Genomic DNA, 57671 nt, shown 5'->3' with positions numbered 1-57671 from the left:
TGCTCGTGTTCCTCATCCTGCTCAGCCGTGTGCTGGCGGGCGAGATCATGGCGCTCGACCGCTCGGCCATCGCGCTTATGGTCGGGCATGTTCGCACGGCATGGCTGACCCCCATCATGGAGATGGTCTCGTTTTTGGTCACGCCGGTGCCGCTTTTCGCCTGTATATTCGCCGTGACGCTCGCCGGGCGCTCGCGTGGCCTGAAGGGCCTGGGCTGGTTTTGCACGGTCAACCTTGCGGGATCCACCATTCTCAACCAGCTGCTAAAGTTCGCAATCCAGCGTCCCCGCCCCGATGTCTCCCTGCGTTTGGTCGAGATCGGCGGCTTTAGCTTCCCCTCCGGCCACTCCATGGCGGCCATGGCGTTCTTCGGGCTGTTCATCTGGCTTACCTGGCGCTACGTGCGCGACCGTCGTGCGCGCGCCGGATTGACCGCGTGTCTGTGCGTGATGATTGCCGCCGTCGGCTTCTCCCGTGTGTACCTGGGTGTTCATTACGCCTCGGACGTGCTCGGCGGTTTCTGCGCGTCCCTCATCTGGCTGGCGGTCTACACCAAGGTGGCCGGGCCGATGCTGACCGCGGCGAAACGTGTGGGCTAAAGCCCCGTCTGCCAAGGCCCCGTTTGCTCATCGGCCGTTCAAATGCGACGTTTGTCCGCTGCGCTTCCGTCCGCTGGGGCGGGTACAATAGGCGTCGTGAATGACGAACAGTTCAGGAGGCTCGCATGGACGAGGTCAAGGCCGCTTGCCAGGCAACGAGTGAGATCGCGGTGAGCGACGGGTATCTGCGCATCGCCGCGGCCACGCCCAAGATCCGCGTGGGGGATGTGGCCGGCAACGCCGCCGCCATTCTCGAGTGTGTCGACGCGGCCGTTCGTGCCGGTGCGCGCGTGTTGGCCTTGCCCGAGCTCTGCCTCACGGGTTATACCTGCGGTGACCTGTTCCACGACCGCGCCCTGCTGCGCGCAGCTGAGTCCGCGCTCTCCGGCTTGCTCGAGGACACATCCGACACACCGCTGCTGTTCACCGTGGGCCTACCCGTGGCGCATCGTGAGAACGTCTATAACTGCGTCGCCGCATGCTGCGCGGGGCGCCTGCTGGGTCTCACCGTCAAGCGCCACCTGCCCAATTACGGCGAGTTTTACGAGCAGCGCTGGTTCGCGCCCGCGCCCGTGAACGGGTCGGGGTTCATCCCGTTCGCCGGCCAGGACTCCGTGCCTCTCATGGGCGGCATCGTCTACACCTGTTCCGACCCCGGCCTCGAGGACGTGCGCATCGGCGTCGAGGTCTGCGAGGACCTGTGGGTCCCCAACCCGCCCTCGGTTGACATGGCGCTTTCCGGCGGCGCGACGGTCATTCTGAACGCGAGCGCGTCGAGTGAGATCTTGGGCAAGTCGGCGTACCGCCGCAGCCTCGTGTCTGGTCAGAGCGCGCGCCTGTACTGCGCCTACGCCTACGCCAACGCGGGCGAGGGTGAGTCCACCACCGACCTCGTCTTCTCGGGCGAGAACCTCATCGCTGAGAACGGCTCGATCGTGGCGAGCACTTCGCTGTTCTCGCGCGAGATGGCCGTGGCCGATGTGGATCTGGAGAAGCTCATGGCCGAGCGTCGGCGCTCCAACACGTGGCGCGCCGGGGAGTGGTGCATGAACCATCTGCAGATAATCGATTTCAGCTTCACGGAGACCAGCGGGGGCGTCTCTGCTGCCTGCGAGTCCATCACAGAAGCGTCGGATCAGCCCACGGTCCTTCCCGCCGAGGACACCGAGCTGCTGCTCAATTCTGCCCTCGATGTGCTGCGCCCCGCACCGCGCACTCCGTTTGTGCCCACGGATCCCGCGCGTCGCGCCGCGTGCTGCGAGGAGATCTTGGACCTACAGGCCGCCGGTCTCAAGACGCGCCTTGCCCATACCGGTACCCACTCGGCCGTGATCGGCCTGTCGGGCGGCCTCGATTCCACGCTCGCCCTGCTCGTCACGGTGCGCGCCTTCGATATGCTGGGGTTGCCCCGCACGGGCGTCCATGCGGTGTCCATGCCCGGCTTCGGCACGACGGGCCGCACCAAGTCCAACGCCGAGCGCCTGGCCGAGCAACTGGGCGTCGACTTTCGCACCATCGCGATCGGCGAGGCTGTGCGCGCGCACTTCACCGACATCGGTCACGATCCGAGCGTGACGGATGTCACCTATGAGAATGCTCAGGCCCGCGAGCGCACGCAGGTCCTCATGGACCTTTCCAACGAGCTCGGCGGCTTCGTGATCGGCACGGGCGACCTGTCCGAGCTCGCGCTCGGTTGGGCCACCTACAACGCCGACCATATGAGTATGTACGGCGTGAACGCCGGTGTGCCCAAGACGCTCGTGCGCCATCTGGTGTCGCACGCCGCCGATTCGTTGGGCGGGGAGACGGCCGCGATCTTGCGCGATATCCTCGACACGCCCGTCTCACCCGAGCTATTGCCGCCTACGGGCGACGGTGAGATCGCGCAGTGCACCGAGGAGCTCGTCGGCCCGTATGAACTGCACGATTTCTTCTTGTTCCACATGATGCGCTATGGCTTTGCTCCGGGCAAGATCTACCGCATGGCGTGCCGCACCTTCGCCGAGCTCGGCTCGGACGGGGCGCCCGCCTACGAGCCTGCGACGATCCTGTATTGGCTGCGCACGTTCTACCGCCGGTTCTTCGCCCAGCAGTTCAAGCGCAGCTGCCTGCCCGACGGCCCCAAGGTCGGTTCCGTGAGCGTGAGCCCCCGCGGTGATTGGCGTATGCCGAGCGACGCCTCCGCGGCCCTCTGGCTCGAGGAGGTCGACAGCCTGAGCGCGTAGGCGCCCACGTCTTTTTGCCTCCCATCCGGCCGGCGGGACAGGGTTATTCCATCTCCTTGTCGGGTTGGATGAGCTCCTCGTAACCGCTGATGCGGTCGCGGGCCCCCGGCATGACGGAAAGCAGGAAGCTGTAGATGACCTCGATGATCAGCGTCGCCGAGATTTTGGAGAACGTGAAGTCGACAGTCGTGAGAAGAGCTTCGTAATTGACGGTGCGCAGCACGATGTCCGCCAGGCGCGCGAGGGGCGCGTTCTCGTTTCCGCAGATGAGGATGACGGTCGCGCCTCCGTGTTTGGCCGCGCGTAGGATGCGCTCGAGTCGCTGGGACTTGCCCGAATTCGAGACCAGCACCAGCACATCGTCCTTGCCCATGGTGAGGGCGAGCGAGGTCGAGCTCTCCGTGATGGTGTTCGCGACGCAACGGATGCCGAGCTGGCCGAACTTGATGGCCGCGTCGATGGCGACGGCGTTCGTGTTACCCACGGCGGCGAACATGACGAGTCCCGCACGTCGGAATAGATCGACGACGCGGCGCAGCGTATCGGGGTCGAGCGCATCGAGCGTCGCCTCGATCTCGCGCTGCTTGGCGTGCTTGATGTTGGCGAGGGATTGCTCGATGTCATCGAGGGTGACTTCGCCCGTCACGCGCTCATCGCCCTCGCGGGCCGCAAGGTCGCGTGCGAGGGAGAATTGGAACGAGCGGTAATTCTTGAATCCAAGTTTCTTGCAGAAGCGCGAGACAGACGCTTCTGAGGTGCTGCTCGCACGAGCGAGCTGGGCAGATGTCATCTGGGGCGCACGCTCGGTATTGGCCAGGATAAAGTCGACGATGTGCTGCTCGCTGTCGAGGAACTGCCGCGAAGATGTGATGAGCGGCAGGGCGCTGGGCAATTCGGTGATCGTGGACATGGTTCCTCCTCGGGTTCATATATAACTAGGATACCCAATGATTGATTTCTTTCATCATCAATCAGATGAATGGAAGTTTCATACCGTTCATCGGCGCTGAAGTACCTTTCACGGAAAGATGCAGGCGTGAAAGAAAGCCATCAAATGCCCGCGTGATAGATTGTTCCTGTCAACAAGCACCAAAGGGGTGCACGAGTATAAGGGAGGGAATATGGCAGAGAAGTACGACATCGTCGCTGCCACGGGCTGCCCCACGGGCATCGCCCACACCTTCATGGCGAAGGAGGCGCTCGAGAAGGCCGCGGCCGAGCGAGGCCTCACCATCAAGGTCGAGACGCACGGCCAGGTGGGCGTTGAGAATGAGCTCACCGCCGCCGAGATCGCCGGCGCTCGCGCCGTCGTGGTCGCCGCCGATAAGGACGTCCATGCCGAGCGCTTCGCCGGCAAGCCCATGGTTTCCGTGGGCGTGTCCCGCGCCATTGCCGTCGAGGCCGCAGGCAAGCTGATCGACGACGCCCTGGTCGCCAAGGCCGATCCGAGTCTGGCCGTTGCCGTCGAGTCCGCCGAGGCCACCGGTGAGAAGGAGTCTTTCGGTCATCAGCTTTACAAGCACCTTATGAACGGCGTCTCCCACATGCTGGTGTTCGTCGTCGCCGGCGGCGTACTCACCGCGCTGTCCTTCCTGTGGGGCATCACGTCCTTCGATTCCACCGCGGCCGACTACAACAGCTTCGCCGCGATGCTCAAGATCATCGGCGGTGTGGCCATGGGCCTCATGGTTCCGGTGCTCTCCGCCTATATCGCCGAGTCCATCGGTAAGCGCCCGGCGCTCGTTCCCGGCTTCGTCGCCGGCATGATCGCCATCCAGGGCCTGCCCGTCAACGCCACAACCGGCATGATCGACGCCGGCGGTGCGGGCGTGGGCTTCGGCTTCCTTGGCGGTATCGTGGGCGGCTTCCTGGCCGGCTACGTCATCCTGCTGCTCGAGAAGGTCTTCGCCAAGCTCCCGGCCAACCTCAACGGCCTTAAGGCGATCTTCCTCTACCCGCTGTTCTCCACGCTCATCGTCGGCCTGGTCATGCTCGCCATCTCCGGTCCCATGTCCGCCATCAACACCGCGATGATGGACTTCCTCAAGGGCCTGTCCGCCTCCGGCGCTATCGTGCTCGGCCTTGCGATCGGTTGCATGTGCTCCGTCGATATGGGTGGCCCGGTCAACAAGGCCGCCTACGTCACCGGCACCGCCATGCTCACCGAGGCCCTCGCCGCCGGTGTGGGCACCGAGACCTACAACTTCGGTACCAACTTCATGGCCGCCGTCTCCGCCGCGTGCATCGTCCCGCCGCTGATCACCACCTTCGCGGTCGTCGTGGGCAAGAAGTATTTCTCCCAGGAGGACCATGACGCCGGTATCGTGAACTTCATCCTGGGTTGCACCCACATCACCGAGGGCGCCATCCCGTTCATGACCAAGAACATCTGGCCGGTCATGCCCATCATGATGATCGGTTCCTCCATCGCCTCCATCCTGAGCCTCATGTTCGGTGTCCACGACCCCGCGCCCCACGGCGGCTTCCTGGTCCTGCCCGTCGTCGAGAACGCCCCCATGTGGGTGCTCGCCATCGCCATCGGCACCGTTGTGGGCGGTATCCTGTTCGTCGCCTTCAAGAAGCACGAGTGGACGAAGGCCCAGAAGGCCGCTGAGACCGAGGTCGCCACGGCAGAGGTTGCCGCCATCGAGGCTGAGCAGGCTTCCGACGAGGGCTTCGTCAAGGCTTCCGACGTGCTCTGCGGCCAGACGGTCGAGAATCGCGACGCCGCCCTGGCCCTTATCTCCGAGCGCGCCGTCGAGGCGGGTATCGCCGAGGACTCCGCCGCCCTGTACGCCGCCTTCCTCAAGCGAGAGGCAGAGGGCACCACGGGCATGGTTGAGGGCTTCGCCATCCCGCATGCCAAGTCCGATACGGTGAAGACCGCCCAGGTCATGGTGCTGAAGAGCTCCGAGGGCATCGCCTCCTGGGAGACCATGGACGAGTCCCCGGTCACCTGCGCCATCGCCCTTCTCGTTCCCGAATCCGAGGCGGGCACCTCCCACCTGCAGATTCTTTCCAAGGTGGCTACGGCCCTGACTGATGAGGCCTTCCGCGCCGCCGTCAAGTCGACCGACGACCCCGCTGCGATCGCCAAGCTCATCAACGAGCGCCTCGCGTAAACAGTTATCGTGTTTGCCCGGCGGTGCCCTGTCGCACCGTCGGGCAACCTGTACGATTTGGGGGAGGTTTTGGCGGTCTTTCCTTTGTGCGGCCTCTTCCCCGAGGGGCTTTCCTGCGGAAACGCCGGCATTCGAGCGGCGTATATCCTTCAAGCACCCCAAAACCTTCCCCAAAACGTACAGATATGTTTTGGGCAGCCCGGATTCATGTGGTTGGGCGCCTCACGTGCCTTCTTTTTCTGTTTCACGGCGACATTGCGGTGATTCACGGCAGCTTCGAGAAAGGGAACACCTTGATTTACACTCTCACCCCCAATCCGGCCATCGACTACAACATCTCCTGCGATGGCCTGCAGCCCAATACGGTCACGCGTACGCGCGATGCCGTGTACACTCCCAACGGCAAGGGGCTGAACGTCTCCTTCACGCTCAATCACTACGGCGTGGACACCGCAATCCTCGGCTTTTTCGCCGGCTTTTCCGGCCGTTACATCGTCGAAGGCGCCCGCGAGCTCGGGGTCGACGTTCATCCCGTTTGGACTGAGGGCATTACGCGCGTGAACGTTTTCCTGAATGCGGGTCCCGATACCGAGTACAACATGGTGAACTCCGGCGCCGCCATCACCGATGCGGACGAGAGTGCCATGTTCGAGCTCATCGATGGGCTCGAGGACCTCGATTGCCTGGCGATCTCGGGTTCGCTGCCGCCGAATGCCTCCGAGGGCTTCCTGCGAGGCGCCATCGAGCGCGTCCGTGCCCGCGGGGCGCAGTTCGTGCTCGACATCTCAAGCCCCCAGCTCGCCGACCTGCTCGGACTCGAGCCCCTGCTCATCAAGCCCAACGATGATGAGCTGCGTGATATCTTCGGCATCGACGTCCATGCCGGCGACGAGGAATCCGTTGCCGCCGCCATGGCCGAGCTGCATGCCCGCGGGGCGCAAAATGTCCTGCTCACCCTGGGTGGATCGGGCGCGTACTTCTCGAACGGCGAGCACATCTGGTTTGCCAACCGCACCTTCGAGGTCGAGGTCCGTTCCACGGTGTGCGCCGGCGACTCTTCGCTTGCGGCCTTCCTGTCCATTTGGTTCTCCGAGCGCGACCGCGTGGAGGATGCATTGCGCCGTTCCATGGCAACCGGTGCCAATGTGGTCGAATGCGCCGGCCTGGGCGATTTCGCGCACGTTGAGGAATATGAGAAGGGCATTGAGGTCCGCCTGCTGAAGTAGGGACTCCCGTCGCCGGACGACCGTGGTTTCGGCGAGATACATGGCGTATAGTCAAAGGGGAAAGGGGCTTTCGGCCCCTTTTCTCATACGAGCGAATCCGCCATGTCCGACGCCATCTGTGAGAAAGGAACAGCCCATGCAGTTTTCTCATCGCCTCGACCGCTTCGGCGCCGAGGTCTTCTCGTCCCTAAACGCCCGTCGCGTCGCGCTTGAGGAGCAGGGCCGTACCATCTACAACCTGTCCGTGGGCACCCCCGACTTCACGCCGTACCCGCACGTGGTCGAGGCTCTCACGCAGGCCGCCCAGGACCCGCAGATGTGGAAGTACTCGCTACGCGACCTGCCCGAGCTCAAGCAGGCTGTTTGCGATTACTACGAGCGCCGCTTTGGTGTCGCGGGAATCACGCCCGACATGGTCGCTTCTTGCAACGGCACTCAGGAGGGCGTCGGTCACTTGGGCCTGGCGCTGTTGAATCCTGGTGACACGATCCTCGTGCCCGATCCGTGTTACCCCGTCTTCGAGGCGGGTGCCAAGATCGCCGACGCCGAGCTCGCGTATTACCCGCTCGACGCCGAGCACGATTTCCTACCGTATGTCGCCGGCATCGATCCCGAGATTGCCGACCGCGCCAAGTACATGATCGTGTCGCTTCCCGCCAACCCCGTGGGATCGGTGGGTAACGACGCCCTGTACGACGAGATCATCGCGTTCGCCCGTGAGCACGACCTGCTCATCGTGCACGACAACGCCTATTCCGACATCGTGTTCGACGGTCCCGCCGGCGGTACGTTCCTGGCGCACCCCGGTGCGCTCGAGGTGGGCGTCGAGTTCTTCTCCCTCTCCAAGTCCTTCAACGTCACGGGCGCGCGCATCGGTTTTCTGGTGGGACGCCCTGACGTGGTCGCCGCTTTCACCAAGCTGCGCAGTCAGATCGACTTCGGCATGTTCATGCCCATCCAGAAGGCGGCGATTGCCGCGCTCGAGGGCCCGCTCGAGGAGGTCGAGGCGCAGCGCCTTAGGTACCAGGAGCGCCGCGACGCCCTGTGCGACGGTCTTGAGCGTTTGGGCTGGGAGCGCCCGAACGCGCACGGTTCCATGTTCGTGTGGGTGAAGCTGCCCGGCGGCCGAATCGATTCGATGGCGTTCTGCGAGGAGCTCATGGAGAAGGCCGGCGTTATCGTGACCCCGGGAGCGAGTTTCGGCCCCCATGGCGAGGGATATGTCCGCATGGCGCTCGTGCTGCCTCCCGAGGGGCTTGAGCGCGCCGTTTCCGCAATCGAAGAAGCGGGTATTTTGGGCTAGCCTTGCGAGGGATTGTTCTATAATCGAGTTCACGCCTAAACACAAGGATAATTCGGCGAACGATGCCGAATATCCCGTGGCCTGTCCAAAACGGGCAGACTGTATCGCCCATCGATGCGATGGGGGAAAGGAAGAGTAAACATGGTGAACGATCGCAAGGTTGCCGTCGTCGGTTGCGGCTTCGTCGGTTCCTCCTCGGCTTTCGCGCTCATGCAGAGCGGCCTGTTCTCCGAGATGGTCCTGATCGACGTCGATCGCGCTCGCGCCGAGGGCGAGGCCCTCGACATCGCGCACGGCGTGTCCTTTGGCAATCCCATGAAGATCTATGCCGGTGATTACTCCGACGTCTCCGACGCCGCCGTGATCGTGGTCACCGCCGGCGCCGCCCAGAAGCCCGGCGAGACCCGTCTCGACCTCGTGAACAAGAACATTTCCATCTTCGGCAGCATCATCCCGCAGATCCGCGAGAGCGGCTTCAACGGCATCCTGCTCATCGTCTCCAACCCGGTCGACGTCCTCACGTATGCCGCCATCAAGATGAGCGGCCTGCCCGAGGGCCAGGTCATCGGCTCCGGCACCGTGCTGGACACCGCCCGCCTCAAGTACATGCTCGGCGAGCACCTCGATGTCGACCCTCGCGACGTCCATGCCTACATCGTGGGCGAGCACGGCGACTCCGAGGTCGCCGCGTGGTCCAGCGCCACGGTTGCCGGCGTGCCGCTGTCCACCTACTGTGAGCTGCACGGCCACTATAACCACGAGGAGTCCGAGCGCCGTATCGCCGACGAGGTGAAGAACAGCGCTTACGAGATCATCGAGAAGAAGCGCGCCACCTACTACGGCATCGCCATGTCCGTCCGCCGCATCTGCACCGCCATCATGCGTGATGAGGATTGCGTCCTGCCCGTTTCCAGCCTCATGGTGGGCGAGTACGGCCTGAACGACCTGTGCATCTCCGTGCCGACCGTCGTCGGTCGCAACGGCGTGGTTACGCGCGTGCCCGTCTCTCTGTCCGAGGAGGAGAACGCCGAGTTCCAGAAGTCCGCTGCGGCCCTCAAGGCCATCGTCGACGAGGCCGGTCTGAACGACTAGTCATCGACGCCAACACGGCGGGTACTTCGCTGCGCTCCGCTTTGTTTCGCCCCCGGTCCGCACATGGGCCGGGGGTTTCCTTTGCCGATCGGGCTGGGGTCTCGCAAACCGCTCGCGGTGGCCGCGATGGCCTCCGGCTACGAGCGTCTTTTGCGTACGACCAAGGGGATAGAATGGTCCAAATGCGAGATCGGTGAAAGGGGTTGAGGCGCTATGGATGAGAAGGGGAGATTACCGCTGAAGGCCAAGCCCGCTGGGAACTTCTTGGAATACGTTCGCGAGCGCATGGACACGTTCGACGAACGGCCGCTTTGCGCCGTCGACAGCCTCGTGTTCTCCTGGCTCTCCTACGTGCATATCGGGCCGGAGCTCACGCGCGCATGCACCGTGCGCGGCATCGCGCTGCACGAGCTGTTGCGTGCGGAGGATTTCGAGGGCATGTTCGGTTCGAGCTGGGATGAGCAGGGTAGTCGCGATTTGCTGTTTGCGGTATGCGCGAGCCCGCGGTTTCGTACCTGCCGCCTGTGCGATCTTCGATTCCGAACGGATAAGGTGGGCGAGGAGCAATTTGCCGCCATGACCTTCCGTCTGCCCGACGGCACATCCTACATCGCGTTTCGCGGTACGGATTCCACCGTCGTGGGTTGGAAGGAAGATTTCAACATGACCTATCTGAGCCCCGTGCCCGCGCAGGAGGAGGCAGCCGCATATCTGGACGAAGTGGCGGCTCGCACGCCGGGTGAGCTGTATGTGGGTGGCCATTCAAAGGGCGGTAACCTTGCGGTCTATGCCGCGGCGATGTGCATGCCACAGCATCGTGCGCGCATCAAGCGCGTCTTCTCCCATGATGGGCCGGGATTTCACCGCGAGTTCTGCGCGGGCGACCCCTATCGGCGCATCATGCCCATCATGGAGAAGACGGTGCCCAAGTCGACCATGATTGGAGTGGTGCTCTCGGAGGCACCGGATTTTGAACCGACGATTGTGGAGAGCGACGGCATCTCGATGTTCCAGCACAACCCGTTTTTGTGGATGGTGGACGTTGGGGCGGCGGAGTTCGTGCGCGCCGAAGGCTACACGGCCTCTTCGCGTTTCTTCAACGCGACTCTCGATGCGTGGATGGACAAATACACGTTAGACGAGCGAGGACGCTTCGTCGACGCCTTGTTCGACGTCATCGGAGTGACGGGTGCCACGCATTTCTCGGATATCATGGCCGACCGCAAGACGAACGTGCCGCTCATGCTCAAGGCCATCGAGGGGCTTGACGACGATCTGCAGCAATTCGTCAAAGATGTGATCGTGTCATTCGTGAAGACCGCGACGGTCGAGCGGGCCGCCGACGCGGCGAGCGGCATCATCGACTCGATCAAGACGGCGAGTCCGGCAATCGATGCAATCAAAAAGCGTGCGGGCGAGCGGGGGCATGGGGAGCAGAAGTAGACTGCCCAGTGCATGTGCGATTGTGCGATCCCCGGGGGCGGTGGAGCATCGATTGGGGACAGGCACAAATTGAGACATGCTCATCTGCTCGGCTGCCAATCGGTGCGGTGTCTCAATTTGTGCCTGTCCCCAATTGAAGCGTGTGTTCTAGACGGGCAGGCCGCAATCGCCCACGCAGGTGTGGGACACGGTGCAGCCACGCATCACCTGCGAGTGGAAGCCGTAGCCTCCGGAGACGTTGGCGCAGGCAAAACCGTGCTGAGAGAGGATGCGGCAGGCCACATAGCTGCGCAGGCCGCTTGCGCAGAACATGAGCAGGCACTTGTCGCGGGGTAGCTCGTCGAGGTGTTCGCGGAGCTCATCAACCGGGATGTGCAGTGCGCCCTCGATCGCACCGCGCGCATGCTCGCCGGCGGTGCGCGTATCGAGTAGAATCGCGTCGCCGTCTTCGGTGACGAGCTCGAGCGCCTCGCCCCACGTGACCTGGTCGACCAGGCCATCGAGGATGTTCTCGATCATAAAGCCAGCCATGTTCACCGGGTCTTTGGCAGAGGAATACGGAGGGGCGTAGGCGAGGTCGAGTTCGGTGAGGTCGGCGGCGGTCATGCGGGTGCGGATGGCCACGGCGAGCACGTCGATGCGCTTGTCCACGCCGCCGCGTCCGATGGCCTGCCCGCCCAGGATACGCCCGGTCCCGCGTTCGAAGACGACCTTGAGGGTCATGGTCTCGGCACCGGGGTAGTAGGTGGCGTGATTGGCGGGGGAGAGAATCACCGCTTCGGCGTCGATTCCCGCGGCGCGAGCCGCGGTGAGGGTGAGGCCGGTGGAGGCGGCATCGAGCTCGAACAACTTGAGGACGGAAGAGCCTTGGGATCCTCCGAACTTACTCTCGCGGCCGCAGATGTTGTCTGCGGCGATGCGGCCCTGCTTGTTGGCGGGACCGGCGAGTGCAATCAGGGCGGGGGAGCCGGTCACTACGTTGGTGACCTCGACGGCATCGCCAACGGCGTAGATATCCGGATCGCTCGTGCGCATGGTGGCATCGACCTTGATGGATCCGCGCATGCCGAGCTCGAGGCCGGCCTCGCGGGCGAGGGTCGATTCGGGCGCCACGCCGATGGAGAGCATGACGAGGTCGCTTTCGAGGACGCGCCCATCTGCGAGGGTGGTAAAGATCGCGTTCGATGTTTCCTCAAAGCCGGTGACGTTGGCTTTGAGCAGCAGCTCGATGCTGTGCTCGCGGAGATGGTTGTGGAGCAGTGAGGCCATGTCTGCGTCAAAAACGGGCATGACGTGCTCGCCTCGCTGCACGACCGTGACTTCAAGGCCCCGCTCACGCAGGTTCTCGGCCATTTCGAGGCCGATGAAGCCGGCGCCCACGACGGTGGCGCGCCGCGGCTGCTCGCGGTCGATGAAGTCGGCGACTGCGTAGGTATCCTCGACGGTGCGCAGCGTGAACAGGCGCCCGGCATCGATGCCGGGAAGGTCGGGCGTCACGGGGCGGGCGCCGGGGGACAAGATCAGCTTGTCGTAGCTCTCGACGTACTCGGTGCCGTCGTCCAGGCGACGCACGGTGACGGTGCGGGCGGCGCGGTCGATGGCGACGACCTCCTGGCGCACGCGGGCATCGACGTCGAAGCGGTTGCGGAAGCTCTGCGGTGTTTGCAACGTGAGTTTGGAGCGATCGGTGATGGTCCCGCCGATGTAGTAGGGCAGGCCGCAGTTGGCGTAGCTTACGTATCCGGAACGCTCGATCATGATGATTTCGGCGCTCTCATCCAGCCGGCGCAGACGGGCCGCGGCGGTCGCTCCTCCGGCGACGCCGCCGACGATGATGACTTTCATGATTGGGTTCCTTTCGGTGAGGTCCATGCGGATGGGGGTCGTCGAGGCGGTTCGTTAGCGAACTAGCGGACCGGACCAACGGCCGATGCCGCCCATGTTCACGACATTGGTATACCCCTGGCGCTCGAGTTCGCGCACCGCTTGTGCACTGCGGGCGCCGGAGAGGCAGTAGGCGAAGATGGGCGCATTCTTGTCGGGCAGGCGTTTGGCGGCGGTTGCGGGGATGGAGACCAGCGGGATGCTCATGGCACCCTCGATGTGACCGTCGCGGTACTCATCCGGGGTGCGGACATCGATCATGATGCTGCCGGGCGTCTCGCGCGCCTGGGCGGCGAGCTCGTCGAAGCCGGGGCCGAAGATGCTGGAGAAGATGGACATGGCGGGGCCTTTCGTCGGTGCGCGGGCCGTATCGCCCGCCTTGCTGTTCGTCTTACACCTTACGCGCCCGCTCTCGGCAAGTCTGTGACTTTGTCACCGTGCCCCGCCGCCCGCCCGCCGCTTTCCCGCGGGTATAATGGCCAGGTTCAAGCGCATCAAAGGAGCCTGTCAGTGAAGATCAACCACGCCATCCTGCATATTCTCGATTTCGATTCCGCCGTGAACGTCATGAGCGAGCGCGAGCTCGACTTCGATACCCGTGCCGTCCACTCGTTTGTGAGTTCGCATCTGCGTCGAGCCCGCACGAGTGTGGACAATCGACGTGCGGCGTTCTCCGAAGAGAGCGCCTTCGCCGGCGAGCTCAAGGGGTATTTCTTTGGCGATCGCGAGTTCGTGGACCTGTCGCAGCAGATCGCGGAGTTCTTCGCGGCCGAGCTCGCCAAAGCGGACAAAATGGAGTCCACCGACATCCTCGTTGCGGACTTCGACGATGATGATGACGTGCGTTGGTTCGCCGTGCTGCTCATGGCGAGCCGCACCGCCTTCATGCACGAGGTGGCGCGCGAGGCGGGCGAGGTCCGCAACGACATCGCGAAGCGCTACGCCATCCTGCCGGGGCCCTCGCAAAAGGTCAGCTCCTACGCGCTCGTGCGCGCGAGCTCCATGGAGGCGTTCTATGTGGACAAGAAGCGCAAGATCATGGGCGAGGACACCTTCATCATTCCCGACGGCTTGCTCCAGTGCGAAAGCGGCGTCTCGGGCAAGGAGGTCATCGAGGCCGTGACGCGCATTGTCGAGGAGGTTGCCGAGGAGCACGGCGCCAACACGGCTGTGGCGCTTGCCAAGGCCAAAGCCGCGGTGGCCGAGAAGGTCGAGGTTGATGAGGAGATCGCTCCCTGGGATATCGCCGAGGACATCTTCGAGGACGAGCCCGTGCTCAAGGAGCGCGTCGAGGAGCGCGTGCGCGAGGAGCGCCTGCCCGAACGCGTGGCGGTGGAGCGCGCCGTGGTGGAGCGCGCGCCCGTGCGCAACCACAAGATCCGCACCGACACCGGTATCGAGATCAGCTTCCCCGCGGAGATGCTCAAAGACACCGACTACGTGCAATTCGTCAATGAGCCCAACGGGTTGATCTCGATCGAGTTGAGGAACATCGGCAGTATCGAGAACCGATAGGCCGTGTGGCTTGGTTCTGTAGGCGGTATCGTTCCTTCTCATGAAAAAAAATCCCGGAAGGCTTGTGGACTTCCGGGATTTTGCGTCATGTGCGGCTGAGCTCGATTGACGTGCTCAGCGTTTTACTTGGTGACGATCAGCGGATCGCCGACCTTCACGAGCGGGCGCCCGCCGAGCAGGGTGCTGGAGGAACCGATCGCGTGGACCTCGTCCAGCTCCTGGGGGTTGCTCACCACGCAGGTCACGACGTCGTCATGGCCGGCGGCCTTGATGGCCTCGTCGTCAAAGGAGAGGATGGGCTGACCGGCGGAGACGATATCGCCCGCCTCGACATAGCGGATGAAGCCCTTGCCATCCATGTCGATGGTGTCCAAGCCGACGTGGATGAGAACCTTGGCACCCGTTTCGGACAGGATGCCGATGGCGTGGTTGGTGACGGTCACCACGTCGACGCGGCCGGACACCGGGGCGTACACGACGTTGCCGACGGGCAGGATGCCGTAGCCCTTGCCGAGCAGGCCCTGGGAGATGACCTCGTCGTTGATTTCCTTCTGGTCGACGAGCATGCCGGAGATGGGCGCGTAGACCGTGTCCTTTCGGGATGCGAACGTGGCGGAAACGGGGGTCTCGGTGTTCTCGGTGCTGTGGAACACACTGGTGATACTGGAGAAAAAGCTCATTGGTTGCCTCCCATTGAGAATGGTGCGCCCTATGCTGCGGCGCACACGAATATACGGTTATCCTATCCGATTTCGGGTGATTGTATGCCTGCATTTCGGCCAAGCTGGCGTAACCGTGAGATATGTTGCAGTGAATCGGCGAGTGGTCGAATACCGAGAGAGGTTCAGTCGCCATTCCCGCAGGTCGCGCGGTAGCTGGATGTACTTGATGTCGTCCGAAGCGAGATTTACTGCAACATTTCTCGCTCGCGTTGGGCTTTCTTGTAGAAGAAGATGCCAGGGACGTAGGCAATGCAGCACAACAGGAGTTGCTGGATGCCCGCAAGTGCCACGGCAAGTACGAGGAACACGACCGTGAACGAAGCGAGCGCCAAATCGGTTCCACGGACGCGTTCGGAGTTTGGATGCTCTGCGTTTCCGACGGCTTCGGGATAGTCCGCCCGTCCCCGCTTTCGCTGCTCAATTCCGAGCTTGACCATATATGCGGCGGCGAGCGTCCAACTGATAGTGATCGCCGCCGTGCAGAGCGAGTAAGCCAGTTGGTATGCCTCGCTGGAGAACATCATCACGATGGTGAGGAGTTGAACCATGGCGCCCGTGGTGAACAGGCAGGCCGTGGGCGCGCTGTATGCGTTTAGATGAGAGAACGCACGGGGCAGCAACTTCATCTGCGCCATACCGCACAGCGCCTCGGACGCCAACATGGTGAAGGAGAGCCAGGCGCCAAAAATGGAGATGATCAGGCCTGCGGAGATGAACGCACCGCCCCAAGGTCCCACGACGCGCGCGAAGATGTAGGGCATGGACGGGGAGCCGAGCGCCATGAGCTCCTCACGGGTGAGATAGCCGTAGGGCAGGATAGATGCCGCGACGTAAATCGCCACGAGTATCGTGCATCCCAGGATGCTGGCGCGGCTCACATCGGACTTGCGTTCGGCGCGGTGGCCCAGCACGCTTGCGCCCTCCATGCCCACGAAGACCCACATCATAACCATGAGGCAGTTGACGATCTGCCGGGGAATGGGCCCGGGCGCACCCACCACGGTGCCGTTTACGTTTGTATATGATGTGCCGTAGAGGTTGTTTGCGACGTTGCCCCAAAAGTCCGCAGTGAACACGTCGAAATCGAAGACGAAGACCATTGCGATGATGAACGAGAAGATGGGCACGAGTTTGCAGACCATGACGATGGCGTTGAGCGTGCTCGCCTGCTCCACGCCGCGGTTGACGAGCAGCACGATCGCCCAGTTCAGGAGAGAGATGAAAACCACGCCCGGAATGGTGAGGTTGCCCGCGAACGGAGGATAGAAATATCCGATGGCGGTTACGAGCATGACGCCGAACGCCACGTTGCCGATCCAAATCGAGAGCCAGTAACCCCATCCGGAGATGAATCCGACGAACGGGCCAAATCCCGCATGGGCGTAAGCCACGATACCGTCGAGTTCGGGTTTGACGATGGAGAGGCGTCCAAAGGTGGTGGCGAGGCCCATGAAGCCGATTCCGGTGATGAGCCAGGCAATGAGCGCGGGTCCGGGAGCCGCGGCGGCCGAGACATCAGTGGAGAGTGCGAACACGCCCGAGCCGATTGCCGAGCTGATGACGAGCGCGATGAGCCCCATGAGGCTGATGCCATGCTTGTGCGGCGCGTCTTGGACGGTGGGATTTGGAGTTGAATCGGACATCGTGGAGCCTTGAATCTCGTGATGGTCAAAGATGTTATCAGCATAGAGCAACGCTCCGCGTCCTGCCGGATGTCCGGTGAGGGGCGGGGCGTTGTCCGCGAACGGCTTGGATGGGCCTGATGAGGATCCGATCGTTGATTAAGGGGCCGCGATGTCGCGATGGGCGGGGAGCCCGTGCAGGGCTGTCGCCTCGGTGCACCCGGCGACGATGGCCGCCTCAAGCGCGCGTGTGGCGACGAGCCCGATCAGGTCGAGCGGGATGCGCGCGGATGCATCGGCACCGAGCGAGCCGTTTGCGAGAACGTAGATGGTGTCGCCGTCGTTGGTCGTGTGCGTGGGGCGGATGGCGTGTGCATAAGCGTCGGCTGCCATCTGGGCGACCTTGGTTGCCTGCGCTTTGGTGAGGCAGGCATTGGTGACGATGCAGGAAATGGTGGTGTTCGTGCGGTCGAGCGGCATGGTGACCTGCTCGCCCATGGCGAGCATCGCCTCTTCCATGTCGACGATCTCGAGTCCGTCAGCGGTGGCGCGCATGCCGGCAATCGGCTGGAGGGTGGCGGGGTCGACTACGTTGCCCACGGCGTTCACGGCAGACACCGCGCCCACCTGCAGGCTGCCAAGCTGGAAGGCGCGTGCGCCGAGTCCCGACTTCATGCAGCGCTCGGGTCCGCCGAGCTTGCCGACGGTGGCTCCGGTGCCAGCGCCCACGCACCCCTCCGCGAGTGGGAGGCTTTTGGGCGTGATGAGCGCTTCGCGGACTGCCATGGCCCCGTCGAAGCTCGTGGGTCGTGCCTGCGAGTTTCCGAATGCAAGGTCGAACAGGCAGCTCGAACATACGATGGGCACGCGTCCGCAGCCCACGTCGAGGCCGATGCCATGCTTTTCGAGTTCGTTGGCGGCGCCCGAGGCGGCATCGAGACCAAAGGCCGATCCGCCGCTCAATACGACAGCGTGTACCTCCTCAACGGTGTTCTCCGGTTTGAGCAGGTCTGTTTCACGCGATGCCGGCGCAGCCCCGCGCACGTCGACGCCGCCGACGGCGCCCTCGGGCGCGACGATCGCCGTGCATCCCGTTCCGCCCGCGCGGTCCGTGAAGTGCCCGAACTTGAATCCGGGAATCTCGGTGATTGAGATGGGGGAGAGCGTGGACATGGTGTCTCCTATCCATTTGCTGAGGCTTACGATACATGATGCTGCCTGAGCGCCCTGCGGCGGGCATACAAGGCCCGTCGCGAGTTCCGCACGAGCCGGAGAGCCCAGTGGGCTCTCCGTGCGAGCAGGACTGTCCGAGCAGCGGGTCTTGTATGCCCGCCGCAGGGCGCGCGTTAGGTTCGTGACAGCGCGCGGACGACCTTGGCGATGGGGAGGCCGACGACGTTGTAGAAGTCGCCGTCGATCTTCTCGACGAGCATGCGGCCGTACTGCCCTTGGATGCCGTAGGCACCGGCCTTGTCCATAGGCTCGCCTGTTGCAACGTACGCGTCGATCTCGTCGTGCGAGAGTTCGTAAAACGTGACGTCGGTTATGTCGACGAAGGATTCGGCACTCCCGTCGCGCACGATGCAGACCCCGGTGGCGACTTGGTGTGTTTTGCCCGAGAGGGCGTGGAGCATACGGCGCGCATCGGCTTCGTCTGCCGGTTTGCCGAGCAGCTCTCCGGCGAGGGCGACGATGGTGTCGGCTGCCACGACCGGTTCGCCTTCCTCGGCATGTTCTTTTGCCACTACCGCGGCCTTGGCGCGGGCCAGGCGCTCGACCAGGTCGAACGGGCTCTCGTCTGGCAGAGCGGTCTCATCGATGTTTGCGGGTATGACGCGGGCGTCGAAACCCGCCTCACGCATCAACTCGATGCGGCGAGGCGATTGGGAGGCGAGGATCACAGCTGGATACCGTCCTTCACCTTCTGGACGGCGACCTCGCCGGCGATGTCATTCAGGATGGCGAGGGCGAAGGGCAGCGCCTGGCCCATGCCGGAGGCGGTGATCACGTTGCCGTCGACCACCACGGTGCGGTCCCCTGCGAAGGAGCCCGCGGGGAAGGCGGTCTCGAAGCCGGGGAAGCACGTGGCCTTGTGACCCTCGAGTACGCCGAGTTCTGCCAGGATGAAGGGTGCGGCGCAGATGGCGGCGACGTGCTTGGTGGCGGCGAACTCGCGCACCAGCTCGCAGACGCGCTCGTCGGCGCGAAGGTTGGTGGCGCCGGGCAGGCCGCCGGGCAGCACGACGTAGTCGTATTCGGAGAAATCGACCTCGTCGAACGTGACGTCGCATGTGACGGGGATCTGCTGGGAGGTCACGACGTCGCGCGTATCCATGATCGAGACGAGGGCGGTGTGGATGCCGCCGCGACGCAGAACATCGACGACGGTCAGGCATTCGATGGTCTCAAAACCATCGGCGGCAAGTACGGCAACTCCGGACATGGCAAATCCTCTCATTTGGATGCAGCGATGCCGGAGTTATACCCGATTCGTCCTTGTGAGTATCAGCCGCTTTACGCGCGGGTGAGCCTGACGACCGTCTCGCAGTGGAAGGTCTGTGGGAACAAGTCGACGGGGGTGGCCCAAACGGGGCGGAATGTGCCCTCCTCCACAAAGCGGCGCAGGTCGCGGGCGAGGGTGGCGGGGTCGCAGGAGACGTAGGCCACATCGCGTGCGCTCGTCGACGCGATGAGTCGAATCGCCTCGGGCGCCAGGCCTGCGCGCGGCGGGTCCACCACGAGCACATCGGCGTCCTCATCGGGGAACTCGCGCACGGCGTCTCCGCCGATCACGTCGACGTTGGTGAGGTTGGCGATATCGAGGTTGCGGCGCAGGTCACGCACGGCCGGTCCGTAGGACTCGACGGCGCTCACGAAGTCGCAGCGGCGCGCGAGCGGCAACGTGAAGGTGCCGGCGCCGCAATACAGGTCGATGCCGAACTCGTCGGGTTGAGGGTCGAGCGCCTCCATGACGAGGTCGATGAGTATCTCGGCGGCTTTGGTGTTCACCTGGAAGAACGACGGGGCAGACAGGCGCATGTTCTCCTCACCGATCTTCTCGGTCCAGGAGCCCTCACCCGCAAGGGCCTCGACGCCGGCGACGCGGCGAGCTCGCTTCTCGCCCTTGGACATGACGCGTACCACGCTCGTCGCGCGCACGGCGTCGCTCAGCACCCGTGAGACCTGGGCGCGCGGGAAGGCCCCCGTGGGGGTCCACAGCGCTATCTCGAGAGCGCCAGTTCGGCGACTCGAGCGGATGCCGACGCGCTCGAGCTCAAGATCGCGCGAGTTGCCGAGGAAGCCGAGTGCGCCTGTCACGGCCTTGATGGCCTTGGCATGTTTTTTGTCGAACAGCGGGCAAGAATCGACTTTGATGACCTGGCTGGCATCGCGCCCGTGCATGCCGAGACGGAACTTACCGCCCTCGCGCACCGGTGCGAGCTCGACTTTATTGCGATACCCCCAGGGCTCCTTGGTGTGACGAATGGGGCGCATGAGCTCGGCGACCTCCTCGGGGGAGAACTTGCCGATGCGTGTGAGGGCACTGCGCAGGTTCTCCTCTTTGGCTGCGAGTTGGGACTCATGCGAGAGGCCGCCCCAGGGGCAACCGCCGCAGATACCGATGAAAGGACAGGGCGCCTGGACGCGATCGGCGGAGGGCTCGAGGACCTCCTCGACTACGGCGCGTGAGAAGGAAGGCCCGTCATCGGTGATGCGGGCCTCGACGGTATCGCCGATCAGGCCACCGGAGACGAAAACGGCTTTGCCCTCATCCGTGCGGGCGAGGCCGTCCGGTCCGTATGTCATAGTGTCGATGGTGAGCCTCATGGCGCCTCCCGTGCCTGTTCAATTGGGGACGTATGATCGTTGGAGACCGTCTGCCGCGGTGCGCGGCCCAGTCGTTTCCAGTATCGCAGGCCATGCGTGCGAATGTGCGGGTCACCTGCGAATTCCTCGTCGTTATACATAAAGAAAGCCGCATTACGCGCGGCTCTTCACCATCGTCCGACAACACTTTTTCGAAGTCAAGACTAGTATCGCAAATCGCATGCCCTATGATGAAGGTGTTCCGCCCCCCGCGGAGCAACTGGGTGAACCGTCGCGTTTATTTAGGGAGCCCGAGAAGTCGAGCGCAGTACAGGAATCCTTCGTTGTTAAGGAAGCTGGAACCGAGCGATGAGGGCACCCACCTTGCAGAGGTGGGTTCATTTTCGTGAAGTGGGGGGCGGTTTTCTTGTATCGCGCCAGCGTGCGCGGTCCGGCGCGACGCGGTGCGTGCGCCGTGCTCGCGTTGCGATGAGAAATTCTTCGCCATTTTGCCGTTGACACCGCGCGCATGGTTGCTAGAATGTTCACTTGTCCTGGGGACGTAGCTCAGCTGGGAGAGCGCCTCGGTCGCATCGAGGAGGTCGAGGGTTCGATCCCCTTCGTCTCCACCACAGGATTTTGATTAGGCTCCGGTAACGGGGCCTTTTTCATATCGGTTGAATGCGCCCACTGTTGGTCGCTTCAGTTGTATTTGGATGCACGGTGCGACGTTGCGCCATGTGCAAAACGCACCCGTCCCCAAATTACACATGGGAAGGACGCACGCCATGACAAACCTGCTCGAAACCGCCTCGCTCAGTCATTGCGAGCTTTGCCCGCGTCGCTGCGGGGCGAATCGCGCGGCGGGGGCGCATGGCGTGTGCGGGGCGGACGACACTCTCAAAATCGCCCGTGCGGCACTGCATTATTGGGAGGAGCCGCCCATCTCCGGCGAGCGCGGGTCGGGCACGATCTTCTTTTCCGCCTGCCCCCTCAAATGTGTGTACTGCCAGAACCATGAGATCTCGACAGGCGGATTTGGCATCGAAGTCGCGCCCGGACGCCTGGTCGAGATCATGCTCGAGCTCCAGGAGCAGGGGGCGCACAACATCAACCTCGTCACCGCGACGCATTACGCGCACCTCCTGCCCACGGCGATCGGCGAGGCGCGCCGAAGGGGCCTGTCGATTCCCATCGTCTACAACACGAGCGGCTACGAGCGCGAGGAGGCCGTCGCCGAGCTTGCCGACTTGGTCGACGTCTGGCTCGTGGACTACAAATACGCCGACGCCGACCTGGGCCGCGCGCTGTCCCATGTCGTCGATTATCCCGAGACGGCGGCGCTTGCCCTGTCTCGTATGTGCGCCGCGGTGGCCGCCCGCGGGGGAGAGCTCGTAGATGCGGACGGCATGATGCGGCGTGGGGTGATCGTGCGCCACTTGGTGCTTCCCGGTCACGCGGATGATTCGTGTCGCGTGCTCGATCGTATTTGGGATGTGGCCGGCGACGTGCCGATCTCTGTTATGAACCAGTACACGCCGAATGAGCGGATGCGAGCATCGGGTGGGGAGCTTTCTCGCGCGGTTACGGAAGACGAATATGAGTTCGTGCTCGACCATGCCGACGATGTGGGGTTCACGCAGATGTTCTGGCAGGAGGGCGGCGCGGTGGATGAGAGCTTCACGCCCGCGTTCGACACCACGGGTGTGCTGCGCTCGGCGTCTGCAGGCTAGGGGTGTGAACGGGTATACTGCAACCCATCCATACATGCATGAGGGGTGCGCGGCGCGGTCGCCTGCCCTTGATATCAGGAGGAATCCGCTATGGCCGACCAAACTGCCATGCCGCTGACGGACGAGGAGCGCGAGGAGCTCGAGGCCCTGCGCGCCGAGAAGGCGCGCCGCGCTGAGGAGGAGCGCGCTCGCGTGGAGCGCGAGGAGCTTGAGGCCCTGCGTGCAGAGCAGGAGCGCGTCGATGCCGAGATCTTGGCTGAGCGCGCCGCCGAGGAGCGCGCTGCTAGGAAGGCGCCCGCGGCCAAGGATGCTTCGTCTCGTCCGGCGCCTCAACCCGCGCCCACGTCCAGTCCCAAGGAGAAGACCTTCGGCGAGCGCATGGTGACCTCCAACACCGTGGATGACGATGGCATTCCCACCATGCCCGTCGCGCAGAAGATCATCATCGCCGTCGCCCTCGTCGCCGTGGTCGCTTTCATCATCTACACCGCCACGCGCTAGCCGTGTCGATGCTTCCGGTTCTGCCGCGTCGAGCACGAATCTCGGCGCGGCGCACGTTATTTCGGAAAGGGGCTTTTCGTGGCTTTGACCGATGCCACGCGTCCAACCGACGCGTCCATGAACACCGACTTATATGAGTTGACTATGGCCCAAGGGCTGTGGGAGAACGATAAGACCGAGGAGCAGGGCTGCTTCACGGCGTTCTTCCGGGAGGCGCCGTTCGGCAACTCCTATGCGGTCATGTGCGGTACCGCCGAACTCGGGGAGTTCGTTGAAAACTTCCGGTTCACCGAGGAAGACATCGCCTACCTCTCCGAGCTCGAGGCGCCTGGCGGTGGCTTGCTATTCAAATCGGGATTCCTGCGATTCCTTGCCGACTTCCGTCCCCGGGTGGATATCGACGCGATTCCCGAGGGCGAGTTGGTGTTCGCACGCGAACCGATGGTTCGCGTGACGGGCCCCATGCTCGATTGCCAGCTTTTGGAGACGGCACTGCTCAACATCATCGGCTTCCAGACGCTTGTCGCCACCAAGACCGCGCGGGTGGTGCAGGCGGCGCAGGGCCGTCCGGTTGCGGAGTTCGGCTTGCGCCGGGCCCAGGGCCCCGATGGCGGCGTCGCGGTCGCGCGCGCGAGCTACGTTGCGGGATGCGCTTCGACCTCGAACGTCCTTGCGGGGCGTCGCTATGGCATTCCCGTTTCGGGAACGCACGCGCACAGTTGGGTCCTAAGCTTTCCGACGGAGCTTGAGGCCTTCCGCGCGTTCGCGAAGAGCTCCCCCAAGAACTGCACACTGCTCGTCGACACCTATGACGTGCGCGAGGGCGTTGAGAACGCCATAACCGTGGCGCGCGAGATGGAGGCCTCCGGCGAGCGTCTCTCCGGCATCCGCATCGATTCGGGCGACCTGGCGAAGCTCTCCGCCTACGCGCGCCGTCGCTTCGATGAGGAGGGTCTCGACTACGTGAAGATCGTCGTGTCGAACGATCTCGACGAGCATACGATCAGCTCCCTGTTGGGCCAGGGCGCTCCGGTCGATGCATTCGGCGTGGGCACCAAGCTTGCCACCTGCTACGACCAGCCTGCGCTCGGGTGCGTGTACAAGCTCTCGGCGCGTCGCGATAGCGCCTCGGAAGCCTGGACTCCCGTCATGAAGTTTTCCGAGCAGCCCTACAAACGCACGATTCCCGGTGTTCAGCAGGTGCGTCGCTACGTGGATCGCACGGGAAGCCCCGTGTGCGACATGATTTGGGACGAGTCCTCCCAGCCTGGCGATGGGACGTTCGGTCACACGCTCGTGGCGGTGAACGACGCGGCGTTGGTGACCGATGTGTCAGGATTCAGTTTCCGTGAGTTGTTGGAGCCGGTCGTGCGCGAGGGCTCCGCGGTCGCCCCGCGTGAGAACATCGAGCTCGCCCGCGCCCGTTGCGCCGCATCTCTCGCTTCGCTTGATGACGCGTACAAGCGCTTTTTGTATCCGCAATCCTACGTGGTGGGCATGGAGCGCGGGCTCGCCGCCCTGCGCGACGGCCTCGTGCGCGAGCGCATGGCCGCCACGTCCTCCGTACTTCCCTGGAAGGCGAAATGATGAACGAACGCAAGACCATGGTGGTGAAGATCGGCTCCTCCACGTTGGTAGAGGCGGGTGAGCTTCGCCGTGATTTCATAGCGTCCCTCGCCGCGCAGGCTCGCGATCTGCGTGATGCCGGCTGGGACCTCGTGGTGGTGAGCTCGGGTGCGATCGCTTGCGGCGCCCCCTTGCTGGGATTCGATAAGCGCCCGACCGACATGCCAAGCCTGCAGGCTTGCGCTTCGGTGGGGCAGTGCGTGCTGTCCGCCGTGTATGACGAGGAGTTTCGCGCCGTAGACATGCTGACCTCGCTGGTGCTGCTCACGCGCAGCGATACCGCTCGCCGCTCCTCCTATCTGCACGCCCGCGATGCACTCACGCGCCTGCTCGAGCTGGGCGTGGTGCCCGTGGTGAACGAGAACGACACCACCGCCGTCGACGAGATCAAGTTCGGCGATAACGACACGCTCGCCGCCCTTGTGAGCTGCCTGGTATCCGCCGATCTGTGCGTGACGCTCTCCGACATCGACGGTCTGTACACGGCCAATCCCTCGCTCGACCCGAATGCCGAGTTCATCCCGCTCGTGGACAAGATCGACGCCGCGATCATCGGTTCCGCCGGCGACTCCACCACCTCGGTCGGCACGGGCGGCATGATCACCAAGATCCGCAGCTGCCGCATCCTCATGACGGCCGGCATTGAGAGCGTCATCTGCTCGGGTGCCGAGGAGCGCCCGCTGGTGCGCCTTGCCATGGGCGAGCAGGTGGGCACGCGGTTCGTGCCGCCTGCGGGCCGTTTGGAGATCGCGCCTCGTAAGCTGTGGATTGCGCTGGGTGATTCGGCTCACGGTACGGCGACAGTCGATGCCGGCGCCGCAAGGGCCCTGGTCGATGGCGGCGGATCGCTGCTGTCGGTCGGCATCAAGGCCGTCGATGGTGATTTTTCCGCAGGCGATATCTTGGACGTTCGCGATGCGGATGGGTTCGTGCTTGCCCGCGGTATCGCCGAAGCCGACCGGGACGTGCTCGAGCTCGCTGCGGGCCGTCGTCAGGAGGACATCGCCGGCAATCGTCTGCTCGTCGCGCTCGCCGATAAGCCCGCCATCCATCGAGACAACCTGATCGTATTCGCGTAGCGCCGCGGCCTGCCCGATGTGCAATTGGGGACGGGTGCATTTTACACATGTGAGGAGTTCGCCATGAACGATATCGCCGTATATGTTGAAGATCTCGCCCGCGAGGCAAAGGCCGCCTCGCGCTCATTGGGATTTGCCTCCGACGAGGCGCGCTGTGCTGCGGTGCGCGCCATGGCCACCGCGCTTCGCCAGCGTGTCGACGAGGTTCTCGAGGCGAACGCCATCGATATGGATGCCGCTCGCGCCGCGGGTACATCCGAGGGCTTGCTCGACCGCTTGCTGCTCACGCCGGAGCGCGTCGAGGGCATGGCCGCAGGCCTCGATAAACTTGCCGATTTGCCCGACCCCGTGGGGCGCGTGCTCGATGAGCGCGACATCAGCGAGGGAGTTCATCTGAGGCGCGTGAGCGTGCCTTTGGGGCTTGTCGCGATGGTGTACGAGGCGCGTCCCAACGTGACCGCCGATGCCGCCGGCATTTGCATTCGCACGGGCAACGCCTGCATTTTGCGCGGAGGTTCCATCGCTCAGAACAGCTGTGTCGCAATCGCCCGCATCTTGGCGGATGCCGTCGAGGCGAGTGGATTCGACCGGGCGGCGGTTTCCATCATCGAGACGACCGATCGCGCTGCAACGGGGGCGCTCATGGCGTTGCGCGGCGTGGTTGATGTTCTGATTCCGCGCGGTGGTGCCGGTCTCATCCAGCGCTGCGTGCGCGAGAGCCTGGTGCCGGTTATCGAGACGGGCACGGGCAACTGTCACATCTACGTTCATGAGAGTGCCGATTTTGCCAAGGCTCGCGCGATTATCATGAACGCCAAGACCCAACGCGTGGGCGTGTGCAATGCGTGCGAGTCCCTGCTTGTGGACGAGTCAATCGCCGATGCCTTCCTGCCCGAGGCGCTCTCGGAGCTTGGATCCGCCGGTGTGGTGATCCATGGAGATGAACGCGTTTGCGGCGTCGCCTTTGCCGGCGAGTTTGTCGACGCGACGGAAGAGGACTGGGGACGCGAGTATCTCGCTCTTGAGATCAGCGTGAAGGTCGTGGGCGGTATCGACGAGGCGATCGAGCATGTGAACCGCTACGGCACGGGCCACTCCGAGGCGATCGTCGCCGAGGATGAGGAGGCTTGCGAGCGCTTCTTGCGTGAGGTGGATGCCGCCGCCGTGTACGCGAATGCGAGTACGCGCTTCACCGACGGCGGGGAATTCGGCTTGGGTGCCGAGATCGGCATCTCGACTCAGAAGCTGCATGCCCGAGGCCCATTTGCCGCCGAGGCGCTCACGACGTACAAGTATGAGCTTCGAGGCACGGGGCAGGTGCGGCGGTAAGAGAATATATTGTTAGGCAAATGTATTGGGGTGCGCTGCGAGTCTGAGAGGATAATAACGGGGGGCCGATGCAGCGCCCATGAGTTGCATTGGGATATGAATTGATTTTCTCAAGGCTGGACGGGAATATGAGCTGGCGTCATTGTGAGTTACTTATAGCGGTGCTTATCGTTTTATTTCTATCCGCTCCGTTTGATGTTCTAAAAGACCCCTTTGTCTCAGGCAATCCTTCTGTTTCGCCGTTGCCCATCGCATTTGCTTTGGGACTTCTTATGGGGGCGCTTCTCGCGCGGTCCTCTTGTCCGAAGCGACGCTTCTTCCAAATGTGCCGAAGTTCAAACAGGTCAATGGTGGCCATTACTTTGCTTGTCGTTGTACTCTTGATGTCTTTTGTGGCGCGCGACTGGGCGAGTGTCATTTATTATGTTGAGGCGAGCCGCAGTCTTGGGTTTTTTGGTTCGAATCAATATGTGCGCCTTATGGAGTTCGAAAGAGTTTTTGGACCTTGGTTTGTAGGTGCAGCGGGCGCGTTGATTGTTGTAGGCTATTTGTCCCAAGGGGCCTTTTCAGCGGGCGCCGATAATGAACAAAACAATAGCGCAGTACATATTGCGGACCGATCTGCATTGATGCTGATAGCGGGGTTTTTCATTCGAATTGGTTCTGGAAATATTTTCGCATCCTCTCTCCCTATTCCAGAATCTGCTTTCCTGAATCTCTCTTTTCACTTTGCTGTGTTTGCTGTGGCAACATTTGCGACTTGGACGCTGCCGGGGGGAAATCATGTGCGAGGTCGTGTGTTGGATGCCGTCTGGCTTGCGCTTGGAGTCATAACATGGGGCGCACTTATTCGTGTTGTCCCGTTGAGTTGGTTTTTATCGGGCCCGATGCCATTCCTGGCCTTTATTGCGTTCTCTTTGATTGTGGCGGCGACGCTATTGCTTGCTTGGTATTCTCGCCGTGCTCTGACGCCGGAATCAAATATCGATCTGGCGCACGGCCCTAAAGGCTTTTCAGTGGATGATTTACGCCTTACGTTCGAGCAGCACGGCCTGGCGCCTCGAGAGTCACAAATTGCTTTGTTATATGCATCAGGAAGTACATCCGGGGAAATAGCCACAAAGTTATCGATTAAACCCGCAACAGTTCGTAGCGCATTACAGCGGTCTTATCGCAAGTTGGGGGTTGAGGGGAAAGAGAGCTTTTTGACATTTGTTAAGGAGCTCTCGTCCAACACCGCCGAGGCGGGAATGGAGGAGGGGTCAAGCGTTGGGGAATTCGCTTTCGCTTCCTATCGTTTTCGCGCCGCGGTGTTCGTGGTCGCTTTAGCCATTGGAGCTATCATATTCGTTCCGGTATGCATCTCTACAGAAAAATGGGGTGCGTGGCGTGAGTTGATGTATGCGACGGGTTTGTCTCTTGCCCTGATTGGTGCAGCATGGGCTGTAAATCTCGATTGGGGTAAGGAGGTTGATTCTTCCGTAGTTTCCCATATGGTGTTGTTTGCCTCGCTCGGATTTTCTTGGGAGGAGCTGCTACGTGCGACTGGTCCGTTTGCCTTGCCCAATATCCTAGGTCCTCTAGAGGTGGGGATTGTTCTCTGCATTGTGCCCCCGCTATTGAACTTAGAGCGTTTGGCTTATCGGAGGGAATTAGGGGTGTTGGCTGGCATCGCAGCTGTTTCGACAGCCATGGCTTACACCCTTCCCATTGGTCTATATCTACTCGCATTGCTTTCTTCCATCGGCTTGCTTATCGAATCCATTCGATCGGGTGAGGTTGTCTTATCTCAGGTCGGGCTGTGTATCATGACGTTCGGACTTTCTGCAATCGCCGCCGATGTGATTGTCAACCGATTCGGCGATATGATATGGGGAAATGATGGCTTGACGCAGCCGTATGGAGGTCGAGCTGCCTTTGTTGTCCTATGCTGCGTTGCGGTTGGTGTTCTTACTGCGCTCGTTCTCGTGCTTGTGTTTATGGCGTCTCGCCGTCTTCGCGTGATTGGGTCTGCATGCGGCGTTTCTTGCACCCCGCTCGCGCTGAAGGAGAGAGCGCGACATCTGTTACTCGGATATGGCTTGAACGATACGCAGGCCTCCGTTTTGCTGCTTATCGCGGAGGGGAAGAGCTCGTCAGATATTTGCTGTGAACTCAGTTGTTCGCGCGGTACGGTTAACAGCGCGCGGAGGGAAGGATATTTGCGCTTGAGCATTCATGATCGTCTTGGGCTGCTGCGCCTTTTGTCAAAGGTAGACGACGTGTAATCGCTTATTCATTCAATCTCATATTGGGTGATTACAGACAAGTTGCCCTTTTCTTGCGATGATTTCCCTTGAAGTACTTCAGTTTTGCAAGTCTAGCTTCGTATAAGAAGGGGAGACAAAGCATGGGTATCAAACAAAAAGTTCTGGTTGGTCTGGCGGGTGCAATGATCGTCACGTCTGGCCTTGCTATTCCGTCGCCAGCGATGGCAGCAACGGTTGATGCTGGCGTTGTGCCGGTGAATGATGTGGATAGCAGCTACGGTTTCAATTTTGATGGGTGGTTCCAACGTCAGAACACCGCTTATCGCCCCAAGGACACTTCGTCATCGACGTATATTCGTATCGACTCGCGGAGTGGCGCCAATATGCGCCTCTATGTTGATGGTGCCACCAGCAGCGGCGGGGCAAACTACGCCAATTTGACAATCGGCGGGTATGTAGTTTCTCCTGGTCCAGGTAAGTACGAGATCCACAACAATGTGTACGAGACCGGTCGTCGCTGGGCGCGTCTTGGTGCGTCTTCTGATTACGGATCGGCAAAGCTTAAGGGCGTTTGGAGTCCTGATTGCTCTGGCAACTATGCCGATTTGAACTAGTGCCTATGGGTCGCTGCGGCGCAACGGGTTTCGCCGCAGCGACCATTTCTGGAAGGTTGGATATGTTGCCACGTATGAAACGGGCGTTGTTCCGTGCTGTCGTGGTTGCCGCCGCTATTGCCGCTGTATTTGGTGTGGCAGCAACTCTTGGAGTAATTCAGTCGCTCGCTCGATCCAATGCTCAAAATAGTCTCAACAACACTTACGCGATGGACGAGTGGGTGACCCTTGATGCGAGTCGGGATGCTGCCGATACGATTTGTGTTCCCTTTTCACCTGTGGAATCCTACAGTGCCGACTTCGGTTTTGAGGGAACCTTGCAAGTTCGGATAAGCCAGGCGGCCCGCTACGACGATCCTGAGGCCGCGGGAATCGCGTCGACCGACAACTGCCTAACAGGGGCTACGCTCTTTAATGGGGACGCGGGAAGTATTGAGGACTTTGATTTCATGCTCGTTGATTTTACTGTTAAAAATGTCGATGCCCACCCAACCTTAAAGACCTTTGTGGGTAATAAGCGTTTTTTAGCGAGCAACATTCTTTCTCTTCATCCAGCGGTTGAACAGGTGTATTTCAGCGGTGTTGACAAGCAGGATGCTGGTCGCAAGGAGGTGGGTTATTTCGACATTGCCCCTGGCGAGGAACGTTGCTTTACGGTGGGTTATGCCATCGGCGGAGCGAATGGCGATCCCGAAAACGATGAGTTCTTTATGAGTGCTGGTGCGATTAACCCAAATAAATATCGCATTTTACTAAAAGTTGATGATATGAGGGGGCAGTGTGAGCCACTTGGTAGCTCTGTTGCGCATTGAACTCGATAAGGCTGTCAAAAATCGCTGGTTCGCAGCGTCACTTGCAGCCGCGCTGTTCATTGTGCTCTGGAGTGCGGAAAGTAGCGTTGCCGTGCATGGGATTGGGCATCAAATCATGCAGGATGGCAACGAGTGGGCCGGATTGACCGCATCGAGTGCTTATGCCTCGTGGGTTGTTGTTGGCACGGGAGACCCCTTTCGGTCGGGTATCCTATTCTTCCTGATGCCCTTGTTCGTGGTGGTTCCATACAGCTGGACCTTGCGTGCGGATATGGATGATGGATCGATCGCGCAGCAGTACGTGCGTTGCCCCCGTGAGTCGGTGCTCGTTGCGCGCTACTTCGCCGCTTTCATTACGTCTGGACTTGTGGTTGCCATTCCGCTCATCGTGAGTCTATTGGTACTTCTTTGTTTTTTGCCTGCTTATACACCAGAGGTCGTGTCAAATCTTTACATTGGTATGCAACCCCACGAGCTCTGGGCGCGAGAGTTTTTTACGACTCCCTTGCTGTATGTAATCTACAGCACTCTGCTTGCTTTTGCGTTGTGTGGTCTGTGGGGCGGTCTCGTGCTGGCGGCTTCCACAATCGTCCGCAATCGCATTGCATTGGTTGTCGGATCGTTTTTGTTGACTTTCGCAATCCGTCTTATAAATCAGTGGGTCTTTTATATTCTGGACTTGTCTGGATTTACTTTCAGCTTAACGGACCTGCTCTATCATGGCGGTTCGGGGATTTTCCCTCGCGAGGCGGTTCCTGCCGCTGTTGTTGCGTTGGTTATGGCAGTTGGGGCCTTTATACTGTTGTTCTCGCATAAAGAGTCTGATGTCTTATGAAAAATAGAATTGCCCGATTTTTCCGTCTGCTGCGTGCGGATGCGATCGAAGGATTCGCGAGCATTGTGCGACTGATGTTCATATCCTGCGCTCTGTTTGTGCTTCTCATAGGGCTTTTATTTTTGAAGGCGGATGCTTCCGGCGCCGATTATTCAAAGGCGACCTTTGCCGACTTTGTTCTATCGATAGCAGGAGGCAGCATGATTTATGATCCCGCATCAAATATGCCTTTTGTCCTTCCTGTCGAGTGGATGCTTTCTATGCTGCTTATGCTGTTCATACCTTTGCGTTTTCCGTATCGCAATCTAATGGGAATAGGAAAGACGCTTATGGTCGAAGCGGGGGAACGTTGGAGTTGGTGGCTCTCAAAATGCGTATGGACCGTTTCGTACGTTCTGACTTATTGGGGCCTCATGCTACTTGTTTCAGCGGTTATCTCAGTCATCATGTCTGGGTCGCTCGGCCAGATGCCGTCGGAGGAGCTCCTGTTGTTCTCTGGCATCGATTCGCTTGACCTTGCAGTCGATGTAACTTCTATTCTTCCTGCGATATGCCCGGCTGTTTCGATGTCGTGCGCGCTCTGTTTGATTCAGCTTGTGCTCTCTTTGATGGTTAGGCCCATTATGAGTTTTGCCTGTGGGGCGTCGTTGCTTTTTACCTCGGCTTATTTCTTTGATCCGCTGCTTGTGGGTAACTATCTAATGCTCTCGCGCAGTTCAGCCTTCATCGCCCATGGAACCGACCCAATCCTGGGATGTGGAATTGCTCTTGTGATTACAGTGATTGCCGCAGTGGTAGGGGGCTTTGGTTTTTCACACATGGATATCATGGATAAGGAGTTCTCGTCATGAGGCTGGACGTGCAAGGGCTTGGCAAGCGCATAGGTGGCGTCGATGTTCTTCGAGATATAACGGTTTCCATATCTTCGGGTAGCGTTTTGGGCCTTGCCGGAGTAAACGGTTCGGGCAAGACGATGCTGATGCGCGTAATGGTGGGGCTTGTCAAGCCAACTTCGGGCACGGTAATAATCGATGGGTTGACGCTGGGGCGCGACCTCTCGTTTCCCCCGAGTGCCGGCATTTTGATTGAGTCGCCTTCTTTTTTGGATACACGCTCGGGGCTGGACAATCTTCGTCTTGTTGCTGCGGTGCAGGAAAAGATTTGCATTGACGAGGTGCGCGCGGCGATGGAGGATGTGGGGCTCGACCCTGATGATAAGCGCCGATTTCGAAAATACTCGCTTGGCATGAAGCAGCGATTGGGCATCGCCGCCGCCGTCATGGAGCGTCCTGATTTAATCATTCTTGACGAGCCGACCAATGCGCTCGATAGCGAAGGCGTCCGCATGATTCATCGCGTGGTTGAGCGCGAGCGTCAGCGTGGTGCCGCGATTGTATTGGCGTGCCACGATGCCACCGTGTTGCGCACTTTATCCGATGAGATTGTTTACTTGGCCGAGGGTCATTTGGATGGTCGTGAGGTAAGAGAGGGAAACATGTGGGTGACTCATGATGGATGTTAAACGACGGCCCTGTGTCCTGGGAGCGGTCCTGGTCGGGTCCGTGGCGATTGCAGCGATGGGTCTGTTTGCTGCCCGTGTCTCCTTTGTGAACGAGAATGCCCTTTCGTATCCGGTGACGCGGCATGCATTAGGAAGGGAGGTTGATCTTGAGGGGTCATATGCAGAGTATAAGACGGAAAACACTGATGGTCTGTCTCTGACGGTTGAGGGTGCTCGGAGGATGTCGTGCAATCAGTATCTCGATAAATATGTTTCTGATCCCAGCTCATATTATCCACTTCTCGGTGACGAGACGGATATGGAGGAATTAACTCTCCTCGTGCTCGATATTGAAATTGCGAATAACAAGCAGGGCGATGAAGACAAGGGCTACCTGGATTCAATAGGATGGAGCGTTGTTCCGGATAGGGCGCGTGAGTTGTGGCTGCGTGTCGATCATTCACTGTTCGGTGCATCGGTTCCGCAGATCGATGGAGCGTTTCAGCTTTCTGTTAAACCTGGTACGACGTTTACGGTTCACGTTCCATTCAGCGCCTTGCTTAATAAGCGATTTCCGGCTGCCATGGGCGATGTGAATCGTTTGCCGCTTGATGCTGGGAGCTATTCGTTTACCGTGACAAATATGCCAGTCCGACATGTGGTTGACATTGAGGTCAAATAGGGCAGCGTCTGAACCAAAAAAGTCCGGCAATCTCAGCTCGGACCTTTTTGGTTCGGCATATTTTGTCCGTTCCGTGCGCTCTCGACAGTTTATTCGGCTTGGAACGTGTCGCGATCGGGGGCGAAGGACTGCATGGCCTCGATGGTGCGCGCGAACAGTTCATCGAGCTCCCAGCCGAGCATCTCGGCGCCGGAGCGGATGACATCGCGCGAAACGCCGGCGGCGAAGCGCTTGTCCTTGAACTTCTTCTTGAGGGACTTCACGTTGAAGTCCATGACGCTCTTGGAGGGGCGCATCACCACGGCTGCGCCGATGAGACCCGTGAGCTCCTCGGTGGCGAACAGAATCTTCTCCATCATCAGCTCCGGCTTTGGAAGCTCGGCGTTGAAATCGCTCGTGTGCGTCTGGATGGCGCGGATGAGCTCGGCTGATCCACCAGCGGCCTCGATGTCTTTCGCAGCATAGATGGTGTGGTTCATCGGGTCGTCGTCGTGCTCTTCCCAGTCGAGGTCGTGCAGCAGGCCGACGATGCCCCAGAACTCCTCGTTGTCGGGGTCGTATTCACGCGCGAAGTAGCGCATCGTCTGCTCGACCGTCTCGGCGTGCTCGATGTGGAACGGATCCTTGTTGTGCTCGCTGAGCAGGGCGAATGCTGCCTCGCGGGTCATGCCGGCGTTGAGCTGTGCCATGGTTCCTCCTAGATAACGGCTGCGATTGCAAAAAAGGTGCCCGAGACCCCCGCCTTATGGCGCGCGTGCGCACCGTACCTACGGTCGGGGGTCGGACACCTTGATTCCCCCATCCGGTGAAGGGGGAGGCTTGCTACACCACACTATAGCACGATGGAGTGCGGGCCTAACCGTTGTGCTGCACCTCGATTCCGCGCCTCAATTTGGGGACTGTCCCTAAATTGAGGCGGGGCGTCGATCAGTTGAGTGTCGGGATTTCGCCCGCTTGGATGATGGCTGCCTTGAATCGCTCTTCTACAGCGTCTTCGTCGGCTCCGAGGGCGACGGAGAACTCTTCGAGCGTGCGGCGGCGCGCCTCCTTGAGCATGCGGGAATAGTAGCTGCTCGGTTTCTTTCCATGGGCTTCCGCTTCTGCGATGCGGTGACGCACGGTCTTTGCAACACGCACCGTCTCGGGAGCTCCGAGTTTGAGCTGTTGCTTGAAATGCGTTTCCTCGAGTGCGCTGTTGCGTTCGGTAAATGAATCGACAGTCAGGTCGGCGTAGGAGTCGATGAGGTCTTCGGCGTCCTCGCGCGAGATGATTGCATGGAGGCGGCTCTGCTGGGCAAGGGGATACATGAGGTGGGTTTCCGCATGGCCGGATTTGGCGCGGAGCAAAATCATGGGGTGCGCGACGTCCTCGGTGAATCCGGTGACCGTGCAGACTCCTTGGCCGGGATGAATAACGTGCTGTCCGATTTCAAACATGCTTCCTCCAAATGAATACGCGATACGCTCAGTAACAACAATAATACCATGTTTATATGGGAAAACCTACAGAGGACTCATTGCAGGACGTGAATAATGATGCATACGGTATTGGAAAAATGCCTGAATGAGCTATTCTCGCAATTTAAATTCCGTATCTTTCTATGCGTTTTCCTGTAGATTTGAACTCGGAAAAAGCGGGCTATCGCATGTTTTCGGGGATTTCACGCCCCTAAGCTGCTGCACTGTGCTAGAGTACAGTGCGTCTGTACGTGAGCCCTGCGAGAAGAACATTTCAGGGCCATAGGATGAGGAGGACCTCTATGCCGGAGAAGATTGAAGAGTTGGTGCGCACTGCCCTCGCCGCCGCTCAGGAGGCTGGCGACCTGCCCGCGTTCGAGCTCGAGGATTGTGGCATGGAGCGACCGGCTGACACTTCTCACGGTGAGTGGACCTCCACTTGCGCGATGAAGTCCGCCAAGCTGGCCCATTGCGCACCCAAGAAGATCGCCGACGCCATCGTGGCCCACATGCCCGAGAGCGCCGAGATCGCCAAGGTCGAGGTCGCCGGCCCCGGCTTCATCAACTTCTACCTGAACGCCGCCGCCAACAACGCCATTCTGGACGTCGCTCGCAAGGAGGGCATGGACTTTGCCAAGTCCAACATCGGCCAGGGCCTGAAGACCCAGGTCGAGTTCGTTTCCGCCAACCCCGTCGGTCCGATGCACGTCGGCCACGGCCGTTGGGCTGCGCTCGGCGACTCCCTCTGCCGCGTCATGAGCCACGCCGGCTATGACATCCAGCGCGAGTTCTACATCAACGACCACGGTTCTCAGATGGACGTGTTCGGCAACTCCATCTCTTACCGCTACATGCAGCTCATCGAGATCATGGAGAAGGAGGGTCTCGATATCGACGGCGCTCGTGACTTCCTGGCTCAGGACCGTGACAACTTCGTTCAGGATGAGGCCGACGAGCACCTGGATTCCCATCCCTACATGGACGCCTTCACCGAGGGCCTGGGTGGCAACGCTTACGGCGGCACCTACATCATCGACGAGGCCGCTGCCTTCTATAAGAAGGACGGCGACAAGTGGGCCCACGTCACGGACGAGGAGCGCATGCTCTACTTCCGTGAGGAGGGCTACGCCAAGATGGTCGAGAACATGCGTCAGCTGTGCCACGACGTGCGCTGCGACTTTGACAAGTGGTTCTCCGAGCGCACCGTCTACATCAAGGACACCGAGGGCGAGCACGCTGGCACCTCCGCCGTCGACCGCGCCTTTGCCAAGCTCGACGAGATGGGCTATCTCTACAACAAGGACGGCGCCCTGTGGTTCCGTTCCACCGATCTGGGCGACGACAAGGACCGCGTTCTGGTGAAGGCCAATGGTGAGTACACCTACTTCGCCTCCGACGTTGCCTATCACTGGGATAAGTTCCAGCGCGTCGACCATGTCATCGACATCTGGGGCTGTGACCACCACGGTTACATCAACCGCGTGCGCTGCGTTTGCGACGCCCTGGGTTACCCCGGCCAGTTCGAGGTCCTGCTCGGCCAGTTCGTGAATCTGCTCCGCAACGGCAAGCCGATTCGCATGTCTAAGCGCAAGGGCACCATGGTCACCTTCCAGGAGCTCGTTGACGAGGTCGGTGCCGACGCCACTCGTTACACCCTGATCTCCCGCTCTTCCAACCAGGCCATCGATTTCGATATCGAGGCCGTCAAGGAGAAGAGCCAGAACAACCCCGTGTACTACGTCCAGTACGCGCACGCCCGCATCTGCTCCATCCTGCGCAAGGCCGCCGGCGTCACGCCGGAGGAGGCCGCTGAGATGGGCATGGACGCCGTGGCCGCCAAGGCCATCGGCGAGAACGTCGACTACGCGCTGCTGACCGATCCCACCGAGCTCGCGCTCTCCCGCAAGATCTCCGAGCTCGAGGACCTCATCGCCTCCTGCGCCCGCGACCGCGCGCCTTTCCGCCTGACCCACTTCGCCGAGGAGCTGGCCGCCGGCTTCCACAGCTTCTACCAGGCCTGCCAGGTGCTGCCGAGCGAGGGCCGTCCGGTCGACGCCGAGCTGTCCCGCGCACGTCTGGCCGCCTGCGACGCCGTCCGCTCCGTGCTCGAGCTGGTTCTGAGCCTTATCGGTGTTTCCGCGCCCACCACGATGTAAATCGGCGTCTGCGCTGGTTCCCAATCGAATGAAAATGCCCGGATGCCTTTGCGTCCGGGCATTTTTCTATGCCGAACGGTTGCAATGTGGTATATTCAACCCAGCGCGACCTGCGCTTTCATTTTTCTTACCTACATTTTCAAACAAGTGATATATCGGCGCGTATCGACGCCGTGCTTGTACTAACGCGAGAAGAAAGTAGAACCGCGTGTCTGAAGAAGCGAATATCGAGAAGGCTCCGAATAGGGACGATCACGCGCCTGAAGTTGCGCCTATCCCCGTGGTCGACGCTCCCGGTACCCGGGAGACGAGCGCGCCCGTCAAGGCCCGTGCCGCCCAGTCCGAAGTTGCCTCTGAGCCTGTGGTTGTTTCGGCTGCTCAGGAGCCTGAGGTAAAGCCCAAGCGCCGTACCCGTAAGACGGCGGATTCAGCCGCGGCACCTGCGGCGCCCCGTCGTCGGGCGCGTGCCGTTGCGGAGTCTGAGGATGTAGAGGTGCCGGCTAAGCGCCGTGCCCGCAAGGCCAAGGCCGCTGCCGGGGATGCCGAGGCTCCCGCGGCAACCGCGGAGGTCATGCAGGCCCGCGCTCTAGCACAGATCAGCCAGGCCTCCGTCGTGCGCAGGCAGCGCCGCGCCGCCGAGCGTGCGGCAGAGGTGCTTTCCGCCGTCGAGCCGGCTGTGGATACGCAGGAAGTCAAGGTGGAGGCACCGTTGGTCGATCCCGCGCTGCGTCCGCACCGCCGCGGACGCAAGCCAAAGGCGTACGTTGAGGCCGAGAAGGCCGCTGCCGCTGCCCTGGCGGCTCAGCAGGCTGCCTTGATGGCGGCTCGCGACGAGTCGAAGGCTGATGGGCCTGCGGAGAAGGATTCTCAGAAGTCCGATCGCGAACCGGGCATTCAGGTTGAGAGGGTCGAGGAGACTTCCGTCGAATCCGAGCAACCCGCCCCCGCCGCATCTACTGAGGAGACCTCTGAGAAAGAGGCTGCGGTCAAGAGGGACGCCCGTCCCGGACGCGCCTCCCGTGCGAGAAAAGCGGTGCGTGAAGACGCCCCCAAGTCGGGTGCTGACGAGGATGGTTCCAAGCCCAAAAGCGAGGAGGCGTCCGAGAAGGCCGACCAACCTGCGGATAAGGCCGAGGCGAAGGCCGAGGAGAAGCTCTCCGGCAAGCAATCCCGTCGCAACCATAAGGATCGCCGCGACGCCGAGCGCGCCGAGGGTCCGTCTTCTAAGGCCGATGCCCGTCGCGAGCGTCGTGAGCGCCAGAAGGAGAACCGCAAGCAGCGCAACAACCGCTTTGCCCCGACCGAGCCCTCGCTCACGCGCGAGGAGCTCACGGCCATGAAGGTCGCCGAGCTTCGCGAAAAGGCCCGCTCCCTCGAACTTGACCCGACGGGCGTCAAAAAGGCCGACCTGGTCGAAATGATCTATGCCGCCGCCGCCCGCGCCGAGGGATTCCGCGACATCGAGGGTATTCTCGACATGGATAACCAGGGATTCGGCTACATTCGCGCACACGGCTATATGCCCAGTCGCGACGACGCGTTCGTCCCCGCGCAGATGATCCGCGCCGCAGGGCTTCGCGCCGGCGACTTGGTTGCCGGTACGCTGCGCCCGATGCGCGCCAACGACAAGCTTCCGGGACTCGCCAAGATCCGCTCGGTCAACGGCCTCGAGCCCGAGCAGATCAAGCATCGTCCCAAGTTCGCCGATCTCACGCCGATCTATCCCAACGAGCCGCTCAAGATGGAGCATGGCAAGGACTCGATTACGGGCCGCGCGATCGACATCGTGAGCCCCATCGGCAAGGGCCAGCGTGGCCTGATCGTCTCGCCTCCCAAGGCGGGCAAGACCACGATCTTGAAGAAGATCTGCCAGTCGATCTCGATCAACAACCCCGAGGTGCATCTCATCTGCCTGCTGGTCGATGAGCGCCCCGAGGAGGTCACCGATATGCAGCGCTCCATCAAGGGCGATGTGGTGGCTTCGACCTTCGATATGCCTGCCGACAACCATACGCGCGTCTCAGAGCTCGTGATCGAGCGTGCCAAGCGCATCGTCGAGCTTGGTGGCGACGTTGTGGTGGTGCTCGACTCCATCACCCGTCTCGCCCGCGCGTACAATCTCGCCGCGCCTGCATCGGGTCGCATTCTCTCCGGTGGCGTTGATTCTGCCGCTCTGTATCCGCCCAAGCGCTTCCTGGGCGCCGCGCGCAATATCGAGAACGGCGGTTCACTCACGATTCTGGCCTCTGCGCTCGTGGACACCGGTTCCAAGATGGACGAAGTGATCTTCGAGGAGTTCAAGGGCACTGGCAATATGGAGCTCAAGCTCGACCGCGACCTCGCCGATCGCCGCATTTTCCCGGCTATCGATCCGGTCGCCTCGGGTACGCGCAACGAGGACTTGCTGGTCGACGAGCAGATGCGTCCGTTCATGTGGGGCATCCGCCGTATCCTCGCCGGTATGAACAATACGGAGCGCGCTGCGGCGTCCTTCATCAAGGGGCTCAAGGGCACGAACTCCAACCAGGATTTCCTGATTCGCACAGCCAAGAAGGCCGCTGATCATCCCGAGGCGCTGTAGAGATAGCTGACCAACCCATCACAACGAAAATCCTCCTTGCCGTTTGCATGCGGGCAAGGAGGATTTTTTGTTCGATCCGTCGTGCGTTGGGGTGCGGCGCTGCTTTTAGAGGATTCCCAGGGCGCGCTCGACGGTCAATGCCGCCTTGTAGGGGAGAATGCGCGACGCCGCGTAATAGGCCTTCATATCGAGGGAGGGGATGCAGAGATCCTTTCCGCGGTTGCTGGCGCGCAGGGCCGACTTGGCGACGTCCTCGGCGCGCTCGAATCCGATGGCGCACATGGCGTTCGCAGCTGCCTGATCGCCGGGCTGTTCCAGGAATTCGGTGTGCATGAATTTGGGGCACAGAGCTGTGACGTGGATGTCGGCTTCTCCCAGCTCGGCGTTGAGCGAGCGGGACAGGTCGAGGATGAAGCGCTTGGCCGCCGAATAGACGGCGAGCTTGGGTTGTGGGAGGAACGCCGCCACGCTTGCGACGTTGATGACGCGCGAGCCCGCGCGGTAATAGGGGAGTGTGCGGTAGATCAGCTCGACTGGGGCGACCATGAGCAGCTTTGCCATGCTTGCCCCATCCTTGGGCCTTTGCGCGGCGATCGGCCCAAACGTTCCAAAACCTGCGTTGTTGATGAGCAGCGCGACCTCGGCGGCCGGGGTCTCGGAGAGGGCCCCATCGATCACATCGAACGAGGCGGGGTCGGTCAGGTCCAGACAGAAGGGGCGCACGGGCGTGTCACAGGTGCGGCGTAGGGCCTCGAGCCGATCGGCTCGGCGGGCGACAACCCAAATCTCATCGAGCTTCCCGGCTGCGCCGGCATCCAGCTGCTTGACGAATTCGCGACCGAGGCCCGAACTCGCCCCCGTGACGATGGCGATGCGTGTCATGCTCGCTCCTTTACTCAAACGATCCGTTTGCGGATAAGACGGAATGCCGAGGTACTTGTTCCCTAAAGTTCCCGTTTGCAACAGATGGCCCGATTTGTCGCCGTCGGCGGTTGATACTTGCAAATACCTGGGAGTTCTCTTTATAATGCAACGAAGATCGCGACGGAAAACGCAGATGAAACGCACTACCAACCGTTGTCGGGGTCATTCCCTGCGCGCCACACTTCATCTTTTCCATCCGACTTATTGCGAACCGGTGCATCCGCGCCGGTCATCGTTGTTTAGAGCACGTTTGCGAGGGTGACGAAGGAGCGCGTCATGGCTGTCGAGAGCATGGGGTATCGCAAAGGGGCAATCGCCATCTCAGCGGGGCTGGGTGTGGCGCTGCCGTTGGCCGCATATGCCGCGACTCTGCCGTTCGATGGGGTCAACGAGGCGATTCGCTCCGATATCTTGCCGCTTGTCGCCGGCTCGCTCGCTGGAGTCGGCCTGCTCGCCATATCCGGCCACCTTATGGATGCCCGCGCGGAGCGTCTCGCCGAAGAACAGGTCGAAGCCGCTCGATTCAAGTCCGCGTTTGCCGATGCCCGTTCGGCTGCCTCCACGCATGTCTCGCGCGCTGTTTCTCGCCCGCATGGTCATCGGGGTGGAAGGTCCGCCACTCCAGATGGCGTCCCGGTCATTTCGCGTGCGGTCGATGCGCTCGACGAGGCCGAGGCTTGGGCGGAGATCGACGCCATGTTCAGCGGTGATTCCCCGTTTAGCTGCGACCCCACGCGCTCGAAGGACATGTATCAAATCGCGCTCGAAGAGCTGCGCCGCACGGAGCAGGCGGCGGCTCAGGCGGCTGCCCGTTCTGCAACTGCGGCGGCCGATGCACGCGAGGATGTCATCGGTCGCGATGAGGCCATGGCGTCTCTCTATGGGGGTACTGTTGCGCGCGCGTCCTATGTCCCCGTGCTTCCCAAGATGCAACCCGCTTCTGCTCCCGTCTCCGCCGCACCCGTTCGCCCCGTTGCCGTAGCGGCGACCGTCGAGGACGTTGAGGTCCCCATGGCGGATTACTCGGGCCATGAGGACATGTGGGCCCGCGCTCTCGCCATTCTGGCCGAGGACACGACGCCCAAGGCCCCTCAGGGCGACCAGACGGTCTGCGTTGGCGTGGACCGCATGGCGGCGCTTGCCGAGGGAGGCAATGAAACAAAGATGCACACGCGTGTCAACGCGATGATTGAAGACGAGTTCGACAAGGTCGAGTCTAAGAGCGTCCATGCGGTCGCCCATGAGTACCTCAAGGTCATCGAGGGCGGCACGGCGTCGCTTGATGCTCGCCAGCTGGCGGAGGCGTAGCGCGTGTCCTCGCTTATACGGGACATAAAGGAGAGGGTGAGCATTCCGGGGCTCGTTCTCGTCGTTCTGTTCATCAGCGTGATCTGGGGTAATTCCCTTGTTGCGGGGGAGGGCAGCGGTTCTTTGAGCGCCGGGGTCATGGAGTGGATCCAAGGGCTTTTGCAGTCGCTGGGACTCCCCTTTGCCTGGGTCACGAATTTCCTGATTCGCAAAGCGGCCCACTTTACGGAGTATTTCATCCTTGCCCTGCTTTCGTCTCATGCGTTCGACCCCAAGCGTAGCGCTGGATCGGAGGGCGTTGTCGCCGTATGCGTTCTTTGCGTGCTGGTCTCGTCGATCGATGAGACGATTCAGCTGTTCGTGCCGGGGCGTTGCGGCCAGGTAACCGATGTCCTGATCGATTGCGGCGGGGCTTTCATCGCCACGTTCATAAGGAGTGTAGTGGTGCGATGGTATCGCCGTAGGGAATACGGACGCAACGCCTAGCTGGATCGGATCCGGGGGTTTGTTTTTGACGATGTTTTCCCATCGCCAAATTTTTCAAAAATACCCCTTGCAATGTTTTTGATAAGAATGCATAATACTCTTCGCTGTGTGACAGACATGGTGGGTGTAGCTCAGTTGGCTAGAGCGACGGGTTGTGGTCCCGTAGGTCGAGGGTTCGAGTCCCTTTACCCACCCCATTCCCTTTCACATAGCAGATGCAAAGGGGCGATTAGCTCAGCTGGCTAGAGCAGGGGACTCTTAATCCCAAGGTCCAGGGTTCGAATCCCTGATCGCCCACCACATTGCATCCTTTGGACATACGGGCGATTAGCTCAGCTGGCTAGAGCAGGGGACTCTTAATCCCAAGGTCCAGGGTTCGAATCCCTGATCGCCCACCCATTGAATTGTGCAGCCTCGCAAGAGGCTGTTTTGCTATCTGTAGCGACTCCTGTGCTTCGGTCCCTTTTGCACTCATGCATGTACGTTCTGATGCATGTATGGCCAGACTCGATATGATGTCGCCCTTGCTGTCGCGCCTAAGGAGTAAGATCGCGACAACAAGTGTACATTTTGGGGAAGGTTTTCCGTTCAATTTGCTTTAGCCCATCACGACGGCCGACGTTTCCCCAGGTAATTTTTGAAGGGAAGCGCTTTTACAAGCGTTGGAGAGCCAAAACCTTCCCCAAAACGTACACGTATGGTTTCGGCGGCACTCAATCAGCGCGATAGTGCGATCCGAGGCCCTCGGTACGGCTTCTCATTGCCTGTAGCATCGCCTGGGCGAGCTTGAGTTGCGAGGAGACGCGTATCCCACGCGCAAGTGCGGCGTCGGCGGGTATCACGCAGCCACGGCAATCTCCGTGAAATCGTGCTTCGCGCTGCAGTCGTTCAATATCGTCGAGTGCCGTTGCAAGGCCTTCTTCGGATCGTTGAATCATGGCGTGTGCGCTCATGGTCCCTTGCATGTCCGTGGTGATGCGGCTGGCGTCCATGTCGCCCAAAGGCGCTGCGCTCATCCGGATGCGCTCAAGTGACTCTTTGAGGATACGGTCCGCATTGATATAGGTGGATGCTGTGGTGCCGTGATTCGCGGCGCCCTTGCCGGCAATCCGTCCAAAAACCAGGCCGTTTGCGCTGGAGAGCCCCCCGATTCGATCGGCGCCGTGCATGCCGCCCGTGACTTCACCACATGCAAAAAGTCCTGGTACGCTCGTCTTGGCATGAGCGTCGATGCGGATACCGCCGTTTGCCGCATGCGCGTACATCGCAACGCGCAGCTCGTCGTTGGGGGTGATTCCAAGCTCGTCTTCCATCCATTGCGCGAACGTCTGCACGAACTCCGGCGCGCCGTCTTTGGGAAAGTTGTAGTGGACGGCGATTCCGTCCTCTCCGGCGGCGTCGATTGCCATGTCGACGAGTTCATCACCGAGACGGCACGTGAACGGTCCGTGTCCTGAGCGCGCTTCAAGTAAATCGGAAAGCCCGTTGCGGTCGGCGGGCAAAATACCGGCGGGGTCTTCGAAGACCGCATAACGGAAGGTCTTTTCGTTGAAGACGATTCCACGGGCGGGCGAGACGAGCCCAGGCATCATTTGCATGAATTCGATATTCACGAGTGAGCAGCCCGCGTCGAGGGCGATGCCGTGTGCGGAACTGAGGACGTCTCGTGAGGTGAGACTGCGTTCAAACAGTCCTCCCGTGCCGCCGGAGCACAGGATGACCGACTTGGCGGGGAAGGGGAAAAGCTCCTGTTCGCGCCTGTCGTACAGGATGGCGCCGATGACCGGGCCATGTTGATCTCGAACGATTTCCATGAGCTCGCAGCGCTCTAGGAGCTCGATGCCGAGCCGTTCTATCTCGGCACGTGCGACGCGTTCGAAAGCCTCGCGCTTTATGCCCCGCCACAGGCGATTCGTGTGGTCGAAGCAGGGGATGAACGTGACCTCGCGCGCGCTCTTGGCGCTGGAGGGGCGTTTGAGGGGAACGCCGAGCTCCTGTTCAAGCCATTCAATTGCGGGGCGGATGTTGTGAACGAACGTTTCGACAAGGGTGGGATCGGCGACGCCGCAGCCGACATTCTCGATGGTTGCGATGAGATCGGCTTCGTCTTCTTCGTCGGATGGGCCGATGAGTCCCAAGCCCCAGGTGCCTGGATAGAAGCTCGATCCGCCGAAGAGTGGGCTGGCACAGGCGATTGTGACGTTCGCGCCCGCTCGCGCCGCCTCAATCGAGGAAACGATGCCGGCGATGCCGCCGCCGATTACGAGGACGTCGGTCTCTTCGTGCATGTTGGTCCCTTCTCACGTTCTGTCAAAAGCGTAGGGGTCTTACCGTTATAAGACAACCGATGCCCCAGTGAGGCTCTCAAATGGCCCATGAACGGTCGATTGTCCCTTGTGGCTGGTGCGAGCAACGTATGGGCGAAGGTCCGCTCTGAGGGGCTGTGCGCTGCCTTTGTGGTGCGGGGGCTCATCCCATTGCGCATCGGGTATAGTGCTGGCATCGCAAGGGAACCCGGAGATGGGATGGACGATATGAAGATCAAGGTTTTCGAACTCCGCGATGACGAGCGCGCGGCGTACGACCGTGTTGTTGGCGAGCTGCCCGCCGGTTGCGAGGTGGCCTGGTCCGCGGACACGCTTACGAGCGCGACGCTGGACATGCTGGATGGCGCTGAGGGAGTTGTCATCGTCAACAAGAGCCCGTTGGATGCGGACATGCTTCGCGAACTGCACGATCGAGGGGTTCGGTATGTTGCAACGCGCAGCATCGGCTTCAACCATATCGATATAGATGCGGCCAAGGAACTTGGCATCCATGTGTGCAATACGACCTATCCGCCTTATGGCGTTGCTGAGTTTGCCGTCATGCTCATGCTCATGGCTCTGCGCAACTACAAGCCCGCCATGTGGCGACAGCAGGTCAACGACTACTCGCTAGCCGGATTGCGCGGTCGCGAGCTGCGCACCCTCACAGTGGGCGTCATGGGGACGGGTCGCATCGGCCGCGCCGTTATCGATTATCTGCGAGGCTTCGGCTGCAAGATTCTCGCATACGATCCGTTCCCCAGCGAGGAGCTCGCCGCTCGCGGCGATGTCACCTATGTGGGACTCGACGAGCTGTATGCCCAGAGCGATCTTGTGACGGTGCATATCCCGCTCATGGAATCCACGCGTGGCATTATCGACTGCGAGGCGATTGCAAAGATGCGCGACGGCGTGGTGCTGGTGAATGTCAGCCGCGGAGAGCTCATGGATGTCGATGCGCTGGTCGAGGGCATTGAGAGTGAGAAGATCGGTGCCCTTGCCATGGATGTCTTCCCAGAGGAAGACGGCATTTACCATGTGAGCCGCACACACGACATCCTGGCAAATCGCAACATGGCGTATCTACGCCAGTTCCCCAACGTCATCCTGACGCAGCATATTGCCTTCTATACGGATATCGATGTCGACAGTATGGTCGAGCAGGGCATTCGCGGCATTTTGGCAATGGCGACGGGAGAGTGCCCAACCGAGCTGTAGCGTTTCACGCCCGTAGCTTTTCAGTCCGCATCACCAGTGTTGTGAAACATCGATTTTGGCAAAAGCGCGCCACTCGTGATGCGGAATCGTGGATAGCAAAATGGCCGCCACCCGAAGGTGACGGCCATTATCATGCCGAGTCTATGCGTGCAGTGTGAATGCTACTCGTTGATGGCGGCGTTCACGGCAACGGCGCAGGCGACGGTGGCACCGACCATGGGGTTGTTGCCCATGCCGATGAGACCCATCATGTCGACGTGCGCAGGCACGGAGGAGGAACCGGCGAACTGGGCGTCGGAGTGCATACGGCCCATGGTGTCGGTCATGCCGTAGGAGGCAGGGCCGGCGCCCATGTTGTCCGGGTGCAGGGTACGGCCAGTGCCGCCACCGGAGGCCACGGAGAAGTACTTCTTGCCGGCCTCGAGGCGCTCCTTCTTGTAGGTGCCCGCGGTGGGGTGCTGGAAGCGCGTGGGGTTGGTGGAGTTGCCGGTGATGGAGATGTCCACGTTCTCGTGCCACATGATGGCAACGCCCTCGCGGACGTCGTCGGCGCCGTAGCAGTTGACGGCAGCGCGGGGACCATCGGAGTAGGGGATGGTCTCGACGACCTTGAGCTCGCCCGTGAAGTAGTCGAACTGGGTCTTCACGTAAGTGAAGCCGTTGATGCGGGCGATGATCTGGGCGGCGTCCTTGCCGAGGCCGTTCAGGATAACGCGCAGCGGCGTCTTGCGGGCCTTGTTGGCGTTGAGGGCCAGCTTGATGGCGCCCTCAGCAGCGGCGAAGGACTCGTGGCCGGCGAGGAATGCGAAGCACTCGGTGTCGTCGGACAGGAGCATAGCGCCCAGGTTGCCGTGGCCCAGACCGACCTTGCGGTCCTCGGCGACGGAGCCCGGGACGGTGAAGGCCTGGATGCCCTCACCGATGATGGCGGCAGCCTCAGAGGCGGTCTTGGCGCCCTTCTTGATGGCCAGCGCGCAGCCCAGGGTGTAAGCCCACTCGGCGTTCTGGAACGCGATGGACTGGGTGTCGTGCACGATCTCGCGGGCGTTCACGCCCTTGTCGAGGCAGATCTGCTCGGCTTCCTCGAGGGAGGCGATGCCGTTCTCAGCGAGGCAGGCGTTGATCTTCTCAACGCGGCGCTCGTAACCTTCGAAAGTAACAGCCATGGTTATAGTCCCTCCCTTTCGTTACTCGTGGACCGGGAAGACGTTGGCGACCGTGTGGGTCTCCTCGTCCGTGCGCGGGTCGATGTACTTGGCGGCGTTCTCCCACTGACCGTAGTGGCCCATGGCGCCGGCGATGGCCTCCTCGGGGGTCTTACCGGTCTTGAGGGCGTCGGTGAACTTGCCGAGGTTCATGAACTCGAACGCGATGATCTCGTTGTTGGCGTTGAGGGCCATGCGGGTCACGTAGCCCTGGGCGAGCTCGAGGTAGCGAGCGCCCTTGGCCTTGGTGCCGAACATGGTGCCGACCTGGGAGCGAAGGCCCTTGCCGAGGTCGTCGAGGGAGGCGCCCACGGGCAGGCCGCCCTCGGAGAACGCGGTCTGGCTGCGGCCGTAGACGATCTGCAGGAAGATCTCACGCATGGCCACGTTGATGGCGTCGCAGACGAGGTCGGTGTTGAGAGCCTCGAGGATGGTCTTACCGGGAAGGATCTCGGAAGCCATGGCGGCGGAGTGGGTCATGCCCGAGCAGCCGATGGTCTCGACGAGGGCCTCCTCGATGATGCCCTCCTTGACGTTCAGCGTGAGCTTGCAGGCACCCTGCTGGGGGGCGCACCAGCCCACACCGTGCGTGAGGCCGGAGATGTCCTTGATCTCCTTGGCCTGGACCCACTTGCCCTCCTCGGGGATGGGCGCGGGACCGTGGTATGCACCCTTGGCGACGGGGCACATGTTCTCCACTTCCTGTGAGTACTGCATGCCTCTCCTCTCTTTCGTAGTTGGTGCCCATCTCGCGGCCAGTCGACTGCGCAACGGGCAAACCTGACATGCAGATTCATTTTAACGCGATTTGTCCACCCTGTATTCCGTGAACGGTGGAAATTCGATTCTGGAGCGTTTCAATAGGTGAAATTGCGTGTGAAGTGTTCGCGCTTCGTGAAGAGACCGAAGGTTGACGTATTTTGCGCGCGGATTGAAACGATTTCAAGCCGACGAATCCCAGGAATGGTTGGGGTTATCGTGTCTCCCCGTTGTTGCGACGCGCCGATTCGGCGGGGCGAGGCTTTTTGGGCATTTTCACGGTGAGATCGCCTGTTTGTGAGCGTGTGACTTTGCGCTCGGGCGAGCTCGGCTGCGATGCGGTCGGGCGATACGCGATTCCCGCACGGCGTTTGACGCTGCCCCAATCGCCATGGGCGACGTGGACGGTGTTCTCGAGGCGGCGGTCCCATCGGTGGTAGATGCTTTCCCCGGTTGTGGAGCGCATGCCCATGCACGGTGCGGCGATGACGACGGGGAGCAGGTATTCAACGGAGCGCCAGATGACTAGGCCTGCAGATAGATGCCAGCCGAACATGTTGCCGAATAGATAGGTGAAGCCCACCTCGGCGCCGCCTGCGCCGCCGGGTAGCGGGATGGCGTTGACCAGGAGCTCGACCATCGAGCCCGAGGCGAGGCAGATCAGCAGGTCCGCTTCGAGGCCGAATGAGCGAAGTACGAAATAGGGGAGCGCGTACATGCATCCAAGCTGGAGCAGCGTGAGGAGCTCGACGACCGGAAGCACGTGCCAGTTGGATGCGGCGGAACGGAACGCCTGGGAGAAGGAAGTGACCTGCGTGGTGAGGAAGTCGAGATAGCGCTCGTAACGTTCGTCATTGAGGACGTGCAGGGCATGGCCCAGCTTGAGACCGAGACCGCCGAGCTTTTGGATGGGGCCGGGGAGCAGGCAAAGGAGAAGGACGCCGCCGACTTGGACGAACTTGAACCCGAACATGAAGACCCCGATCCACACGACATCGAGCCCAAGGATCTTGACGTCGGCGAAGGTCGTCAGGAAATAGTCACCGCAGAACAGCAGCATGATGGCGGCGAAGATGCCCTCGCCCGCCTCATAGAGGGTGAAGCGGACGAATTGCAATGCCGAGGCATCCGGCAGGGAAAGGCCCGCGCGGGTGAGGCGATAGATTTGGGAGGGGATGACGCCGGCACCGCCGGGGGTGAGGCGCATGAAGAAGACGCCGGAGGCTTCGACGCTCATGAGGTCCCGAAAGCCCACGGGGGAATCATGGTCGACCACGACGATGGCGGCGTATGCGAGGACACCGAAGACGTAATAGCACAAAAAGCAGGCGACGCCCGCGATGATCCACTGGGGGTTGACGCCTATGAGTGCACGGACGAAGTCGTCGAGCTGGCCGCTCAAGACGAGGTAGGCGGCGTAGGCGATTCCGAGGAACGCGAGGAAGATGAACGTGGTGCGCACCTGCTTCATGGAGGTGCTGTCGGCTTTGCGGTCCTGGACGGCCGAGGTGTCACCTACGGCGATCTTGGGGGCACGCCGATCGCGAGTCGGCTCGACGGACCCGGTTGCCCCGGTTGCCGTTGGGCGCTCCTGTTCGCGATCGATGTTCGACGTCATGCCTTGCCTCCATGGTGCATCGTGCGCCGCGTCGTCGCGGCCGTGTACACAGTGTACCCGTCTACCGCCGTGCGGCCCCGGGCTTGTCCCGATGCACAAGATGGCTACGCGCTTCGATAAGCCTGAGCGTGCCATCGAGGGCGAGTGCGAGGGCGGCGCAGCAAATCGTGCCAGCGAGGATCTTGTCGATGTTCATGCTCCGCAGACCGCTGAGCAGGATCATGCCGAGTCCCCCGGCGTTGATGGTTGCCGCGATGGTGGCAATACCGACGGTGGAGATGCAAGCCAGGCGTACGCCGGCGATGATGGCGGGAAGGGCGAGGGGCAGCTGCACTTTGATCAGCACTTGCGAATCGCTCAGGCCCATGCCGCGCGCAGCTTCGATAAGTGCCGGGTCAACGCCACGAATACCCTCGAGAGCATTGCGGACGAGCATGAACTGGTTGTATACCACCATGACGATGACGGCGCTGGTGAAGCCCAATCCGGTCAGAGGGATGAGCAGGGCGAACAGTGCGAGACTGGGAATGGCGTACGCTGCCCCGAGGACCTCTACTACGGCATTGCCGAGCGGTCGGCTCCGTAGACAGGCAACGGTGATGAGCGCGGCGATGGCACAGGAGATGAGCATGGTCGCGCCCAGCAGCATGAGGTGCTCGGCTGTCGCCTCGAGCAGGTCGTCGGCGTGCGTGGCCATGTATGACAACAGGCCCATCACGCCCTCCTGCCCTCGGGCGTGTAGCCCTGCGTTTCGAGCAGCTCGCGTATGAAGGGCGTGGCGGGATGTGCGAGCAGCTCTTCGGGGGTGGCGTATTGCTGCACGCGGCCGGCATCGACCACCAGGACCTTGGTGCCCAGCTTGAGCGCCTCGGTGACGTCGTGCGTTACGAAGATGAAGGTCTTGCCACTGCCGCGGTGGATGCGTAGCAGCTCGTCCTGCAGTTTGGCGCGGGTGATCGCATCGATGGCGCCGAAGGGTTCGTCGAGCAGCATGATCTCGGGCGAGGCGGCCAATGCACGCACGAGCCCCACGCGCTGTTGTTGACCGCCGGAGAGCTGGGCGGGGTAGCGGTCGCGAAAATCGGCTGGGTCGAGGTGGACGAGCTCAAGCAGCTCGTCCACGCGGGCGTCGATGCGCCCGCGGTTCCACTTGAGGATTTTGGGCACGCAGGCGATGTTCTCGGCGACGGTCATGTGCGGGAACAGTCCCGTCTGCTGGATGACATAGCCGATGCCCCGGCGCAGCTCGACAGGGTCGACCTGCGACACATCCTGGCCGTTCACCAGCACGGTTCCCGTGTCGGGATCGTGCAGGCGGTTGATGAGCTTGATGAACGTGGTTTTGCCGCCACCTGAGGTGCCGAGCACGCAGACGAGTTCACCGGGATCGATCGCCAGGGAGACGCGGTCGAGCGCCGGTGCCGCCGCGCCCGGGAAGCGCTTGGTGACATTTTTGAATTCAACTGCCGGGGTCATGAGCCGTCCTTCTCCGCTCGTAACGTTGCCTTGTCATGTCGGGAGCTGATGTTGGATGAGGTTTTTCGTACTCGTGTTGGGTTTTGCGAAGTAGAGGCGCGCTGGGCCCTGACAAAGCCCCAGTTGGGGAAGCGCCGACAAGGGAATGTACTTCGAACCTGCCGGAATCAGTACGAAAAACCTCATTGAAGTGCCGCGACTGCTATGAAATGGAGTCGTAGTAGTCCTTCGCGACGTCCTCGTAATCCTCCTTGTCGATGTCAACGCGGGCGTTGAGGCGCGTGAGCTCCTCGGTGGTGAGGGCGGCGTTCACGCGATCGAGCGCCTCGGCGATACCGGGGTTGGCCTCGAGGACTTCGGCGCGCACGACGGGAGCCACGTTGTAGGGCGGCCAAACGTGCTTGTCATCCTCGAGCAGCGTGAAGCTGGGGTAGGTGAGCTGGGCTTCTGTGGTGTAAGCGGGGGTGACGTCGGCCTCGTCGTTGCGAAGCACCTCGTACTTCAAACCCTCGTCGTAAATCGCGGAGGCCTTCCAGTCGAAGGGGCCATAGGTGGCCTCGAGGGCGGGGAGGCCGTCGGCTCGCTCGTCGAATTGACCCTGGCTGGCGAAGCGCAGGTCTTCGGCGTGGGCCTGCAGGTCGGAGATGGTCTTGATCCCGTACTTCTTTGCGGCCTCGGTGCGAATCACAAGCCCCTGGCCATCGGCAGCCTCGGACTTGCTCAGCCATACTAGATCGAACCGATCGGCATAGGCGCTCTTAACGGTCTCGTAGACCTCCTCGGGGTCGGTCAGGGGGTCCATCTTGAGGACGGAGATGAGGCCGGTGCCCGTGTATTCGGGGTACAGGTCGATGTCGCCGTTTTCGATGGCGGTGTGAATGAGTGAACCCGAGATCTCAAACGAGCGATTGACATTGAATCCCGCGTCCTCCAGGGCAAGGGCGTAGAGCTCGGAGAGGATGACGCCCTCGGTGAAGGCCTTCGAGCCGACCGTGATGGCGTTCTCGCTGCCTTTGGAGTTTCCGCAACCGGAAAGAGATGAGGAGCTCAGGAATGAGAGTGTTGCGGTGCCACATAGGGCTAGAGCGCTGCGACGGGTGATTGTGGTGTTCATGATGGTCCTTTCGGAAGGAATGACACGTGCCTGATTAGAAGGGCTGATCAACGGCGGCTCTCACATTGCCGGGCGGCCGGTTGGTCATGCTGCGCCGAGGTCGATGGGCGGGAACGAGGGCCGTCCGTAGAATCAGCGGGCGGATGAGCCGACGTGTTCGTACGTGCGGATGCGTCGATCGACCATGGCGAGCACGCGATTGACGATCAACGAGAGCACGGCGACGGAGATGCCGCCGATCCAGAGCAGGACGTTACGGAGCGCTCCGAGCCCGGTATAGATGAGGATACCCAGGCCGCCCGCCCCGATATACGCTGCGAGTGTTGCGGATGCGATGATTTCGGAAGCGGCGGTGCGGACACCGGAGAAGGCAAGCGGGAAGGCGAGCGGCGCCTTGACGGTGAGCCAGAGACGAGCCGGACTCATGCCCATGCCGACTCCCGCCTCTATGACATCGGCGGGGACGCTTCTCAATGCGACGGCCGTGTTGATGAGGATGGGCGGGATGGCGAGGACGGTGAGCGCCACGACTGCGGGCACGGTGCCCACGCCCAGGTACGGTACGCAGATAATGAGAATCGCCAGGCTGGGGATCACGCGAAGGACCCCAGCTGTCCCGGTGGCGAGTCGTTCGCTCCATGCGTGCTGGGAACACAAGATGCCGAGTGGGACCGCGATGGCGAGCGCCGCGGCGAGTGCCATGCCGCTGATGGCGAGATGGTCGATGACCATCTGGACCCATTCGGCCCCATGCTCGGAAAAGTATGTCGTAATCTGCTGGATCATCTCCACCTTGGTTCAACGAGGTCGCAAACGGTGACGGGTGAATTGAGCGTGGCCGCCTTGTGCCCCCTCAATTTAGGGACAGTCCCCAAATCGAGGGGCGTGGAAGGGCTCTAGGCATCGAGCATGCCGTCGAGGGTGCGCCAGGCGAGTTCGGCGCACTTCACACGCGCCGGCATGTGCGAGATGTCCTTAAGCTGAGCGGCCTCGTCGAGGTCTTCGAAATCCTCCTCGGAGAGCTCCTCGCCGCGGATCATGGCGAGGAAAAGGCTCGAGAGGCGCTTTGCCTCCTCAACGGTCTCGTCGGTGATGAGCTCGGCCATAATGTCGGCCGATGCCTGGGAGATGGCGCAGCCGTGACCGGTGAACGCGGCCTCGACGATCACGCCGTTCTCGACGCGCAGCGAGAGCGTGAGCTCGTCACCGCAGCTAGGGTTGATGCCGTCGTGCGTGTGCGTGGGGGCATCCATCTCGTACTTGTAGTCGGGATGTGTATTGTGCTCCATGAAAGAGGCGGAGCCGTAGAGGTTGCCCATGCTCGGGTCCTTTCGTGTACTGAAAACCTCAATTTAGGGACTGTCCCTAAATTGAGGTGCGCGTGCGACTAGTTGTGGAAGACGCTCCAGACATGGTTCAGGGAGTCGATGAAGCGATCAATGTCGTACTTGTCGTTGTAGAAGGCGATGCTGGCGCGGCAGCAGGCGAGATTCTCGACCTGAAGCCAGGTGAGCAGCGGCTGAGCGCAGTGGTGGCCTGCGCGGATGCACACGCCGTCCATGTCCATGATGCTGGCGACGTCGTGCGGGTGGATACCGCGCACGTTGAAGCTGATGGCGCCATGGTGCTGGTCCCAGTAGATGGACCCGACGATGTCGACGAAGGGAAGCTCGACCATACGGCTCATGGCGTAGTGGACGAGTGCGCGCTCGCGCTCGGCGACGGTCTCGTAGCCGACCTTGTTCACGAGGTAGTCCAGCGCGACGCCCGTGGCGTAGATGCCCGCGGCGTCTTGCGTGCCGGCCTCGAACTTCTCGGGCACGGGGGCCCAGGTGGCTCCCTGCTCGGTGACGGAGTCGATCATCTCGCCGCCGGTGTAGACCGGGTCGGTGCGATCGAGCAGGTCCGTGCGACCCCATAGCACGCCAACGCCCATGGGGCCGAGGGCCTTGTGCGCGGAGAAAGCCAGGAAGTCGGCCCCGAGCTCCCGCACGTCGAGGGCCATGTGCGGGACGGACTGCGCGGCGTCGACCACCATGTAGGCGCCGTTGGCGTGAGCGGCCGCGGCGAGCTTGGCGATGGGGTTCTCCACGCCGAGCACGTTGGAGACGTGGCCGCAGGAGACGATCTTGGTCGCAGGGCCGATCTTGGCGGCGATCTCGTCGTCGGTGATCTGGCCGGTGGGGGTTGGGTAGAGGTAGACGAGCTTCGCGCCGGTCTCGCGGCAGACCTGCTGCCAGGGGATGAGGTTGGAGTGGTGCTCCATGATGGAGATGACAACCTCGTCGCCAGGCTCGAGCACGCGCGGGGCAAAGCCTTTGGCTACGATGTTCAGGGCTTCGCTCGTGTTGCGGCAGAAGACGACCTCGTTGGCGCGGGCGCGACCGCGCTCGTCCACGGCGCCGATGAGCTCGGCGACCTGCGAGCGGACCTTCGCGATGGCCTCGGTCGCCTCGACGGAGAGCGAGTACAGGCCACGCAGCGGGTTGGCGTTCATCGTCTCATAGAAGGTCTTCTGCGCCTCGAGCACGCAGGCGGGACGTTGAGCGGTGGCACCGCTGTCCAGGAAGGCGAGTTCGGGGTGCTGGGCGAGCAGTGGGAAGTCGCCCTTGAAGGGGTTGAGCTCGATATCGACGCGCGGCCAGCCGCGGCTGACCTCGTCGGAAGCATCGAAGACGAATTCAGACGGAGCCGTGCAGGTGTCGCACGTCACGTTCTCGGTGTCGATCACGCGATCTCCTCCTCAAAATGCGGGATGATCTGGTTGCCGAGGCGCACGACGTTGGCGCGCACGGCGTCATTGGGCGCCTGCAGCGCGGCGTCCTCGAGCTTTGCGGAAAGGAACAGGGCCTCGGTCTGCTCCTGGGAGAGGCCGCGGCATGCCGCGTAGAAGAGCTGATCGGGACGCACGTGGCCGATGGTTGCTCCGTGGTTGCCCGCGACGTCGTCCTCATCGCACAGGATGTTCGGGACGGTTTTGTTGTCCACGCCCTTGCTCGCCAGCAGCACAGTCTCGCGCTCGTTGCCCTCGGCGCCCTTTGCCCCGTGGATGAGGTCGATGGTGCCGCGCAGGCACTTCTTGGACGTGCCCGTGAGTACGCCGTTGGCATCCATGTTGGAGACGGTCTTGCGCCCGCGATGGCGGATGATGTAGTTGAAGTCGCGCTGTTGGGTGCCCGAAGCGAGATAGCTCGTGTCGACGTCGATGCGGGAGCGGTCGCCGCGCAGGTCGGCCGCGAGGCCGGTGGCGGTGAAGCCGCCGCCCAGGACCACGTGGCGCACGCTCACACGAGCGTCCTTGTCCAGAACGAATCCGGAATCCTCGACGCAGGTGACGGCATCGGATGCGGTGAGGTACACCGTGATGTCGACGCGTGCCCCGGCGCCGGCGAACACACGCATGGTGGAACCCATGAAGGCGGGGGCATCGGCGGCGCTGTCGAGGGAGAGCGCGATGGAGAAGGTGGAGTTGGGCGCCGCGACGATGTCGATGCTGGCGCCCGAAGCCTCGCCCTCGTGCGTAGTGACGCGGATCGTGGCCTCGGCTTCCTCACCCTCCTCGGTGGCGAGCACGGCGGTGCCGCCCGCAAGGAAGTTGAGGTAGGCGCGCATATCGGCGCCCACGCCGGTTTCAAAATCGTTGGCGATGTCGCAAGCGATTTCGGAGAGCGCGGCGCGATGCTCATAGGTTGAGAGTGCGGGAATGTAGAGCTCCTCGGCTCCACGGTCGGCGCCAGTGGCGGCGGTGATCATGGCGCGCTCATCGGCCGGCTTGTCCGTGCGTGCACTGTCGATACGCTCTTGGAGTGCGGCGACGGAGCCTTCGAAGCTGGTGGTGTTGTCGAGTGTGTCTCCCGCCTCAATCTCGACCTGGCAGTTGCGCTCGAGGTCGTCGGGGATCTGAATCGTCACGTCGTTCATCTTGAGCCAGCTCCAGGTGGAGGCGGGCATGGCGGACGCATGGCGGATAGTCATACCTGGCATCTTCATTATCCGATCGCCCCTTCCATCTCGAGCTTGATCAGGTTGTTCATCTCGACGGCGTATTCGAGCGGGAGCTCCTTGGAAACGGGATTCGCAAAGCCGTTCACGATCATGGTGCGGGCCTCCTCCTCGGAGATGCCGCGGCTCATGAGATAGAAGATCTTATCGTCGCCGATGCGGCCGATGGTCGCCTCATGCCCGATGTCGACGTTCTTGGCGCGGATGTCCATCGCGGGGATGGTGTCCGAACGGCTGATGTCGTCGAGCATGAGTGACTGGCACGAGACGCTCGCCGCGGATCCCTCGGCGGCCGGGGTGGCCACGATGGAGCTGCGGAAGGTGGAGATGCCGCCGCCCTTGGAGATGGACTTGGTCTCGACCGTGGCGGTGGTGTCGGGCGCGCCGAGCACGACCTTGCAGCCGGTATCGAGGTTCTGGCCGGTGCCGGCGAACGTGATGCCGGTGAAGCTCGAGCGGCTCTTGCGGCCCGCGAGGACGCTCATGGGGTAGAGGTAGCCCACATGGCTGCCGAAGGAGCCCGAGATCCATTCGATCTCGCCCTCCTCCTCGCAGCGGGCACGCTTGGTGTTTAAGTTGTACATGTTCTTCGACCAGTTCTCGATGGTCGAGTACCGCAGGTGCGCGCGCTTGCCAACAAAGAGCTCGACAGCGCCCGCATGCAGGTTGGCCACGTTGTACTTGGGCGCGGAGCAGCCCTCGATGAAGTGCAGGTCCGCGTCGTCCTCGACCACGATGAGGGTGTGCTCGAACTGGCCGGCACCCTTCGCGTTCAGGCGGAAGTAGCTCTGCAGCGGGAAGTCGAGCTTGATGCCCTTCGGCACGTAGACGAAGGAGCCGCCGGACCACACCGCGCCGTGCAGGGCGGCGAACTTGTGGTCGGTGGGTGGGATGAGCGTCATGAACTTCTCGCGGATGATGGCCTCCCATTCGGGGATCTGCAGGGCCTCCTCGATGCCGGAGTAGACGATGCCCATCTTGGCGGCGGTGTCCTGCATGTTGTGGTAGACGAGCTCGGAGTCGTACTGTGCGCCAACGCCCGCGAGGTAGCTGCGCTCCGCCTCGGGGATGCCGAGGCGCTCGAAGGTGTCCTTAATATCGTCAGGGACGGACTCCCAGTCGTTCTTCTGGTCGGTGTTGGGCTTGACGTAGGTCACGATGTGATCCATGTCCAGGCCCTCGATGCCCGGGCCCCAGGTGGGGTTGGGCGTATTGTGGTAGATCTCGAGCGACTTGAGACGACGCTCGAGCATCCAGGCGGGCTCGTTCTTGCGCTCGGAGATCTCGCGCACGATATCGGGTGTGAGGCCGGCGTCCAGGCGCTCGAAGCCCTCCTCGCCATAGCGGAAGTCGTAGAGGCTGCGGTCGATGTCCGCGACCTCGGTGCGGTTCTTTGCCATCGCGTGCCCCTTACTGCTTGTCGGAGGAACCGCAGGTGGCGCCGTTCGCGTCGAGCGTGGCGCGCAGGGACTGCACCATGCCGGCGCCAAGGTTCATCGACGCGGCGCGCACGGGGTCGACGGCGGGTGCGGGCTGCGC

Annotated in this window: 49 protein-coding genes and 4 tRNA genes (1 of these 53 cut by a window edge); 29 read left to right on the top strand and 24 right to left on the bottom strand. The window is 61.6% G+C overall.

Going from position 1 to position 57671, the window contains the following annotated elements; translation table 11 throughout:
• Positions 1–599, top strand: partial view of a phosphatase PAP2 family protein gene (locus tag COLINT_RS03005; RefSeq protein WP_169302866.1) — the 3' portion only. 109 nt of this gene lie to the left of the window's left edge; the window shows 599 of its 708 coding nt (coding positions 110–708); its start codon lies beyond the left edge, outside the window; the stop codon is at positions 597–599.
• Between the two features lie 125 nt (positions 600–724).
• Positions 725–2824: an NAD(+) synthase gene (locus COLINT_RS03000; protein ID WP_006722865.1), complete on the top strand. Its 2100-nt coding sequence runs from the start codon at positions 725–727 to the stop codon at positions 2822–2824.
• Positions 2825–2867: 43 nt separating this feature from the next.
• Here the strand turns inward: COLINT_RS03000 and COLINT_RS02995 are convergent, their stop codons facing one another.
• On the bottom strand, positions 2868–3734 hold the full coding sequence (locus COLINT_RS02995) for a MurR/RpiR family transcriptional regulator (protein WP_006722864.1): 867 nt from the start codon (positions 3732–3734) through the stop codon (positions 2868–2870).
• A gap of 211 nt (positions 3735–3945) precedes the next feature.
• Between COLINT_RS02995 and COLINT_RS02990 the strand changes: the two genes are divergently transcribed.
• The 5 genes from COLINT_RS02990 to COLINT_RS02970 all read left to right on the top strand — a co-directional run bounded on the left by COLINT_RS02990 (position 3946) and on the right by COLINT_RS02970 (position 11010).
• Entirely contained in the window at positions 3946–5946 is a 2001-nt protein-coding gene (locus tag COLINT_RS02990) for a fructose-specific PTS transporter subunit EIIC (protein WP_006722863.1), read from the top strand.
• Between the two features lie 293 nt (positions 5947–6239).
• The gene (locus tag COLINT_RS02985) at positions 6240–7172 is read left to right on the top strand and encodes a 1-phosphofructokinase family hexose kinase (protein ID WP_039910295.1); all 933 of its coding nucleotides are present in this window, start codon (positions 6240–6242) and stop codon (positions 7170–7172) included.
• Between the two features lie 136 nt (positions 7173–7308).
• A complete protein-coding gene (locus tag COLINT_RS02980) occupies positions 7309–8475 on the top strand; it encodes a pyridoxal phosphate-dependent aminotransferase (protein WP_006722861.1) in 1167 nt (388 codons plus the stop codon).
• 141 nt (positions 8476–8616) lie between these two features.
• Complete coding sequence (locus COLINT_RS02975; protein WP_006722860.1) at positions 8617–9567, top strand: L-lactate dehydrogenase; 951 nt, start codon at positions 8617–8619, stop codon at positions 9565–9567.
• Between the two features lie 213 nt (positions 9568–9780).
• Positions 9781–11010, top strand: coding sequence for a DUF2974 domain-containing protein (locus tag COLINT_RS02970; RefSeq protein ID WP_006722859.1), 1230 nt, complete (start codon positions 9781–9783; stop codon positions 11008–11010).
• 147 nt (positions 11011–11157) lie between these two features.
• Here COLINT_RS02970 and COLINT_RS02965 read toward each other — a convergent pair whose 3' ends face one another.
• Positions 11158–12855, bottom strand: a complete 1698-nt coding sequence (locus COLINT_RS02965; protein WP_039910294.1) for an FAD-dependent oxidoreductase — start codon at positions 12853–12855, stop codon at positions 11158–11160.
• 54 nt (positions 12856–12909) lie between these two features.
• Positions 12910–13233: a rhodanese-like domain-containing protein gene (locus COLINT_RS02960; protein WP_006722857.1), complete on the bottom strand. Its 324-nt coding sequence runs from the start codon at positions 13231–13233 to the stop codon at positions 12910–12912.
• Between the two features lie 171 nt (positions 13234–13404).
• Between COLINT_RS02960 and COLINT_RS02955 the strand changes: the two genes are divergently transcribed.
• Positions 13405–14409, top strand: coding sequence for a nucleoid-associated protein (locus tag COLINT_RS02955; protein ID WP_006722856.1), 1005 nt, complete (start codon positions 13405–13407; stop codon positions 14407–14409).
• A gap of 122 nt (positions 14410–14531) precedes the next feature.
• On the opposite strand, the gene COLINT_RS02950 is transcribed toward COLINT_RS02955, so the two are convergent.
• The 6 genes from COLINT_RS02950 to rlmD all read right to left on the bottom strand — a co-directional run bounded on the left by COLINT_RS02950 (position 14532) and on the right by rlmD (position 20581).
• Positions 14532–15089 carry a PTS sugar transporter subunit IIA gene (locus tag COLINT_RS02950; RefSeq protein ID WP_006722855.1) on the bottom strand — a complete coding sequence of 186 codons (558 nt, stop codon included), beginning with the start codon at positions 15087–15089 and terminating at the stop codon, positions 14532–14534.
• Between the two features lie 227 nt (positions 15090–15316).
• The gene (locus COLINT_RS02945) at positions 15317–16774 is read right to left on the bottom strand and encodes a basic amino acid/polyamine antiporter (RefSeq protein WP_050750558.1); all 1458 of its coding nucleotides are present in this window, start codon (positions 16772–16774) and stop codon (positions 15317–15319) included.
• Between the two features lie 138 nt (positions 16775–16912).
• Positions 16913–17926 (bottom strand): P1 family peptidase, encoded by a 1014-nt coding sequence (locus tag COLINT_RS02940; protein ID WP_006722853.1) that lies wholly within the window; start codon positions 17924–17926, stop codon positions 16913–16915.
• Positions 17927–18099: 173 nt separating this feature from the next.
• Positions 18100–18654, bottom strand: a complete 555-nt coding sequence (locus COLINT_RS02935; RefSeq protein ID WP_006722852.1) for a Maf family protein — start codon at positions 18652–18654, stop codon at positions 18100–18102.
• Positions 18651–19196: a DJ-1 family glyoxalase III gene (locus tag COLINT_RS02930; RefSeq protein ID WP_039910293.1), complete on the bottom strand. Its 546-nt coding sequence runs from the start codon at positions 19194–19196 to the stop codon at positions 18651–18653. The genes COLINT_RS02935 and COLINT_RS02930 overlap by 4 nt, the downstream gene beginning before the upstream one ends.
• A 71-nt stretch (positions 19197–19267) precedes the next feature.
• The gene (rlmD, locus tag COLINT_RS02925; protein WP_006722850.1) at positions 19268–20581 is read right to left on the bottom strand and encodes a 23S rRNA (uracil(1939)-C(5))-methyltransferase RlmD; all 1314 of its coding nucleotides are present in this window, start codon (positions 20579–20581) and stop codon (positions 19268–19270) included.
• A gap of 535 nt (positions 20582–21116) precedes the next feature.
• Between rlmD and COLINT_RS02920 the strand changes: the two genes are divergently transcribed.
• The 13 genes from COLINT_RS02920 to COLINT_RS02860 all read left to right on the top strand — a co-directional run bounded on the left by COLINT_RS02920 (position 21117) and on the right by COLINT_RS02860 (position 33521).
• Positions 21117–21192: transfer RNA gene (locus tag COLINT_RS02920), tRNA-Ala, on the top strand.
• Between the two features lie 156 nt (positions 21193–21348).
• A complete protein-coding gene (locus COLINT_RS02915; RefSeq protein ID WP_156780308.1) occupies positions 21349–22293 on the top strand; it encodes a radical SAM protein in 945 nt (314 codons plus the stop codon).
• 90 nt (positions 22294–22383) lie between these two features.
• Positions 22384–22794: a hypothetical protein gene (locus COLINT_RS02910; protein ID WP_006722846.1), complete on the top strand. Its 411-nt coding sequence runs from the start codon at positions 22384–22386 to the stop codon at positions 22792–22794.
• A 78-nt stretch (positions 22795–22872) separates the two neighbouring features.
• Positions 22873–24381 (top strand): nicotinate phosphoribosyltransferase, encoded by a 1509-nt coding sequence (locus COLINT_RS02905; protein ID WP_039910292.1) that lies wholly within the window; start codon positions 22873–22875, stop codon positions 24379–24381.
• On the top strand, positions 24378–25499 hold the full coding sequence (gene proB, locus COLINT_RS02900; protein WP_006722844.1) for a glutamate 5-kinase: 1122 nt from the start codon (positions 24378–24380) through the stop codon (positions 25497–25499). The genes COLINT_RS02905 and proB overlap by 4 nt, the downstream gene beginning before the upstream one ends.
• A gap of 63 nt (positions 25500–25562) precedes the next feature.
• Positions 25563–26828 (top strand): glutamate-5-semialdehyde dehydrogenase, encoded by a 1266-nt coding sequence (locus tag COLINT_RS02895; protein ID WP_006722843.1) that lies wholly within the window; start codon positions 25563–25565, stop codon positions 26826–26828.
• 89 nt (positions 26829–26917) lie between these two features.
• Entirely contained in the window at positions 26918–29095 is a 2178-nt protein-coding gene (locus COLINT_RS08290) for a helix-turn-helix transcriptional regulator (protein WP_156780306.1), read from the top strand.
• Between the two features lie 122 nt (positions 29096–29217).
• Positions 29218–29691, top strand: coding sequence for a DUF2712 domain-containing protein (locus COLINT_RS02885; RefSeq protein WP_006722841.1), 474 nt, complete (start codon positions 29218–29220; stop codon positions 29689–29691).
• A gap of 5 nt (positions 29692–29696) precedes the next feature.
• A complete protein-coding gene (locus COLINT_RS02880; RefSeq protein WP_211203983.1) occupies positions 29697–30503 on the top strand; it encodes a hypothetical protein in 807 nt (268 codons plus the stop codon).
• Positions 30472–31338 carry a hypothetical protein gene (locus tag COLINT_RS02875; protein WP_039910286.1) on the top strand — a complete coding sequence of 289 codons (867 nt, stop codon included), beginning with the start codon at positions 30472–30474 and terminating at the stop codon, positions 31336–31338. Before COLINT_RS02880 ends, COLINT_RS02875 begins: the two co-directional genes overlap by 32 nt.
• Positions 31335–32189: a hypothetical protein gene (locus COLINT_RS02870; RefSeq protein ID WP_006722838.1), complete on the top strand. Its 855-nt coding sequence runs from the start codon at positions 31335–31337 to the stop codon at positions 32187–32189. The genes COLINT_RS02875 and COLINT_RS02870 overlap by 4 nt, the downstream gene beginning before the upstream one ends.
• Complete coding sequence (locus COLINT_RS02865) at positions 32186–32860, top strand: ABC transporter ATP-binding protein (protein ID WP_006722837.1); 675 nt, start codon at positions 32186–32188, stop codon at positions 32858–32860. Before COLINT_RS02870 ends, COLINT_RS02865 begins: the two co-directional genes overlap by 4 nt.
• Positions 32861–32900: 40 nt before the next feature.
• Entirely contained in the window at positions 32901–33521 is a 621-nt protein-coding gene (locus COLINT_RS02860; RefSeq protein WP_169302865.1) for a DUF5028 domain-containing protein, read from the top strand.
• 89 nt (positions 33522–33610) lie between these two features.
• Here COLINT_RS02860 and COLINT_RS02855 read toward each other — a convergent pair whose 3' ends face one another.
• Together COLINT_RS02855 and COLINT_RS02850 are read right to left on the bottom strand one after the other, a co-directional pair.
• A complete protein-coding gene (locus COLINT_RS02855) occupies positions 33611–34210 on the bottom strand; it encodes an HD domain-containing protein (protein WP_006722835.1) in 600 nt (199 codons plus the stop codon).
• Positions 34211–34448: 238 nt separating this feature from the next.
• Entirely contained in the window at positions 34449–34958 is a 510-nt protein-coding gene (locus tag COLINT_RS02850; RefSeq protein ID WP_006722834.1) for a CarD family transcriptional regulator, read from the bottom strand.
• 323 nt (positions 34959–35281) lie between these two features.
• On the opposite strand from COLINT_RS02850, the gene argS reads away from it, so the two are divergent.
• Complete coding sequence (argS, locus tag COLINT_RS02845; RefSeq protein ID WP_039910284.1) at positions 35282–37135, top strand: arginine--tRNA ligase; 1854 nt, start codon at positions 35282–35284, stop codon at positions 37133–37135.
• Between the two features lie 208 nt (positions 37136–37343).
• Positions 37344–39716: a transcription termination factor Rho gene (rho, locus tag COLINT_RS08285; RefSeq protein ID WP_006722830.1), complete on the top strand. Its 2373-nt coding sequence runs from the start codon at positions 37344–37346 to the stop codon at positions 39714–39716.
• Between the two features lie 105 nt (positions 39717–39821).
• Here rho and COLINT_RS02835 read toward each other — a convergent pair whose 3' ends face one another.
• Complete coding sequence (locus COLINT_RS02835) at positions 39822–40598, bottom strand: SDR family NAD(P)-dependent oxidoreductase (protein ID WP_006722829.1); 777 nt, start codon at positions 40596–40598, stop codon at positions 39822–39824.
• A gap of 318 nt (positions 40599–40916) precedes the next feature.
• Between COLINT_RS02835 and COLINT_RS02830 the strand changes: the two genes are divergently transcribed.
• The 5 genes from COLINT_RS02830 (at position 40917) to COLINT_RS02810 (ending at position 42829) form a co-directional block, all read left to right on the top strand.
• Positions 40917–41948: a hypothetical protein gene (locus tag COLINT_RS02830; RefSeq protein WP_039910283.1), complete on the top strand. Its 1032-nt coding sequence runs from the start codon at positions 40917–40919 to the stop codon at positions 41946–41948.
• Between the two features lie 36 nt (positions 41949–41984).
• A complete protein-coding gene (locus COLINT_RS02825; RefSeq protein WP_233418325.1) occupies positions 41985–42434 on the top strand; it encodes a VanZ family protein in 450 nt (149 codons plus the stop codon).
• 120 nt (positions 42435–42554) lie between these two features.
• Positions 42555–42631: transfer RNA gene (locus tag COLINT_RS02820), tRNA-His, on the top strand.
• 26 nt (positions 42632–42657) lie between these two features.
• A tRNA-Lys gene (locus COLINT_RS02815) sits at positions 42658–42734 on the top strand.
• Between the two features lie 21 nt (positions 42735–42755).
• Positions 42756–42829: transfer RNA gene (locus COLINT_RS02810), tRNA-Lys, on the top strand.
• 318 nt (positions 42830–43147) lie between these two features.
• Here COLINT_RS02810 and COLINT_RS02805 read toward each other — a convergent pair.
• Positions 43148–44722, bottom strand: coding sequence for an FAD-dependent oxidoreductase (locus COLINT_RS02805; protein WP_006722825.1), 1575 nt, complete (start codon positions 44720–44722; stop codon positions 43148–43150).
• Between the two features lie 237 nt (positions 44723–44959).
• Between COLINT_RS02805 and COLINT_RS02800 the strand changes: the two genes are divergently transcribed.
• Positions 44960–45958 carry a D-isomer specific 2-hydroxyacid dehydrogenase family protein gene (locus tag COLINT_RS02800; RefSeq protein ID WP_226803206.1) on the top strand — a complete coding sequence of 333 codons (999 nt, stop codon included), beginning with the start codon at positions 44960–44962 and terminating at the stop codon, positions 45956–45958.
• Between the two features lie 161 nt (positions 45959–46119).
• Here COLINT_RS02800 and COLINT_RS02795 read toward each other — a convergent pair whose 3' ends face one another.
• The 11 genes from COLINT_RS02795 to sufB all read right to left on the bottom strand — a co-directional run bounded on the left by COLINT_RS02795 (position 46120) and on the right by sufB (position 57532).
• Positions 46120–47124: a GGGtGRT protein gene (locus COLINT_RS02795; protein WP_006722823.1), complete on the bottom strand. Its 1005-nt coding sequence runs from the start codon at positions 47122–47124 to the stop codon at positions 46120–46122.
• 21 nt (positions 47125–47145) lie between these two features.
• Positions 47146–47880: an iron-sulfur cluster assembly scaffold protein gene (locus COLINT_RS02790; protein WP_006722821.1), complete on the bottom strand. Its 735-nt coding sequence runs from the start codon at positions 47878–47880 to the stop codon at positions 47146–47148.
• 256 nt (positions 47881–48136) lie between these two features.
• On the bottom strand, positions 48137–49540 hold the full coding sequence (locus COLINT_RS02785) for a lysylphosphatidylglycerol synthase transmembrane domain-containing protein (protein ID WP_006722820.1): 1404 nt from the start codon (positions 49538–49540) through the stop codon (positions 48137–48139).
• A 61-nt stretch (positions 49541–49601) separates the two neighbouring features.
• A complete protein-coding gene (locus COLINT_RS02780) occupies positions 49602–50255 on the bottom strand; it encodes an ABC transporter permease (RefSeq protein WP_006722819.1) in 654 nt (217 codons plus the stop codon).
• Entirely contained in the window at positions 50255–51016 is a 762-nt protein-coding gene (locus COLINT_RS02775) for an ABC transporter ATP-binding protein (protein ID WP_006722818.1), read from the bottom strand. Before COLINT_RS02775 ends, COLINT_RS02780 begins: the two co-directional genes overlap by 1 nt.
• Positions 51017–51218: 202 nt before the next feature.
• Positions 51219–52130 carry a glycine betaine ABC transporter substrate-binding protein gene (locus COLINT_RS02770; protein WP_006722817.1) on the bottom strand — a complete coding sequence of 304 codons (912 nt, stop codon included), beginning with the start codon at positions 52128–52130 and terminating at the stop codon, positions 51219–51221.
• Positions 52131–52262: 132 nt separating this feature from the next.
• A complete protein-coding gene (locus COLINT_RS02765; RefSeq protein WP_006722816.1) occupies positions 52263–52916 on the bottom strand; it encodes an ABC transporter permease in 654 nt (217 codons plus the stop codon).
• 110 nt (positions 52917–53026) lie between these two features.
• Positions 53027–53449: a Fe-S cluster assembly sulfur transfer protein SufU gene (sufU, locus tag COLINT_RS02760; RefSeq protein WP_006722815.1), complete on the bottom strand. Its 423-nt coding sequence runs from the start codon at positions 53447–53449 to the stop codon at positions 53027–53029.
• A gap of 68 nt (positions 53450–53517) precedes the next feature.
• On the bottom strand, positions 53518–54861 hold the full coding sequence (locus tag COLINT_RS02755) for an aminotransferase class V-fold PLP-dependent enzyme (RefSeq protein ID WP_006722814.1): 1344 nt from the start codon (positions 54859–54861) through the stop codon (positions 53518–53520).
• Complete coding sequence (locus tag COLINT_RS02750) at positions 54858–56114, bottom strand: SufB/SufD family protein (RefSeq protein WP_039910530.1); 1257 nt, start codon at positions 56112–56114, stop codon at positions 54858–54860. Before COLINT_RS02750 ends, COLINT_RS02755 begins: the two co-directional genes overlap by 4 nt.
• A gap of 5 nt (positions 56115–56119) precedes the next feature.
• Positions 56120–57532 carry a Fe-S cluster assembly protein SufB gene (gene sufB / locus COLINT_RS02745; RefSeq protein WP_006722812.1) on the bottom strand — a complete coding sequence of 471 codons (1413 nt, stop codon included), beginning with the start codon at positions 57530–57532 and terminating at the stop codon, positions 56120–56122.
• Positions 57533–57671 lie beyond the last annotated feature (139 nt).

This window comes from Collinsella intestinalis DSM 13280, assembly GCF_000156175.1.
Classification (GTDB): Bacteria; Actinomycetota; Coriobacteriia; order Coriobacteriales; family Coriobacteriaceae; genus Collinsella; species Collinsella intestinalis.
This window is presented reverse-complemented; position numbering and strand designations above follow the sequence as displayed.

What these genes read in the sequence shown, in the direction of transcription:
- COLINT_RS03000 (WP_006722865.1), top strand. Translation starts at nt 725, where the DNA reads ATGGACGAGGTCAAGGCCGCTTGCCAGGCAACGAGTGAGATCGCGGTG.
- COLINT_RS02995 (WP_006722864.1), bottom strand. Translation starts at nt 3,734, where the DNA reads ATGTCCACGATCACCGAATTGCCCAGCGCCCTGCCGCTCATCACATCT.
- COLINT_RS02990 (WP_006722863.1), top strand. Translation starts at nt 3,946, where the DNA reads ATGGCAGAGAAGTACGACATCGTCGCTGCCACGGGCTGCCCCACGGGC.
- COLINT_RS02980 (WP_006722861.1), top strand. Translation starts at nt 7,309, where the DNA reads ATGCAGTTTTCTCATCGCCTCGACCGCTTCGGCGCCGAGGTCTTCTCG.
- COLINT_RS02975 (WP_006722860.1), top strand. Translation starts at nt 8,617, where the DNA reads ATGGTGAACGATCGCAAGGTTGCCGTCGTCGGTTGCGGCTTCGTCGGT.
- COLINT_RS02970 (WP_006722859.1), top strand. Translation starts at nt 9,781, where the DNA reads ATGGATGAGAAGGGGAGATTACCGCTGAAGGCCAAGCCCGCTGGGAAC.
- COLINT_RS02965 (WP_039910294.1), bottom strand. Translation starts at nt 12,855, where the DNA reads ATGAAAGTCATCATCGTCGGCGGCGTCGCCGGAGGAGCGACCGCCGCG.
- COLINT_RS02960 (WP_006722857.1), bottom strand. Translation starts at nt 13,233, where the DNA reads ATGTCCATCTTCTCCAGCATCTTCGGCCCCGGCTTCGACGAGCTCGCC.
- COLINT_RS02950 (WP_006722855.1), bottom strand. Translation starts at nt 15,089, where the DNA reads ATGAGCTTTTTCTCCAGTATCACCAGTGTGTTCCACAGCACCGAGAAC.
- COLINT_RS02945 (WP_050750558.1), bottom strand. Translation starts at nt 16,774, where the DNA reads ATGTCCGATTCAACTCCAAATCCCACCGTCCAAGACGCGCCGCACAAG.
- COLINT_RS02940 (WP_006722853.1), bottom strand. Translation starts at nt 17,926, where the DNA reads ATGTCCACGCTCTCCCCCATCTCAATCACCGAGATTCCCGGATTCAAG.
- COLINT_RS02930 (WP_039910293.1), bottom strand. Translation starts at nt 19,196, where the DNA reads ATGTCCGGAGTTGCCGTACTTGCCGCCGATGGTTTTGAGACCATCGAA.
- rlmD (WP_006722850.1), bottom strand. Translation starts at nt 20,581, where the DNA reads ATGAGGCTCACCATCGACACTATGACATACGGACCGGACGGCCTCGCC.
- COLINT_RS02915 (WP_156780308.1), top strand. Translation starts at nt 21,349, where the DNA reads ATGACAAACCTGCTCGAAACCGCCTCGCTCAGTCATTGCGAGCTTTGC.
- COLINT_RS02910 (WP_006722846.1), top strand. Translation starts at nt 22,384, where the DNA reads ATGGCCGACCAAACTGCCATGCCGCTGACGGACGAGGAGCGCGAGGAG.
- proB (WP_006722844.1), top strand. Translation starts at nt 24,378, where the DNA reads ATGATGAACGAACGCAAGACCATGGTGGTGAAGATCGGCTCCTCCACG.
- COLINT_RS02895 (WP_006722843.1), top strand. Translation starts at nt 25,563, where the DNA reads ATGAACGATATCGCCGTATATGTTGAAGATCTCGCCCGCGAGGCAAAG.
- COLINT_RS02885 (WP_006722841.1), top strand. Translation starts at nt 29,218, where the DNA reads ATGGGTATCAAACAAAAAGTTCTGGTTGGTCTGGCGGGTGCAATGATC.
- COLINT_RS02880 (WP_211203983.1), top strand. Translation starts at nt 29,697, where the DNA reads ATGGGTCGCTGCGGCGCAACGGGTTTCGCCGCAGCGACCATTTCTGGA.
- COLINT_RS02870 (WP_006722838.1), top strand. Translation starts at nt 31,335, where the DNA reads ATGAAAAATAGAATTGCCCGATTTTTCCGTCTGCTGCGTGCGGATGCG.
- COLINT_RS02865 (WP_006722837.1), top strand. Translation starts at nt 32,186, where the DNA reads ATGAGGCTGGACGTGCAAGGGCTTGGCAAGCGCATAGGTGGCGTCGAT.
- COLINT_RS02855 (WP_006722835.1), bottom strand. Translation starts at nt 34,210, where the DNA reads ATGGCACAGCTCAACGCCGGCATGACCCGCGAGGCAGCATTCGCCCTG.
- COLINT_RS02850 (WP_006722834.1), bottom strand. Translation starts at nt 34,958, where the DNA reads ATGTTTGAAATCGGACAGCACGTTATTCATCCCGGCCAAGGAGTCTGC.
- argS (WP_039910284.1), top strand. Translation starts at nt 35,282, where the DNA reads ATGCCGGAGAAGATTGAAGAGTTGGTGCGCACTGCCCTCGCCGCCGCT.
- COLINT_RS02835 (WP_006722829.1), bottom strand. Translation starts at nt 40,598, where the DNA reads ATGACACGCATCGCCATCGTCACGGGGGCGAGTTCGGGCCTCGGTCGC.
- COLINT_RS02830 (WP_039910283.1), top strand. Translation starts at nt 40,917, where the DNA reads ATGGCTGTCGAGAGCATGGGGTATCGCAAAGGGGCAATCGCCATCTCA.
- COLINT_RS02805 (WP_006722825.1), bottom strand. Translation starts at nt 44,722, where the DNA reads ATGCACGAAGAGACCGACGTCCTCGTAATCGGCGGCGGCATCGCCGGC.
- COLINT_RS02800 (WP_226803206.1), top strand. Translation starts at nt 44,960, where the DNA reads ATGGACGATATGAAGATCAAGGTTTTCGAACTCCGCGATGACGAGCGC.
- COLINT_RS02795 (WP_006722823.1), bottom strand. Translation starts at nt 47,124, where the DNA reads ATGGCTGTTACTTTCGAAGGTTACGAGCGCCGCGTTGAGAAGATCAAC.
- COLINT_RS02790 (WP_006722821.1), bottom strand. Translation starts at nt 47,880, where the DNA reads ATGCAGTACTCACAGGAAGTGGAGAACATGTGCCCCGTCGCCAAGGGT.
- COLINT_RS02785 (WP_006722820.1), bottom strand. Translation starts at nt 49,540, where the DNA reads ATGACGTCGAACATCGATCGCGAACAGGAGCGCCCAACGGCAACCGGG.
- COLINT_RS02780 (WP_006722819.1), bottom strand. Translation starts at nt 50,255, where the DNA reads ATGGGCCTGTTGTCATACATGGCCACGCACGCCGACGACCTGCTCGAG.
- COLINT_RS02775 (WP_006722818.1), bottom strand. Translation starts at nt 51,016, where the DNA reads ATGACCCCGGCAGTTGAATTCAAAAATGTCACCAAGCGCTTCCCGGGC.
- COLINT_RS02770 (WP_006722817.1), bottom strand. Translation starts at nt 52,130, where the DNA reads ATGAACACCACAATCACCCGTCGCAGCGCTCTAGCCCTATGTGGCACC.
- COLINT_RS02765 (WP_006722816.1), bottom strand. Translation starts at nt 52,916, where the DNA reads ATGATCCAGCAGATTACGACATACTTTTCCGAGCATGGGGCCGAATGG.
- sufU (WP_006722815.1), bottom strand. Translation starts at nt 53,449, where the DNA reads ATGGGCAACCTCTACGGCTCCGCCTCTTTCATGGAGCACAATACACAT.
- COLINT_RS02750 (WP_039910530.1), bottom strand. Translation starts at nt 56,114, where the DNA reads ATGCCAGGTATGACTATCCGCCATGCGTCCGCCATGCCCGCCTCCACC.
- sufB (WP_006722812.1), bottom strand. Translation starts at nt 57,532, where the DNA reads ATGGCAAAGAACCGCACCGAGGTCGCGGACATCGACCGCAGCCTCTAC.